Raw genomic sequence first — 54,440 nt, forward strand, 5'->3', positions numbered from 1 at the left:
GTGGGGCCGTTCATGTGTACACCGTGCCGGGCTCGGCGGCTGCGACCCCGCCGCCCAACAGGGCGCAATACGCGGCGCCCACGGTTGCGCCGGCGTTCCGCGCCGCGCCCACGACGACCACGCCCCTGCCGCCACCGCCGCGTCCGCCGCAGCGTGACCTGACGCCGCTCGCGATCGGTGCAGGTGTCGTCGCCGGTGCCGTGATCGGCGCGACCATCGCCGACTACCGCAACCAGCGCCGCGAGTCGGTCGAAGGCGGCCGCACCGTCTACACCGAGCCGGACCGCATCATCATCCGCGATCCGGGTGGGCAGACCTACGTCCGCGGCAACGATCTCTATCGCTTCCGCTATGGCGCCCGCGACATCCGCACCGAAACTGTCGGCGCCGATACCCGCACCGTGGTGATCCGTCCCGACGGCAGCGAGATCATTACCGTTGTAGGTCAGGACGGTCGGCTGCTGCGGCGAATCCGCAGGGACCCGGCCGGGCGCGAGCTCGTCATCATCGACAACAGCTACCGCGATCCGCAGTCGGTCGGCGGTTTCTATGTCGACGCGCCGCCGCCCGTCGTCAACATGCCCTACGATCGCTATATCGTCGACGCCCAGGAGGCCTCGCCGGACGTGATCTACGAGACGATGGTGGCGCCGCCGGTGCAGCGGATCAACCGTCGCTACACGCTCGACGAGATCCGCTACAGCCCGAATGTTCGCATGCAAATGCCGAGCATCGACCTCAACACGATCAACTTCGAGACCGGATCGTGGACCATCCCACCGGACCAGGCGGCGAAGCTGCAGTCGATCGCCGACGGTCTCAACCGTGCGATCCAGGCCAACCCGCGCGTGGTGTTCCTGATCGAAGGTCACACCGACGCCGTCGGCAACGACGTCGACAATTTGTCATTGTCGGACCGTCGTGCGCAGTCCGCGGCCGAATTGCTGACCCAGCAATTCGGTGTGCCGTCTGAAAACCTGACGTCGCAAGGCTATGGCGAACAGTACCTGAAGGAGCAGACGCAAGGACCGAGCGCGATCAACCGGCGCGTCACCGTCCGCAACATCACGCCGTTGCTCAACGGCGGCCAGGCCTCGCTGCCGCCGCCCCCGCCCGGCACCGCGCCGCCGCGCTGAGGCGACACACAAATGCAAAATGGCCGGGAGCAATCCCGGCCATTTTTTGTTTTGTTTCGTAGCCCGGATGGAGCGTGTCAGCTCTTGTCGCTCTCCAGCCGGAAGATCTGCGAGCCTTCGCTGCCCGAGAGCAGGCCCGTGTCGCTGTAGAGCTTCAGCTTGGCGCGGGTATCGTTGATGTCGAGGTTGCGCATGGTGAGCTGACCGATGCGATCGGCCGGCGTGAACGCCGCGTCCTCGACCTTCTCCATGCTGAGCCGCTCCGGCGCATAGGTGAGGTTCGGGCTTTCGGTGTTGAGCATCGAGTAGTCGTTGCCACGGCGCAGCTCGAGCGAGACCTCGCCGGTGACGGCGCGCGCGACCCAGCGCTGCGCGGTCTCGCGCAACATCAGGGCCTGCGAATCGAACCAGCGGCCCTGGTAGAGCAGGCGTCCGAGGCGCATGCCGCTGATGCGGTACTGCTCGATGGTGTCTTCGTTGTGGATGCCGGTGACGAGGCGCTCATAGGCGATGTGCAGCAGCGCCATACCGGGCGCTTCATAGATGCCGCGGCTCTTGGCCTCGATGATGCGGTTCTCGATCTGGTCGCTCATGCCGAGGCCGTGGCGGCCGCCGATCGCGTTGGCTTCGAGGAACAGCGCGACGGCATCGCTGAAGGTCTGGCCGTTCAGCGCGACCGGCTGGCCTTCCTCGAAACGCACCACAACCTTCTCGGCCTTGACGTTGCAGTCGTCACGCCAGAACGGCACGCCCATGATCGGGTTGACGATCTTGATGCCGCTGTCGAGACTTTCAAGATCCTTGGCCTCGTGCGTCGCGCCGAGCAGATTGCTGTCGGTCGAATACGCCTTCTCGGCGCTCATCTTGTAGGCAAAGCCCTGCGCCGTCATGAACGCCGACATCTCGGCGCGGCCGCCGAGCTCGTCAATGAACTGCTGGTCGAGCCAGGGCTTGTAGATGCGCAGGCCCGGATTGGTCAGGAGGCCGTAGCGATAGAAGCGCTCGATGTCGTTGCCCTTGAAGGTCGAGCCGTCGCCCCAGATGTTGACGCCGTCCTCCTTCATCGCCGCGACCAGCATCGTGCCGGTGACGGCGCGCCCGAGCGGCGTGGTGTTGAAATAGGTGATGCCGCCGGTCGAGATATGAAAGGCGCCGGACTGGATCGCGGCGATGCCTTCGTGGACGAGCTGCGTGCGGCAATCGACCAGCAGCGCTTTCTCCGCGCCGAACTCCATCGCCTTGCGCGGGATCTCGTTGTAATCGGCCTCATCCGGCTGGCCGAGATTGGCGGTATAGGCGTAGCAGCGCGCGCCCTTCTGCTTCATCCAGAGCAGCGCCGCGCTGGTATCGAGGCCGCCCGAAAAAGCGATGCCGACTTTCTCCCCCTTGGGCAGGCTTTTCAGGATCGTGGTCATGGGGCTTCCAATCGGTCTCGAAGGGCTGATGTCGTTTCACGGGTTGACCGCGCGAATATCAAATTTCGCGGGGCTCGGCACCCCTTTAATGGCTCAAACTGACGGCTCGGCACCCGTCTTGCGTCCGAACAGGCGCTGGCGGAGCCGGTAAGCGGGCATGTTCAGCCGAGTCAGGGCGGCATCGACCGCCTCGTCGGAAAACCGGGTCCGCGGCCAGCGGTAAATCAGCGCGTAGGCAAACCAGATCACGACGAAGGTGACGAGGCCGGCGATCGACACGTCGGTGAAGAAATGGCCGCCAAAGGCCATCCGCAGCCCGCTGGTCACGAGGCCGAACACCACGGCTCCGGCATAAGCGAGCGGTCGCCACGCCGGCGGTGCCAGTGCGGCCGGCGCCAGCGTCCAGAACGCGGTCGCGCCCTCGCCCGAGAAGAACGAGCAGTTGCGCGCGCAGCCCCCGCGCGGATCCCACCACGGCACGAATTGCTGGTCGCCGGCGAACTGCGTCACCACCACCGGGCGCGGCCGGCCCCAATAGGACTTGAAGGCGAGATTGGTGAGGATGCCGGCCGACATGATGATCGTGACCAGCAGGAAGACGATCGCGCGACCGGATACCATCAGCGGGCGGTCGGGCCGGACCATCTTGACCACGAGCGCGATCAGCGCAGGCAGCACGAACGCCCAGGCGACCCACATCGCGGCGTCGCGCGCGAAGCCGGCCCAACCGTTCAGCTTGAGCGGAAACGTTTTCGTCTCAGGGTCGAAGAACAGCGCGGCGAGCTTGAGATCAAGCTCGGGATAGAGGCCGAAAACGACGCCGATCACGAGCCACAGCGCCAGGGCGATGAAGAGTCCAGTCCGGTTCATGGCGCGCGGTTTAGCCCAGTGGGAAAGGGATGAAAACCCCGTGACAAGTCAGAAAGTCACCGCGCATCCGGCCGCGAATTCGACGGCAGCGGCGGAGGCGGCTGGCGCGCAGGCGGCGGATTGCGCCAAGCGCCGGCATTGCGGCCGGCGATCAGCCAGTAGACGACGCCGGCGACGATGCCCGCGCCGGTCATGATCTCCAGATGCCGCCGCACAATGCCTTCGAATTGCAGCGTGTCGGAATGAAACGGGACCAGGCCGAGATAGCAGGCGAGCCCCACGACGCCTCCGCCCACGGCATAGGCGAGCGCGCTGCGGATGTAGAGCGCCTCGGTGATCGCCACGATCACCGCCGCCGGCACCAGCGCAAAGCCCGAGACGAAGATGAAGCCGAACCCGAGCAGGATATCGATCGTGCCCTGATCGACGGGACCGGCGCCGAGATCGGCGAACTCCGGAAACAACAGCGCGACGACAACGATCATGCCGCCGACGAAACAGGCGGCGAGGAAGCCGATGAAGATGACGACGAGGCGGCCGATCAGGGACATGATGGGAACGAATTGGTGACTGACGGCGTCGCCACATCCACAATCGTCAAGCCCGGCCATGACGGGCGTTGAGAGCGTCGCCATCATCAATATCAATCCGTCATCGCCATGGCCCGCAGCGTCTGGCGTTCACGGGCCGAGAGCTTTTCCGTCTCCGACTTGAGCTGGCCGCAGGCGGCGAGGATGTCGCGGCCGCGCGGAGTGCGCACCGGCGAGGAATAGCCGGCGTTGAAGACGTATTCGGAGAATTTTTCGATCTGGTCCCAGTCCGAGCACTCATAGGCGGTGCCGGGCCAGGGGTTGAACGGGATCAGATTGATCTTGGCGTGAATGCCCTTGAGCATCTTCACCAGCAGCTTGGCATCGTCGAGCGAATCGTTGACGCCCTTGAGCATCACATATTCGAAGGTGATGCGGCGCGCGTTCGAGGCGCCGGGATAGTCGCGGCAGGCCTGCAGCAATTCCTTGATCGGATATTTGCGGTTGAGCGGCACCAGCTCGTTACGCAGCTCGTCGCGCACCGCATGCAGCGAGATCGCGAGCATCACTCCAATCTCCTCGCCCGCGCGCACGATATTCGGGACCACACCCGAGGTCGACAGCGTGATGCGGCGGCGGGAGATGCCGATGCCTTCGTTGTCGCCGACGATCAGCAGCGCGTCGCGCACCGCGTCGAAATTGTAGAGCGGCTCGCCCATGCCCATCATCACGATGTTGGTGACGCGGCGCGTACCGTCTTCGCGATCGGCCCAATCATTCAGACGATCGCGCGCCACCATCACCTGTCCGACGATCTCCCCGGCGGTGAGATTGCGCACCAGGCGCTGCGTGCCGGTGTGGCAGAACGAGCAGTTCAGCGTGCAGCCGACCTGGGAGGACACACACAACGTGCCGCGATCGGTTTCGGGGATGTAGACGCACTCGACTTCATGCGCCCGCTCGACATTGTCGCCGCTCGGCAGCCGCAGCAGCCATTTGCGGGTGCCGTCGTTGGAGATCTGCTCGGCCACGACTTCGGGCCGGTCGACGGTGAAATGTTGCGCGAGCTCGGCACGAATGCCCTTCGAGACCGACGTCATCTCTTCGAAATTCTGGGCGCCACGGAAATACATCCAGTGCCACAGCTGCTGCACGCGCATCTTGCGCTGCGCCGGTGCAACGCCGATCTCGCCGAGGCGATCGGCAAGCTCGGTGCGCGACAGGCCGATCAGCGAGGGCCTCGCCGGCGGCACATAGGTCTCGAGCGGAGTCTTCTCCACCAGTGTTGCGTTGTGCGGCTCGGTCGTCGGTTGCATGGAATGGCCTGATTTAGGTGGTCGTTCTGGGATGGTCCAAAGGACTAAACCCGGAACCTCGAGATTCCGAGTTCGATGCTACGCATCGCCCCGGAATGACGGGAGAAAATCTGGAACGCGCCCTATATAGCAACCGGAACGGCCGATTGCGACCTTATCGACCGCAGGCTTAACGCCTGCAATCCTGCGCGATCTTGTCGAGCGCCTGGGCAAGGCCCTTCAGCGAAAAGGTGTCGGTGGTCTCGGTCCCCTTGGACGACATGCCCTTGACCACGAGATCGGCGGATTTGCGCATGGCCTCGACCATCCGCTCTTCCTCGGCCGCGTTCTTGATCCAGAGACCGTCGCCCTGCGAGTACATGGCGAAAGCGGCGCCGCCCACCTCGACCGAGGATTCAGAGCCCGGCTTCAGCGCATAGCCGATCATGACCGAGACTTCGTTGTTGACCTTCTCCGCCGGGCGGGTGGAGACGAAGGCATAGGCAGGATCGCGCGGCCGATTCGGCGGGTTGGTCTTCGACGACGACGGCTTGGCCAGCGCGAAGCAGACCTTTTTGCCGTTGGGCGCGGCCGAATAGGCGCCCCAGGTGCCGAACTGACCGATCAGGGTTGGCTCCGCGCCGCCGGCAACCGCCGCGTGCGGGGCCGCCGGCTTGCTCTCGGGCTTTGCAGCCGTCTTTCCGGTCGTATTGGCCGCCGGCGCGGCCGGTTTCGGCGCGGCCTCTTTCGGTGCAGTCTTGGGCGCAGGCTGCGCCGTCTGCGCCCGCGCGGAATCGATGATTCCACAGGCCGCCACGCCCGTCATCAAAGCTAAAATCAGCACCCGCCACATGCTGGAGTGGTTCCCTCAATATTGTGACTGGAAGATGGCCCGGTCGCGCATTGTCCCCGGGGCAGGGATAGCCGGGAAAGTCCAATTTGGGAAGGCAGTTAGCGAAGGTCGCGGCGACTAGGCCCTGGATCGCGCCGCGCGTTGCTCCGCCCATTGCGCATCGGTCCAGCGCAACAAATCCTCGACGCCGGAGCTGCGCAAATGCGCGCCACCGTCGATCACCACCATATCGCCGTTGATGTAGCCGGCACGGTCGGAGACCAGGAAGCTGGCGAGGTCGGCAAGCTCGGGGTGCTCGCCGGCTCGTCCCATCGGGTTGCGCGCGGCCCACCCTTCGTCGCGACCCTCGGGGCGGAGCTGGCCCGAGGCGCCGGCGGTCGGGAACGGTCCCGGCGCGATCGCGACGGTGCGGATTCCCTTCGGGCCCCATTCCACGGCGAGACTTTTGGTCATCGCCAACACGGCCGACTTCGCCATCGCCGACGGCACGGTGAAGGCGCGACCGGTGATGGTCGAGGTCGAGAGGATCGAGAGCACGACGCCGCCATGCTTGCCGTCGATCCAGCGCTTGCCGGCGGCAAGCGTGCAATACATCGCACCATGCAGGGTCGGCGCGAGAATCGCATCCGCGGCGCGGAATGAGAGATGCTCACTCTGCGCGATGAAAGTCGCAGCCGCATTGTTGACGAGAATATCGAGCGGCGCCCCGCGCCAGATCGCGTCCATCATGCTCTCGACGGCGGTGCCGTCTCGGATATCGCAGGCGATCGTGGTGACCTTGCCGCCGGTCTCTTCGCGCATCTTGCTCGCCGCCGCCTCGAGCCGATCGAGCTTGCGGCCGCAGATCACGAGCTCGGCGCCGAGCGCGAGGAAACGGTGCGCCATTGCAGCACCGAGGCCCGAACCGCCGCCGGTGACGAGGATGCGCTTGTCCTTGAGCAGGCCTGTTTCAAACATGGTTTGAATCCTTCTTGTTTCGTCGTTGCGCGCGCAGCGGGAAACCGTACCGCGGAAATAGGCTTCGCTACGCTCCCAATGACGGGAGGATAGGCTCCTGCGTTCCAACTGACAAAGAAACCGGATTGTCGCCCGCACCTAAATCCGGCAGAAACGGGCAAACTATAAATCCACTCGAAACGCCCAGTACTTCACTTCTCAAGAAGGTGCCGCCATGAAAGCCATCCTCTGCTCGCAATATTGCCAGCCCGACGATCTCGTTCTGGCCGACGTGCCGGATCCGGTGGCCGGTCCCGGCGAAGCCGTGATCGCGATCAAGGCTGCGGCGCTGAACTTCTTCGACATCCTGATGATTCAAGGCAAGTACCAGATCAAGCCGCCATTCCCGTTCTCGCCGGCCGCCGAAGTGGCTGGGGTGATCGAGAGCATCGGTCCCGGCGTGACTGATCTGAAGATCGGCGATCGCGTCGTCGCCTCCTGCGGCCACAACGGCGCGCGCGAAAAGATCGCGCTGCCGGCGGCATCGATCGTGAAGATCCCCGACAATCTCGATTATGACCGCGCGGCCGGCATCATCATCATCTACGGCACCGCGCTGCATGCGCTGGAAGATCGCGCGAGCCCGAAGCCGGGCGAGACGCTCGCGGTGCTCGGCGCCGCCGGCGGCACCGGACTTGCCGCGTGCGAGCTCGGCAAGCTGATGGGCCTGAAGGTGATCGCCTGCGCCTCGTCGGACGAGAAGCTCGAATTCGCGAAGGCGCACGGCGCAGAACTCGCGCTCAATTACGGCAAGGAAGATTTGAAGGAAGGCCTGCGAAAGCTTACGGGCGGCAAGGGCGTCGACATCATCTTCGATCCGGTTGGTGGCACCTATGCCGAGCAGGCCCTGCGCTCGATTGCCTGGGAAGGCCGCTTCCTCGTGATCGGCTTCGCCGCCGGCGACATTCCGAAGATGCCGCTGAACCTCGCGCTGCTGAAAGGCTGCGACATCCGCGGCGTGTTCTGGGGCGCATGGACCCGACTCAACCCGGAAAAGAACCGCGCCAATCTCGAGAAGCTCGTGAAGTGGACAGCGGAAGGAAAGATCTCCTCGCATGTCGATCGCGTCTTCCCGCTGGCGCAGACGGCGGATGCGCTCAAGGTGCTCGCCGGACGCCAGGCGATGGGCAAAGTGATCCTGCATCCGTGAGGCTATGCGGCGCGACGTGTGTCGGTACGGCCGCTCGCCACGAGCTCAACTGTCATCGCCCGGCTTGACCGGGCGACCAGTACTCCGAGACGTCAGTCATTGAATCGAGAAGCCGCGGCGTACTGGTTTCCCGCCTTCGCGGGGAATGACCGCGAGCGCGGGACAGGCAGTGTCCGCGCCGCCGCCGGGTCAATCCCCGTCAACCATTGTCGACAAAATTGCGGGGCATTCCTCCGCCTCGCCTCAATCAAACCCAAATATCTCCCGATTCGCGCAAGCCGCCGACGTTTTTTGGGCTGATTCAGACGGCGATTTACCGGCTCCAGTTTGCGGGGCATTTCTGGACAACAACAAAAAGACTGAAGCCGGGATGCCCCAGCGTTGCGTTAGTAGTGGGGAGCATCACCATGGAGACGACGGCGTACCGCCGGTCCAGGGAATCGAGATCGTTCGATTCCGATCAAGCTGCATCACATCCGGCCGTCGCGTCCTATATCCGTGCGCGCGCCGCGCGGCTCGATCTGTCACCGGAAGATCCAATTCCACTGTTCCTGTCCGATCCGCTCGGTGTGCCGGAGTCAGGCGAATATACGGCGCGGGCGTTGGGTCCCCGGCTCAGAATTGTCCCGCGTGTTCTCGCGGCGGTTCTCATCGCATCCACGCTGGCCGTTGCGGCCGCGCTGTATCAGCCCAGTCTCCGCAATCTCTTCGCCGCCGACGCTGCCGGCCCGACGGGTGCCGAGCTGGACCAGGCCATGGCGTCGGCCAACGTGCCGGACAGGCCTCAGACCGCGTACAAGGACCCGGCGCGCTTGAGCAACACAAGGCTGGCGAGCGCTGACGCGCAGGATCTCCCCGCAGCCTCAGCTCCGAGCCGCGAAGCGATTGCGACTGCCTATCAAACCGCGCTGCAAGCCCAGGCGCCCGGGCCAGTCGCGGCGCCGCCTGCGCCCCCACCGCCCGCTAAGACGCTCGATGCCGACACACTGGCTGGGCTGATGGCGCGCGCGAACGGTCTGTTGGCGGTCGGCGACATTGCCGCGGCGCGCCTGCTGCTCGAACGGGCCGCCAATGCACAGGATGCAACGGCTGCATTTCTGCTCGCGCAAACCTATGACCCGGCGGTGCTGGGCACGAGCGACGCGCGGCGCGTTGCTGCCGACGCGACCGCCGCGCGCGACTGGTACCAAAAGGCCGCAGGCCTTGGATCGGCGGAGGCGCGGCAACGCCTCGCCCAGCTTCAGAACTAGAACTCTTTAGGGGATATCATGCGTAACGCTTTGAGAATGGCGCTTGCCGCCATCATGATGATCTATGCTTTCGCGGCACGCGCGGAGCAGACCGAATATGATCCGGCCAAGGTCTCTGACAGCCTGAAAGCCATCTTCCAGTTCGGTTCGACCTCGACCAAGCAGTCGCTGAACGCCAACACCGTGACGTTGATCACCGGCACGATCGGCGGCACCTATGTGCAATTCGGCGCCGACCTCGCCTCCGTGCTCGACGACGGCAACAGGATTCGTGTGTTGCCAATCGTCGGCCGAGGTTCGGTGCAGAGCGTTGCCGACATCCTGTTCCTGCAAGGCGTCGATCTCGGAATCGTCCGCGCGGATACGCTCGACTATCTCGAGCGCAAAGGTTTTGCCAAGGACATCAAGAAGCAATTCACCTATGTGACGAAGCTCTACAACGAAGAGATGCAGGTGATCGCGCCAAAATCGGTCGCGACACTCAAGGATCTGGAAGGCAAAACTGTAAGCGTCGATCTGCCCAACGGCGGCACCTTCGTCACCGCGCTCACCGTGTTCGAGCGGCTCGGGATCAAGGCGAAATTCGTTTATGTCGAGCAGCGCATCGCGATGGAGAAACTGAAGGCCGGCGAGATCGACGCCGTCATCGTGGTCGGCGGCAAACCGTACAAGTCCGTTTCGACCTTCGGCAATGACGGCCGCTTCCACCTTGCGACCGTGGATTATGCAAAGCCCCTCCAGAGCGACTATCTGCCGGCGACGCTGACCGCCAAGGACTATCCGAACCTGGTCAAGGAGGGCGAGAGCGTGGACACCATCGCGGTGCCGGCCGTGCTCGCGGCCTACAACTGGGCGCCCAACACCGAGCGCTACCGCAAGCTTGCACTGTACGTGGACGCGTTCTTCACGAAATTCCCGACGCTGCAGAACCCGCCCTTCCATCCCAAGTGGAAGGAGGTCTCGCTCGCGGCGCCCCTGGCGGGCTGGAACAGATTGCCGGTGGCGCAGCAATGGCTCGACCGCCACGGCGTCGAACCAGTGACGCGGCAACGCTTCGAGGCGTTCCTGCGACAGAGCCCCTCGGCCGCAAAAGTGTCCGACGCGGACAAGGAAACGCTGTTCAAGCAATTCCAGGCGTGGGACGCCGAAAAGGCCCAGGCCAAGGCGCAGGCGCAGGCGCAGGCGCAGGCGGAGAAGAAGTAGCGAGCAGTCATCCACACATACAGCTGTCATCGCCCGCGAAGGCGCGATCCAGCATTCCGAGACGGTTATGGTTCAATCGGAAGGCCGCGGCGTGCTGGATTCCGCACCTTCGCGAGGAATGACAGCGGAGTATGCGGCGACAGCTATTGCGCGGCTTCCGGCTCCACCTCATCCACCCCGCGCTTCAGCGCGGCGCGGGCGGCTTCGCGATGCTCGTTCGTGATGTGGCTGGCAACCATGCGGATCGCGGTGGCGAGTACGGCGGCGTCATCGGTGAAGCCGAGGATCGGCATCACGTCGGGAACGAAATCAAACGGCAGGATGAAATAGGCGATCGCCCCGAGCAGCGAGGCCTGGACATGGCGCGGCGTCTGTCGGTCGAAGGCGCAGTAATAGGCGGCGAGCAGATCCTCCGCGAACGGCAGATGCGCGGCGACACGCTTCAGCTTGCGCCAGAAGCGGCGGCGCACGCTCTCACGATCTTCCGCGAGCCGGTCGGCGGGCTCGAAACCGACGCTGTGTTCGGCAGCCATGTTCGACAAACTCCCCGTTCCAGCCTGGGTGGCAGATCGCCGCATCCCGTGCTGATCACAAGATGGGGACGCGGCCTTCCCCTGCAAGACGTCAGCCTGGTGTCAGCTTGGCGATGGCGTTCATCGCCTTGGCGAGCTCGATGTCGAGCGCGGTGACGCCGCCGGCGTCATGGGTCGACAGCACCACCTCCACCGTCTTGTAGACATTGCGCCATTCGGGGTGGTGGTCCATCTTCTCGGCGACCAGTGCCGCGCGGGTCATGAAGCCGAACGCCTCGTTGAAATCCTTGAAGACAAAGGTTTTCCCGATCGCCTCGCGTCCTTGAGCCTCGGTCCAGCCAGGTAGTTCGCCCAGCGCCTGCCTGCGTGCCTCCGCCGAGAGCCGTTCTGTCATCCTCGCCTCCGTCCTTTCAGGGGAACTTTACCCTAACACCGCACTGACGCCCCGGGTTCATACGGGATTGGACCCCATCCGCTAACCATGACGGAGATGTAACCCTGCCGGACAAGAAATTTGCTACACTTGCAGGCGTAAACCGCCGGCCAAGATGAAACTGAGCCTCAAGCGAATGTTCGGGAGATCGATGACCGGGGGATTGGACCTGGCCGAAGCGCCCACCCCGTCCTCGCCGCGATCATCGGCGCGGAAGACGGCGCTCGTGACTCTCGCGCTGGTGCTCGCGATCGTCGGCGCGCTCGCCGGGGGCTACTATTTCGCCATGCGGCCGGTGACGCTAAAGATCGCGGTCGGCCCCGCCAACAGCGACGACGTCAAGGTCGTGCAGGCACTGACCCAGGCCTTCGCGCAGCATAAGAGTTCTGTGCGGTTGCGCCCGATCCAGACCGACGGCGCCACCGCCAGCGCCAATCTGCTCGCGGAAGGCAAGGCCGATCTTGCCATTGTGCGCGGCGACGTCGACGTACCGAAGAACGCGCAAGCGGTTGCGACCCTGCGCAAGAACGTCGTGGCGCTATGGTCCGTGTCCGGCAAGGGCAAGAAGAAGGGCGCGAAGATCACCAAGATCGCGCAGCTCGCCGGACATCGGGTCGGCGTGGTCGGCCGCACCCAGGCCAACGTCAATTTGCTCAAGGTGATCCTGCAGCAATACGGCGTCGATCCCGCCAAGGTCGAGATCGTGCAATACCCGGCAACCGAAGCCGTCGAAGCGATCAAGGCGCAGAGGGCTGATGCCTATCTCGCGGCCGGTCCCGTCAACAGCAAGATCACGGCGGAGGCGATCGCCGCTTCCACCAAGGATTTCGGCACGCCGACCTTTCTCGCGATCGATTCCGCGGATGCGATCGCCCAGAACCATCCGGTCTATGAAGCGGCCGAGATTCCCGCGGGCACTTACGGCGGCTCGCCCGATCGTCCCGATGACGAGGTCAAGACCATCAGCTTCTCGCACCACATCGTGGCGCGCAAAGCAGTGTCCGAAACCACCATCGCGGCGTTCACGCGCCAGCTTTTCTCCGTACGCCAGCAATTGGTGACGGAATTCCCGCTGGCGGCGAAGATCGAAACGCCCGACACCGACAAGGATGCGGTGATTCCCGTGCATCCCGGCGCCGCCGCTTTCGTCGACGGCGAAGAAAAGACCTTCCTCGACAGATACAGCGATTACATCTGGTGGACCCTGATGGCGCTCTCGGCCATGGGCTCGATCGGCGCCTGGTTTGCGGGCTATTTGAAGAAGGACGAGCGCGACAACAACAGCCATCTGCGCGAGCGGCTGCTCGACATGATCACCGCCGCTCGAAAGAGCGAAACGACCGAAGATCTCGATCAGATGCAGACCGAGGCCGACGAGATCCTGCGCGACACGCTGCGCTGCTACGACCACGGCGCGATCGAGGAAGGTGCGCTCACCGCCTTCAACATCGCGCTCGACCAGTTCCATGCGGCGGTTGCCGACCGCAAGGCGGTGCTGTTCAGCCTGCCGCAGAACCTGCAGCGCGCCGGTGCCCAATTCCGGGCCGCTGGCAACGCGTAAGCGCTCGCGCGTTATCGCCGCGTCACATTGTCTCAATATAGCGTCTGCTTCACCATGGCGACCGCCCTGGCGATCGCCTCACGCGACATCGAGACCGTCTTCATGAACATCAAATTCTCCCGCCGCCGTTTCCTGACGACCAGTGCCGGCGCGCTCGGCGCGGTCGCAATGCCCCATCTCTCCCGCGCGGCCGACCGGCCGGCGGTGACCCATGGCGTGCAGTCGGGCGACGTCACCGTCGACAGCGGCGTGGTCTGGGCGCGCACCGACCGGCCCGCACAGATGCTGGTCGAGGTGGCGACGACGGAGTCGTTCAGGGATGCCCGCGCGCTGCCGCCGATCGCGGCGCTGCCCGAGAGCGACTTCACCGCGAAGATGCTGATCGAAAACCTGCCGGGCGGACAGGACATTTTTTATCGCGTCCGCTTCCGCGATCTTTCGCACACCGCGGTGGAGGGCGAGCCGGTGACCGGCCGCTTTCGCACCGCACCCGCCGACCGTCGCGACGTCAGCTTCGTCTGGGGCGGCGACGTCGCAGGACAAGGCTGGGGCATCAACCCTGATGACGGCGGCATGTTCACCTTCTCGGCGATGCGCAAGCACCGTCCGGATTTCTTCCTGCACTCCGGTGACACCATCTATGCCGACGGCCCTATCCAGTCCGAGGTGAAGCTCGTGGACGGCAAGATCTGGAAGAACGTCACGATTCCCGAGAAGGCCAAGGTCGCCGAGACGCTGGACGAGTACCGCGCCGCGCACAAATACAATTTCACCGACGACAATCTTCGCGCCTTCAATGCCGAAGTGCCGATCTTCGTGCAGTGGGACGACCATGAGGTGACCAACAACTGGTCGCTGTCGAAGGAGCTGCCGGCGACCTACAAGGAGCGCGACATCGCACTGCTTGCGGCCCGCGCAAGCCGTGCCTTCCACGAGATGTATCCGATGCGCGAGAGCATCGTCGAGCCCGGCCGCGTCTATCGCCAGATCTCCTATGGTCCCCATCTCGACGTGTTCGTGCTCGACGAGCGCAGCTATCGCGGCCCGAACGGCCCCAACCTCGAAACCGTTTACGGCCCGGCCAGCTATTTCCTCGGCCCGGACCAGATCGCCTGGCTCAAGCGCGGCCTGTTGAATTCTCGCGCGACCTGGAAGGTGATCGCCTCCGACATGCCGCTCAGCCTCGTCGTGTCAGATACGGCAAAGGGCGGATCGGAAGCCATTGCGCAGGGCGACGGCCCGGTGCGCGGCCGCGAGTTCGAGATCGCCGACATTCTGCGTTTCATCAAGATGGCGCCGATCAGCAACACCGTATGGCTGACCGCGGACGTGCATTACGCCGCCGCGCATTATTACGATCCGAACAAGGCGCAATTCCAGGATTTCGAGCCGTTCTGGGAGTTCGTGTCGGGGCCGCTTCACGCGGGCACATTCGGTCCGAACGCGCTCGACAATACGTTTGGGCCGGAGGTGCGTTTCGTCAAGGCGCCCGGGAAAGACAACCAGAACCTGCCGCCGTCCGCCGGCATGCAGTTCTTCGGTCACGTCAAGATCGACGGCGCCTCCGGCCAGATGACGGTGACCTTGCGCGACCGCGCCGACGTCGCGCTGTGGTTGACCACGCTCGATCCGAAGCCGGCCTGACGCCGTATCGCTAGTTCGCCGCGCGGACCTGGAGCGCCGCCTCCAGCGCGTCGCTCGAACACGGCTTCTGCAATCGCGGCTGGCCGGCGAATTCGGGCGGGATGCGCGCGTCAGCGCCGTAGCCGGTGACGAACACAAAGGGAATTTTCAGCGCCGCGAGCCGTTCGGCGACGGCAAAGCTGTTCTCGCGACTCAAACCGACGTCGAGCAAGGCGAATTCGGGGGCGTGCGCCGCGATTGCGGCCAGCGCCTGCGCGACTGAACCTACCGTGCGCACGCTCTTCACGCCAAATCCGAGCAGGCGATCCTCGAAGTCGATCGCGATGATCGGATCGTCCTCGACGATGAGGACATCGGCGGGACAGTTCGAATCATCGGAAACGGCGGGTGCCATCATCGTAACTTGGAGCATGAGGTTTCTCTGACTGGGATACCGCGTCACGACGCCTGTACCCGGCGCGGAGGTTCCCGGAACGAAACCACCACATCACAGTTGTTAGGTCTGTCTACTTGTGCACACAGGACCTCGTCGGAACTCGCTAATGTGGAGGCGGATGGGAGTTTAGGATGGACGCGCGGACCAGCAACGCCACCGAGATCGATAGCCGGCCGACCAACAATCTGCTGCGGCGCTTGAGCCCGGCCGACTTCGCGCTGCTCGCACCGCACATCACCGTCGACACGGCCGGGGCGAGCGAGCTGCTCTACAATCCCGGCGACGACGTCCAGGTCGTCCATTTCCCCTGCGGACCGTCGCTCGCGACTTTCCTCGTTCCCAATGAGGACGGCCGTGACGTCGAGACCATCCTGGTCGGCCGCGAAGGCGCGGTGGGCGGCATCGTCAGCGAGGGTTATCTGCCGGCCTATACCCGGATCTGCGTGAAATTCGGCGGGCCGTTTGCGCGAATTCATGTCAGCAAGCTGGAGGCTGCCAAGCAGCGCTCGCCCTCGTTGCGCCATGTCTTCGCTCGCTACGCCGACTGCATGCTGGCTCAGATCTTCCAGTCCACCGCCTGCAACGCCATTCACTCGATCGAGCAGCGCACCGCCAAATGGATGCTGGCGGCGATGGAGCGGACCGGCGACGAGAGCAGCGTGCCTCTGACGCACGAGCAGCTCGCGACACTGCTCGGCGTCGGCCGCAGCTATGCCAGCCGCGTGCTCCAGTCGTTCAAGGCGGAGGGCGTGCTCGACACGCGACGCGGATCGATCCTGGTCCGCAACCGCGAGGGCCTGCGCCTGCGCTCCTGCCTGTGCAACGAGGCCGTGAAGATGCACTTCGAGGAGGTGCTGCGCGGCGTCTATCCGACCGAGGAGAGGCAGGCCGGCTAGCCGCCTGACTCGCTCCTCTTGGGGGATAAGAAGCGGCCGCACTATCCCGCCGCGGGGGAACCTGGGCTAATGTCCCCGCATGAGCGGGGCTTTCCTTCACACTCTCTTCGACATCGCGGCGTGGCTGGCTGCGGCCGTGGCGCTCTACTGGCTGTCGCGACAGGGCTTGCGGTTTCCGGCGCAATCCTTCGAGCGGTCCTACCTCGCCGCTTTGGTGTTCGGTGCGGGCCTTGGCGCCTATCTGTTCGGCTCCGCGAATCTGTGGCTGTCCGGCCAGAGCGGCATCGCGCGCTCCGTGGAAGGAGCGCTGGTCGGCGGCATCGCGGCGATCGAGCTCTACAAAAGGTCCGCAGGGATCACGGTCCGAACCGGCGCCCGTTTTGCGCTGCCGCTGGCGCTCGGCATCGCGATCGGCCGGCTCGGCTGCTATTTCGCGGGCCTCGACGATTTCACCTACGGCACGCCGACGGCATGGCCCTGGGGTCATGATTTCGGCGACGGCATCCCGCGCCATCCCGTGCAGCTCTACGAAAGCGCCGCGATGGGGGCGTTCGCGCTGCTCTACGTGGTGGCCGTCTTGAACCGGAGCGCGTTTGTGATCACCAATGGTTTCTACCTCGTCCTCGTCTATTATGGCGCACAGCGCTTCCTGTGGGAATTCCTCAAGCCCTACGGCACGCTGCTCGGCCCCTTCACGCTGTTTCACCTGCTGTCCCTGTCCATTCTGCTCTACGCCGTCGTCATGCTGGCGAGGGCGCCCAAAGCGAGACCCATGCATGAACGCGCCGTTGCGTAAGTCGCGCCCCTATATCTTCTGGGGCCAGACCCAATCTCTCTGCGAGACCTGCCTGAAGCTGGTGCCGGCCAAGATCCAGATCCTCGACAACGAGGTTTGGTACCAGAAGCGCTGCAAGGAGCATGGCGTCCAGTCCACGCTTGTGTCGACGGACGCCGCCTATTGGCGCCTGTGCAAGGATTTCATCAAGCCGGGCGACCGGCCGCTGGCCTTTCAACGGCATACCGAATTCGGCTGCCCCTATGATTGCGGCCTGTGCCCCGACCACGAGCAGCATTCCTGCCTCGCGCTGATCGAGATCACCGAGCATTGCAATCTGACCTGCCCGGTGTGCTTTGCCGATTCCTCGCCGGCGCGGACCAGCTTCACGCCGCTGGCCAAGGTCGAGCGAATGCTGGACGCGCTGGTCGCGAGCGAGGGCGAGCCTGATTTGGTGCAGATCTCCGGCGGCGAGCCGACGCTGCATCCCGACTTCTTCGCGATCCTCGATGCGGTGCGCGCCCGCCCGATCCGCCATGTCATGATCAACACCAACGGCCTGCGTATCGCCCGCGAAAAGGATTTCGTGGCGCGGCTCGCCGAGAACAAGCGCGGGCTCGAGGTCTATCTCCAGTTCGACTCGCTCGAACGCGACGCTTTGATCAATCTGCGCGGCGCGGATTTGCGCAAGATCCGTCAGCAGGCGCTGGAGAATCTCGAGCATTACGGCGTATCGACCACGCTGGTGGCGACCATCAAGCGCGGTGTCAACGATGCCGAGATCGGCGACATCGTCCGCCACGCGCTGACCTGGAAGTGCGTTCGCGGCGTCACGCTGCAGCCGGTGCAGGACGCCGGCCGCAACGAAAATTTCGACAAGAACACCGATCGCATCATGCTGTCGGAGATCCGCAAGCGCGTGGTCGAAACCGGCGTGTTCGGCGACAAGGACATGATCCCGCTGCCCTGCAATCCCGAAAGCATCTCGATCGGTTACGGCCTGCGCAACGGCAAGAAAGTGCTGCCGCTGACCTCGCTGATCCCGCAGGAGCAACTCGTCGCATTGTTGCCCAATACGATAAGCCCGGAGAAGCATCCGGCGCTGAGGGAGAAATTCATCGATCTGTTCTCGCTGTCCTCGGGACCGCTGAACACGAGCGAGCGCGTCTGCGAATTGCTGTGCTGCCTGCCGAGCTTCGAGGTGCCGCAGGGAATCACGTACGAGAACGTATTCCGCGTCACCATCGTGCAGTTTCTCGATCGCTTCAATTTCTGCGTCGGCAACGTCAAGCGCAGCTGCATCCATTTCGTCACCGAGAACGGCGCGATCATCCCGTTCGACACCTACAATCTGTTCTACCGAAACGGAAAGATCGACGGCATCCGCGCCGAACTGGCGGCGCAGTCAACCGCAGGAGTCCTGCAGGCATGAGCATCAGCGACACGCCGCCGCCAGCCCCTCCGGGACCGCCTCCTGCCCCGCCGAACAAGCGCGGCGGCTGCCTGACCGCGATCATGGCGATCTTCGGGATCCTCATGCTGCTACCCGGTGCCTGCGCATTGCTGTTCGGCGGAATGTCGGTGATCGAGGGCGGCCGGATGGGTTCCGACGTGGCACCGCTGGTGTTCGTAGGCCTGGTCGTGGGGCTGGGCGGGGTCGCCCTGATCTGGGCCGCGATCAAGGGCCGGCGCGGCTGAGCCCGGCTTTTCGCCTAACCCCCGGGAATTCCCGGACAAAATTCAATCAACCAACGGCCAAAGAACACATTGTTTTTTGGCGGTTTTTGCCTATATTGCGCCGCAACGCGTAGGGTGCCCGGTCGATATGCCGGGCTTTCCCTTTTGGGCGGAAAGCGCCCCGTTTCCAGTCTTCAAGCGTTGTTTCGAGAAGAGGTCCCGGTCTGACCGGCGAGATCGCGCTTAACCCATTGTCCGACCGCAAAGAAGCCCACTCATGAATCTTCGCAACATCGCCATCATCGCCCACGTCGACCACGGCAAGACGACCCTGGTCGACCGCCTCCTCCAGCAATCCGGCACCTATCGCGAGAACCAGAAGGTGACTGAGCGCGCCATGGACTCCAACGATCTGGAGCGCGAGCGCGGCATCACCATTCTGGCCAAGGCGGCCTCGGTGCAGTGGAAGGACACCCGCATCAACATCGTCGATACCCCAGGCCACGCCGATTTCGGCGGCGAGGTCGAGCGCATCCTCAACATGGTGGACGGCGCGCTGGTGCTGGTCGACGCCGCCGAGGGGCCGCTGCCGCAGACCAAATTCGTGGTCTCCAAGGCGCTCAAGGTCGGTTTGAAGCCGATCGTCGTGATCAACAAGGTTGACCGTCCCGACGCGCGGGCAACCGAAGTCATCAACGAGGTGTTCGACCTGTTCGCGGCGCTCGACGCCAGCGAGGAGCAGCTCGACTTCCCGATCCTCTACGGGTCGGCCAAGCAAGGCTGGATGGCCGAGAGCCCGGACGGGTCGCAGGAAGCCGGCATGCAGCCGCTGTTCGACCTGATCGTGCGCCATGTCGCGCCGCCGACCGTCGAGGAAGGCCCGTTCCGCATGATCGGCACCATTCTGGAAGCCAACCCCTATCTCGGCCGCATCATCACCGGCCGTATTTCCTCAGGCTCGATCAAGCCGAACCAGGCCGTGAAGGTGCTGGGCGCCGACGGCAAGATGATCGAGCAGGGCCGCATCACCAAGATCCTCGCCTTCCGCGGCATCGAGCGCACTCCTCTCGACGAAGCCGAGGCAGGCGACATCGTCGCCATCGCCGGCCTGACCAAGGGCACCGTCGCCGACACCTTCTGCGATCCGTCGGTCGACACCCCGCTGGTGGCGCAGCCGATCGACCCCCCGACCGTGTCGATGTCCTTCATCGTCAACAACTCGCCGCTCGCCGGCACCGAAGGCGACAAGGTCACCAGCCGCATGATCCGCGACCGCCTGCTGCGCGAGTCCGAGGGCAACGTTGCGCTGCGGGTCGTCGAAGCCTCCGACAAGGACGCAATGGAAGTTTCAGGCCGTGGCGAATTGCAGCTCGCGATCCTGATCGAGACCATGCGCCGCGAGGGCTTCGAGCTTTCGGTGTCGCGTCCGCGTGTCGTATTTCAGAAGGACGAGGCCACCGGCGCCACCCTCGAGCCGATCGAGGAAGTCGTCATCGACGTCGACGAGGAGCATTCCGGTGTCGTCGTGCAGAAGATGAGCGAGCGCAAGTCCGAGCTGATCGAGATGAAGCCGTCCGGCGGCAACCGTCTGCGGCTGGTGTTCTACGCGCCGACCCGCGGCCTGATCGGCTACCAGGGCGAGCTGCTCACCGATACCCGCGGCACCGCGATCATGAACCGTCTGTTCCACGGCTACGCGCCGTACAAGGGCGAGATCCAGGGCCGCCGCAACGGCGTGCTGATCTCCAACGACCAGGGCGAAGCGGTGGCTTACGCCATGTTCAAGCTGGAAGATCGCGGCCCGATGATGATCGAGCCGGGCTGGAAGGTCTACAAGGGCATGATCGTCGGCGAGCATACCCGCGACAACGACCTCGAGATCAACGTGCTCAAGGGCAAGCAGCTCACCAACATCCGAACCACGTCGAAGGACGAAGCGGTGCGCCTGACCCCGCCGATCCGCATGACGCTGGAAAAGGCGCTGGCCTATATCGAGGACGACGAGCTGGTGGAGATCACGCCGAAGTCGATCCGCCTGCGCAAGCGGCACCTCGACCCGAACGAGCGCAAGCGCGCGGAAAAATCCAAGGAAGCGGTGGCTTAAGGCCACTCGGACACACGACGAATGCGTCATGGCCGGGCTTGTCCCGGCCATCCACGTCTTCGATACTGGTGTCAATGACGTGGATGCCCGGGACAAGCCCGGGCATGACGATGAAATTGACCGCTATGTCCCTCCCCTCCTCCGTCGACGTCGCGATCATCGGTGCGGGCGCCGCCGGCCTCGGCGCGGCGCATGCGCTGGCAGGCCCCGGCCTCTCCGTGATCGTGCTCGAGGCGCGTAACCGGCTCGGTGGCCGGGCCTGGACGGTGCAGGCCTCGCCCGAAGTCACCTTCGACGTCGGCTGCGGTTGGCTGCATTCGGCGGACAACAACTCCTTCGTCGCGATTGCAAAGCAGCTCGATTTCGAGGTCAACAAGGACCTCCCGCCCTGGCGCGAGCGCGCCTATGGCGACGCGTTTCCGAAAGCCGAGCGCGATGATTTCATGCACGCCATGGACGCCTTCTATCAGCGGCTGTGGGAGACCGCCCAGAAGGGCCAGGATGTCCCCGCGAGCTTCAGCCTGGAGCCCGGCAATCGCTGGAATCCCATGATCGACGCGATCTCGACCTACATTAACGGCTGCGAACTGAAGGACATGTCGACGCTGGACTGGGACGCCTACGAGGACAGCGACCTCAACTGGCGCGTCCGCCGCGGCTACGGCGCGCTGATCGCGGCCTATGGCGCGCCCTGCCTGGTGGCGCTGAACTGCAACGTCACGCTGATCGATCATTCCGGCCAGCGCATCCGCATCGAGACATCGCAGGGCACGCTGACCGCGGACAAGGTGATCGTCACCGTGCCGACCAATCTGATCGCCAATGAGGCGATCCGCTTCTCGCCACCTCTCCCCGCCAAGGTCGACGCCGCGGCCGGCCTGCCGCTCGGTGTCGATGACAAGGTGACGCTGGCGCTCGACGATGCCGAAGCCTTCCCGAAGGAAGGTAATTTGCGCGGCGCCACGATGCGCACTGACATGGGCACCTATCATATCCGCCCGTTCGGCCAGCCCTGCATCGAAGGCTTTTTCGGCGGCAGCTTTGCACGCGAACTGGAAGACGCGGGCGACGGCGCCATTGCCGCCCAAAGCATCGAGGAGATCGCAGGCTTCCTCGGCAACGACATCAGGCGAAAGCTGAAGCCGCTCTACGAGTCGCGCTGGGCCCACGACCCCTTCGCGAGAGGCTCCTACTCGCACGCCCTGCCCGGCCACGCCGGTGACCGCGCCGTGCTGGCGGCACCGACCGATGGGCGGCTGTTCTTTGCGGGAGAAGCGACGTCGCCGAACTTTTTCTCGACGGCGCATGGGGCGCGGGACTCAGGGGAGCGGGCGGCGAGGGAAGTGCTGGGCGTTCTGGGCAAACCGTAACCGCACGCTCGTCATTGCGAGCGCAGCGAAGCAATCCAGAATCTTTCCGCAGCGACACGGATCGCTTCGCTGCGCTCGCAATGACGAATTACTCGATCACCCGTGCTCGCAAATCGGCGTCAGGCACGAAGCACGCATCGTACTTGCCAAATATGCGGTAACGGTTGCGCGCAATGAGGCTATACACCGGGTCGCGCAACGCTTTCGGGACGGCAAACAACGCACGCACCCAGCCCCAGCCGGGAAGCTGCGACAGCACCGTCAGCGCAGCGTCCGACTTCATGAACACCTCGCCGCCGTGAATGACGGCATTGGTGTCGGGATCAGCGGGATCGATGCCGAACGTGCGCGCGAGCCGGGCGCCATAGTCGGACTGGATCGGCGTGAAGCGAAACCTCTTCCCCGTGTCGCGCGCGGCGACGAAGCGGACCCAGCGCGAGCAAAAAATGCAGACGCCGTCGAAGAGGATCACGTCGTCGTCAGGCCATTTTGGCATCAGCGATTGTCCAACATCAAAAGCGCAACAAGCATCAGCACGATCGCCGGCCCCGTCTTCACCAGTGCGCCGAGCGGCTCGATCCAAAGGTCCGGCGTCAGGATCGCGGCACCCAACATATAGCCCAGCGAAGCCAGGATGCCTGCAACGAGCCCGAGCGCAGCGGTGCGACGGAACGCGATCAACACGCCGATGCTCATATCCATCAGGCTGGTGGCGATGGTGATGGGATCGACGAGCGCCGAGGGAAAGTTGTGCGCACTCAGGATGCCAGCAGCGGCGCGATAGGACACGAACAGCGCGATGAAACCGGAGACGCACCAGAACGCGACAAGGCTCGCGAAGATCAGCGTCTTCACCAAAAACAGCCGCGCGAACCATTTGTCCTGGATCGTGGCGGGGTGGCGCCCGACCGTCTGAGCCAGTGATTTCGGCACGATGCCCGTGGCGGCGATCCACGCCGAGGGATCGCCGGTGACGCCGCGGCGCAGCTCGGCGATGGCCGTGGAGCGCATCGGCGGTATCCAGCCGAGATAGTTGGCGACATCGCCGCCTTTCGCGTCGAGATCGAGCACGAAGGACGGCATCGCGACGCGCGACCAGCCGGCCGTACCGAACGCGATACGGAACTGCTTGATGACGCCAGCCATTGTAATCGGTTCGACCTGCATCAGGTCCCAGTTCACGGCCTTCACCGATGCGTCGTCGATATCGCGCGCGGCAAGCCAGGCAATGGTGGCGGAAATATCCTCGACAGCAACGGGCTGGAACGGCGTCGCCATCTCCTTCTCCGGCAGGTCGAGCGGGGAGGCCGCAAGCGTGCGGAGCATCGCGCTGCCGCCATAGGCCGACGGCGCGACCACGAAACCGGGCCGCAGGATGGCGTGGGGAGTGCCGGAAGCCACGATCAAACGTTCGGCCTCACGCTTCGTCGTTGCGAACGCGGTTCGATCCTCGCCGGCGGTCCCGGGAATCGAGATGTGCACAAACCGGATCGCACGGCCGCTGCCGCCAATCGCCTGAAGCAATCGTATGACGAGATCGCGATGCACCGCGTTGGTATCGCTGCCGGGGCCGTCCTGGAGCACGCCGAGGCAGTTCACGACGACATCGACCGCGTGCTCACCAAGGAGGCGCGTCAGAGCCGCCGCATCGAGGGAGAGGATCGGCAGCTCGATGTCCAGCGCGCTCATCTTCTGCGCCACCGACAGGCTGCGCGCCACCCCGATCACGCGAAATCCATGCGCGCGAAGATCGTCGGTGACGTAGCGGCCGATCAGGCCGGAGGCGCCGAGCACGAGAATGGTTCGCTGGCTCATGACCTTCCTCAAAACGGTTTTGCGATCATCAGCCAGAGGATCAGCATCGTGGCCCCGAAGCCGGGGAAACCGAACGCGAACCAGCGGCGAAACAGGACGAAATAGCGCTCCGGAAGCGCGCCACGCTGCTCGGCGGCCTTCCGCGCGAGATCGCGCATCTCGATCTGCATGAAGATCACGGGGATCCAGAACAAGCCAGCAATTGCATAGAGCGCAAGGGAGGCGAGCAGCCAGCGCTCGGCGACCGACGTTGCCGAGAGCATCATCAGCAGGCCGCCCGTGACCGGCTGGAGGATCACGGCGGACAACGTGAAGATCGCGTCGGCGATCACGACTGCCGAAGCGGTGCGCGCGATGAACGCCACGTCGTTCGTGCGATGTGCCATCAGCATGAAGAAGGCAATGCCGGTTCCGGTGCCGAGGATGACGATAGCTCCGAGCACGTGCAGATATTTGATGAGGAAATACAGCGTCATGGCTTCTTGGTCACCACGGGCTTGGGCAGGCTCAACCCACGCGCAAGCTCGGCACTCGCGGCTTTGACGCCTGCCTCGGTTTCGATCATCCAGTGGCCCTCGCTACCGACGGCCGGCGTCGTGCGGAAGTCGACCTTGCCACCGCCGCCGCGAAACGCATCGACCAACGCAAGCGAAAATGCCGGTGCAAAGTAGCTGTCATTGGCGGCAACGAGCCATGTGATGGGGATGCGCGCGGCCTTGCCGAATTCAGCCGCCGCGGCGAGAAGCGTATGCGGCGCGCAGATCCGGTTCGGCTCGTCATTGGCATGGCCGCCGCGGCCCGGCGCAATGGCGATGATGGCGGAGATCGCCTTCGGATCGGCATTCGCGAGCGCCAGCGCGCCCCAACCGCCGGCGGAATGGCCGATCACGATCGCGGCGTCCTTGCGGATAAAATCCTGCTTTCGCACATAGTCCAGCGCGAGCGCGATTTCGTCGGCCGTTGCGCGGCCCGAGCGCACGTAGTCCGCCTCGTCGCAGCCACCCTGGTCCTCGACATAGCGGCCACCGGTCGCACCATGGCCGAGCCGTTCGGGCACCAGCACGGCGAAGCCGCGCGCGATGAGGAATGCCGTGAGTGCGCGATATTCCGGCTGTGGCGTTTGCGCGCGCCGCAAGCCATTTTGCGTCGAAGCATGCGCGATCACCGCAAGCCGGAACGGGCCGGCACCCGGCGGGCGAAACAGCTGGGCATGAGCGGAGATGTCGGTATCCGGCGACGGCACGCGCCATTGCTGACGGCGAAACGGATCGCCCTCCGCTCCGGACGAACCAAACGTGACCTGAGCGCACACGGGCGGCGCGGTCAGCAAGGCCAACAGAGCCAGGAGCACGAGAATGTTGGGGATCCGCATGAATTGCCGGAGGCGAGAACAGCGACAGTTAGACTAGTAGGAACGAATCAATATCGGCAGGCTTTCTGCGTTGCCATTGCCGTTCATTCGTTGCCGCAAAGCAGTTTTGCACCGTCGCAGAGCACCCCGGTGCCATTCGAATCGGCGTCTTGTCTTTTTTCGGTACAACATGGTTCAAATACTGATGCAGAAAGTCCACACGTTAACCGATAATTAACGATAGGTCTTGCCGCCGGCGCGGCGACTTGGTTTGATCACGTCCATGAGCACAACCCTGATCGAGGTCCGGCCGGCCAAAGCCGCAGATGCAACTGCGGTGGCGTCCACCCATGACGAAGCCTGGCGCTCCGCCTATCAGGGCATCATTCCCGGCGCCGAACTGGAGAAGCTGATCAACCGCCGCGGTCCGCAATGGTGGGACAGCGCGATCCGCAAGGGCAGCCGCGTCAGCGTGCTGGTGTTCGGCGACAAGATCGCAGGCTACGCCAATTACGGCCGCAACCGCGCCCGCAGCCTGCATTTCGACGGCGAGGTCTACGAGCTTTATCTGCGTCCTGAATTCCAGGGCCTGGGCTTTGGTCGCCGCCTGTTCACCGCGGCCCGCCGCGACCTGATGCAGAGCGGCCTGAAGAGCATGGTGGTGTGGGCGCTCTCGGACAACGATCCGGCCACCGAGTTCTACCGCGCCTTGGGCGGCCGCATGGTGGCGCGATCCTCGGAGCGTTTCGGGCCGAAGTCGCTCGACAAGGTTGCCTTCGCTTGGACCAATTGAGCTGCTGAAGTCCCGCCGGCAGCGTTTTCCTTCCGTCGATACCGCTGCCTTGAGCCGGTGATCGCCGGATTCATTATTTCACAAAAACGCGATGGATCAGCGGGCCAAGCCCGCGTATGACAGCGCCAAAATCGCTGCCGGGTGCGATTTAACCTCGGCAACAACGGAGCCTTGAATGCGTATCGATGCGGTCTCGATCGGGAAAAACGTCCCTCACGACGTCAACGTCATCATCGAAGTCCCCGTGGGCGGCGAACCGATCAAGTACGAGATGGACAAGGAAGCCGGCACGCTGGTGGTTGACCGCTTCCTCTACACGCCGATGCGTTACCCCGGGAACTACGGCTTCATTCCGCACACGCTGTCCGACGACGGCGATCCCTGCGACGTCCTCATCATCAACACCCGCGCCATCATTCCCGGCGCGGTCATGAGCGTGCGCCCGGTCGGCGTGCTGTTCATGGAAGACGAAGCCGGCGGCGACGAGAAGATTCTTGCGGTGCCGTCGTCGAAGCTGACGCAGCGCTATGACAAGGTGAAGTCGTATTCCGACCTGCCGGACATCACGCTCCAGCAGATCCAGCACTTCTTCGAGCACTACAAGGATCTCGAACCCGGCAAGTGGGTGAAGATCCTGCGCTGGGGCGGCCCCGAAGATGCGCACAAGCTGATCCTCGAAGGCATCGATCGCGAGAAAAAGAAGAAGGCCTGAGCTCTGCTCCCTCGCCCCGCTTGCGGGGCGAGGTGAACTACACCGCCGGCTTCGGCAGCCCTGCAATCGCGCAGGCCGCGCGCAACGTGTTCACGAGCAGGCAGGCGACTGTCATCTGACCGACGCCGCCCGGTACCGGCGTGATGGCGCCAGCCACGGCGAGCGCTTCCTGATAGGCAACATCGCCGACGAGACGCGTCTTGCCGTCGTCCCTCGGAATCCGGTTGATGCCGACGTCGATCACGGTCGCCCCCGGCTTCAGCCAGTCGCCGCGCACCATCTCGCACTTTCCGACGGCGGCATAAACGAGGTCTGCGCGCCTCACGAGCCCGGGCAGGTCACGCGAGCGCGAATGCGCGATGGTCACCGTGGCGTTCTCGTTCAGCAACAGCTGCACCAGCGGTCGGCCGACGAGGTTGGAGCGGCCGATGACGATGGCGTTCATGCCTTCAAGCGAAGCATGCACGCTCTTGGTCAAAATGATGCAGCCGAGCGGCGTGCAGGGCGACAGCGCCTCGAAACCGCCGGCGAGGCGGCCGGCATTGTTCGGATGCAGCCCGTCGACATCCTTGGCGGGGTCGATGGCATTGACGACCGCCTCGGTATTGAGGCCCTTGGGCAGCGGTAGTTGCACCAGAATACCGTGCACGGCGGGATCGCGGTTGAGTTTTGCGACCAGCGCCAGGAGATCTGCTTGCGAGACGTCGGCCGGCAGCTTGTGCTCGAACGAGGCCATGCCAGCGGCCTGGGTCTGGGTGTGTTTCGACCGGACATAGACCTCGCTCGCCGGGTCGCTTCCGACCAGGACCACCGCAAGGCCCGGAACCAGATTGTGCTCGCGCTTGACGCGTGCGACCTCGTCGGCGACGCGGGCGCGAAGTTCTGCGGCGATGACTTTTCCGTCGATGATCTTGGCGGTCATGTCAGTTCCCTCAGTCTGTCGATTTGGCTGATGCGAGCTGGCGCTGGGCTTCGCCGAGCCGCGCCGGATCGCCGTCGACCGCGATCTGCTTCAGCCGCGAGGTCGCTCCCGACAGGAGTTTGACGCTGGCCTTGGGCACGCCCAACGATTTCGCCAGCAGCACCAGAACGGCCTTGTTGGCCTCGCCGCCATCTGCGATAGCGCGCACCCGCACCTTGAGCACGCTGCGGCCATCGGAGAGCTGCTCGATCCCGTCGATGTCGTCGCGGACGCCGCGCGGCGTCACCCGCAGCGCGATGCTGATACCTGCGGCCCCGTAACGCCAAGGTTCCTTGATGACAAGGTTCTTTGGCAACCCAGGGCGCTCCAGCTTGCTTAGATCACGTTCGGGTAGATGTAATACAGGATCACCCGCTCGATGAACATGATGAGCAGGATCAGGATGATCGGCGAGATGTCGAGGCCGCCGAGGCTGGGCAGGAAATTGCGAATCGGAGTCAGGACCGGCTCGGTGATTCGGTACAGGAACTCCGCCACCGCCGAAACGAACTGGTTGCGGGTGTTCACGACGTTGAAGGCGATCAGCCAGGACAGGATCGCGGACGCGATCAGCAGCCAGACGTAGAGGTCGAGCACGATGATGACGATGTCGAGAACGGCACGCATGGCTTTTAAAGACTCTGACTTTTGAAAATTCTGGCTGCGGTCGGGATTGACGCCTGCTGCTAGATATCGGTTCCCCCCGGTCCAAACAAGGGAAGTCGGTGCCGGGATGGCTAAAACCGGGTTACACCCGTCCTTGACTTGACCTTGGCGGGGACTTAAATGGCGCCCGGTTGTCGGCCGCATTGACCAGAGCGGCCTACAAAAGGGGCCATAGCTCAGCTGGGAGAGCGCGTCGTTCGCAATGACGAGGTCGGCGGTTCGATCCCGCCTGGCTCCACCACGCTTCGCCCTTCGGGCTACGCGTGGCGCAGCCGCGCGGAGCTCGAGGGGCGAAGCGTGGTGTCCGGCGTAGCCCGCAGGGCGAAGACGGACTGCCCCTTAAGCTTCCCTACTTCCCCGTAAACCTTGGCGGCCGCTTCTCCATGAAGCTCGCGACTCCCTCCCGGAAATCGCTGCCGTTCAGCGCCACCATCATGTCCCGATTGGCTTCGATCGTCGCCTCCGCCAGCGTCTGGAACGGCACCTCGTAGAGCTGCCGCTTGATCACGGCCATCGCGCTCGGCGAGACGAAATCGGCGAGGTCGCGCGCATAGGCATAGGTCTCCTCGCGCAGCTTCTCGGGCGAGCAGAGCCGATTCACCAGCCCCATCCGCAGCGCCTCGTCACTCGAAACGCGGCGCGCCGAGAGCAACAGATCCATCGCGTTGGCGTGGCCGACGATTCGCGGCAGCATCCAGCTGATGCCGTGCTCGGCGATCAGACCACGCCGGGCGAAGGCGGTGGTGAACACGGTGTTGTCGGCGGCAAAGCGCAGGTCGCAATAGAGCGCGTGGACGAGGCCGATGCCGGCGGTCGCTCCATTGAGCATGGCGATGACAGGCTTTCCGATCGACGGGTAGAAGCCATAGCGCGTCTGCCAGTCCGGCCGCCGGTTCATGTCGAAGGGCGGCAGGTTCGACGCACGCCTGACATCATCGGGGTCGAGCCCCTTCAATGCGTCCATGTCGGCACCGGCGCAGAAGGCGCGGCCCGCGCCGGTGATCACGATGACGCGGACATTGTCATCGGCGCTCGATGCTTCCATCGCATGGCGCACGTCGCGCTCCATGATCGGCGTCCACGCATTCATGCGATCGGGACGGTTGAGCGTGATGGTCGCGACCTTGTCGCTGACCTCATAGAGAATGTGTTCGTAAGCCATGGTGCTCTCCCTTTGTTTGCCGGCGCAGTTTCGCGCGCGCTCGTTGACATGAGCCTAGCATATCAAGGGATGAGACAAGGGCTTGTGCCAACGGCCTGGGAGGCGCGATCACTCGGCGGCTTGCGCCAGCAACGGCCGACGCGCCAGCCAGCCGTCGATGAATTGATCAAGCCAGGCCCGTTCCGCGGCATCGTAGACGGCACGGTCCGCGAAGTGATGATGCCGCTGCCGCGCGCCGGGCGCGCTGAGACCGTCATAGCCGCGCGTGGTCCAGCAATGCATCATGGCGTAGGTCACGTCAGGATGAAACTGCACGCCGAAAGCGTTGCCGGTGCGGAACGCCTGCACCGGAAAATCATCGCCTTCGGCAAGCAGTTCAGCGCCAACCGGTAGCTCGAAGCCTTCGCGATGCCAGTGATAGACCCGTGCCGGCCAATTCGGGCAGAGCCCGTGTCCCGCGGGTGTCGGGCGGATCGGGTAGTAGCCGATCTGGGTCAGCGCATCGGCATGCGGCGCGACGCGGGCTCCTAACTGCTTCGCGAGCATCTGCGCGCCGAGGCAGATGCCGAGGAACGGCCGCTGTTCGCGGAGCGGAATTTCGATCCAGTCGATCTCGCGGCGGATGTAGTCGTCGGGATCATTGGCGCTCATGGGACCGCCGAAGACCACAGCGCCGGCATGCTGGTCGAGGGTCTCAGGCAGCGGATCGCCGAGGCGGGGACGGCGGATGTCGAGGCGGTGGCCAAGGGCGCGCAGCGCATTGCCGACGCGGCCGGGCGTCGAGGATTCCTGATGCAGGATGATCAGAACCGGCAACCGGGTTTCGAAGGCGGCGACATCAGGCGTCCTTCTGGGGAAGGGCACCACATCTGCGCCACCAAATCTGTCCGTCCGGAACGACATGGTCTTTGCGACTGCTATCGGTTCTGACCGCCAGCATAACTAAGCGATCGTTAATTTCGTGTGAGTTTGCGCACACACACTCCCGATAGAAAGCAAGCTCCGGGCCACGACCGACCGAGAGCTCCCTCTAGCGTCTTTGTCTCTGAAACCGGCTGGTGGCGGACAGGATGAAGCCGCGCGGGAAGAAGCGCAGCGCGAATGGCACAATCTTGATGCCCAGACCGGGGAGCACGGCCCGCTTGTTGGCCATCAGGCCGCGATAGGCCTGTCGTGCGACCTCAGCGGCAGGAACATTGAGAAGGGCCGTATCATGTCCGGACCCAACGCCGGCGCGCGCCTGGAATTCGGTGGGCACCGGGCCCGGGCAAAGTACGGTGACGCGAACGCCGTGCGGTGCAAGCTCCGCCCGCAAGGCCTCGGTGAAGGAAATGACATAGGCCTTGGACGCGTAATAGACCGCCATGCCGGGGCCGGGCAGATAGCCGGCGACCGATCCGACGTTGAGAAGGCCACCCTTGTTCCTGATCAGCTGATCGGCAAAGCGCAGCGACAGATCCGTCAGAGCCCGGACATTGACATCCACTATGCCGACCTGCTCGACGCGGTCGCGCTCAATTGCGTCGCCGAACACGCCGAAGCCGGCATTGTTGACGAGATGATCGAGCTCGACGCCTTCGGCAGCGAGTGCGGCGGCGATCTTCTCGCCGGCATCCGCATCCTCAAGATCGCAGGCGATCACGATCGGCTTTTTGCCACCCTTGGCAGCGAGCTCGTTTGCGAGCGCCTCGAGCCGGTCCGCGCGTCGCGCCGTCAGCGCAAGACGGTGTCCGTTCGCGGCGAACACACGCGCTAGCTCCGTGCCGATGCCCGCCGAGGCACCGGTGATCAACGTTACCCGCTCAGTCACGATCGAGATCTCTTGAATTGAAGTTTTTTTGGCGCCGCAATGCTGGAACGAGAGCATAGGCCGTGCGCGACAGGCAAGCGGCGTCCACCGCATAGCCACCTGAGCGGGAAACGGGGAAGCAGGAAAACCCCGTTTTTACAGGGGAAAACCGGAACCAGGGCAGCCCCGAGGCTACATTAAAGTTTCGTCATGTGGTCCGCACAACCGCCAATTGGCGGTATTGGCAGTGATCACCCGCCGACCGCGCTGTCCTTGACCTGACCACCGGCACGATCTGCGACCGCGTGCTTCAGGTCGATCCGGTCGCGTTGCGAAATCCCGAGCAGGTCGGAGGCACGCCAGACCACATTATCCTCGAACTCGGTAACCTGGCCATCGGCATAGACCAGCTCCCACATCATCTGGACGACCCGCTTGCGGCCCTCTTCGTCGAGCGAGCGCATCATGATGCTGGTGAAGTGATAGAGGTCGACCGCCTCGCCCTCGACCTCCGTCGCATCCGCGATCAGACGATCCGCGGTGCCGCGATCGAGCCCAAAGTGGCTTTCGATCAGGCTGTGCAATTTGCGCTGCTCGGCAGCCGTCGGCTGGCCGTCCAGCGAGATCACATGAACCAGCAGCGCGGTCGCCGCCAGCCGGTAATCACCGTCACCGAAAGCGCGGTCCTGGGCATGGGGAGCAACAATGTCGGCGATGAATTGGCGCAGGCCGTCGAGCATAAGGTCCTACCGAAATCGATGAAGCCGCGGAGCGCGACCGCTACCAGCATTATATGAGTAGGAAATTCAACCGGCGCAACGTGCGTCAGTTCCGCGCGTCGCATTACGTTTCGGCAATCTGAGTCTGTGATTTTGGAGTAGGGCAAGGCAAGTGCGCACATGTGGTCCCGGCGAAGGCCGGGACCCATAACCACAGGCTGCGGTTTGGCGAAGGCTTTGGTAACGACCATCCAGCCTGTTTCGGAAATCACGCGGTATGGTCCCGGCCTTCGCCGGGACGACACCAGTCACGGTATCTCGTACACCACCATCTTGTCGGCGATGCCGCGCAGTGCGGCCTGCTTCTGGATCGGCCTGATTTCGCGCTGCTTGAGGACTTCGGCAACCGCCGGCGCATCCAGCACCGGGCCGGTGATGTGAATCTCCTGCGCGGTCGAGAGGCTCTGCACGCGGGCGGCGATGTTGACGGTCTGGCCGAAATAATCCTGCCGCTCGTTCAGCATCACCGCGAGGCACGGACCTTCGTGGATGCCGATCTTGACGATGAGATCGGCAGTACCGCGCTTTTTGTTGAGCTCGTCCATCGCCGCGCGCATCCGCAAACCCGCTGCGATCGCATGCTCGGGACGGACGAAGGTCGCCATCACGGCGTCGCCGATGGTCTTCACCACCGCGCCTTTCTCGGAGGAGATGATCTCGAGCAGCGCATGGAAATGCGCGCGCACGAGGTCGAAGGCGGCAAGATCGCCGACGCGCTCATAGAGCGCGGTCGATCCCTTCAGATCGGTGAACAGGAAGGTCAGCGAGGTGATCTGGAGCCGCTGGTCGAGACTGAGATTGTCCGCCTTGAACACATCACGAAACGTCTGGTTCGACAGCATCCGCTTGGCGGTCAGGAACGGCTTGCGCTTGCCGATGAGGTGATGGAGCGCCTCGGCCGCGATGAACACCGACGGCAGCACGCGTACGCCGGCCTGGTTCTCCAGCGACAGCCGCAGCGGGCCCGGCCGCATGGTCGTGGTTCCCGTCGGCGCCTGCACCCTGTTGTACATGATGGCGAGCTGCTGACGGTCCTTGGTGGGCTCGCCCTGCACGTCGATGAAATGCGCCGCGTGCGTCACCGGTTCGAAGATGATGATGAAATCGTCCGGCAGTTGCAGCGACATGGTCGCCTTCTCGCCGGCCGGGAGCTCCATCGTGTCCAGCGTCACCTCGTTGGCGAGCGTCGCAAACGATTCCTTGTTGAAGTCGACGCCGGAACTCCAGAACACCTGCTTGAAGTACTCCCACACCGGAAGCGTATCGGGATCATGCGCCGCAATGCGCCGGACACGTGAATTGACGGTGAAGGAGACTTCGACCTGATCATCGACGGAGGCCTTGTAGCCGCAGGCGCACAGCGCACAATGATAATCGTCTGGCTTGAGCGCCTTCAGGGTCGAGTGCGCACCCAACACGCCGCCGCAGCCCGGGCACAGCACATTCCAGCCCAGATCGAACAGGCCGAGCCGCGCCGAATGCAGGAATGCCGAGATCGCGTGCTCTTCATCGAGACCGTGCTGCTTCGCGAAATCGAGGACATTGACGCGGTTGAGCTCGTGATCTTCGCCGTCCTCGATGAGGCGCGCGATCGCATCGACCACTTTCGAATCGGCGGTCTGCTTCAGAACGGAAAACTGGGCCTGGATATCGCTCATGGCGCAACTCTATCTGGAGTGGATCACGCCGTCGGCCAGGCGAACGCCTGTCACCGACGCGTGATGCGGAACAGCGGCGAACGGTCCGGCTGGGTCGTGACGACACCGAGCGGAATGACAGGGCCGGTATCGGCAAGCTCGACACGGAACGCACCGATCAGCCGGGCCAGCGCCAGCACGGATTCGGCTTGCGCGAAGGGGGCGCCGACGCAGACGCGCGGACCAGCGCCAAAGGGCAGATACGCGAATCGATCGGGCGCTTCCGTGGACATGAAGCGTTTTGGAATGAACGCGTTCGGCTGATCCCACAGCTTCTCGTGCCGGTGCAGCAGCCACGGTGCGATCATGATGATGTCGCCCTTGCCGATGGCGACGCCGGCCGCGTTGTCCTTCTCGCGCGCGGCCCGGGCGATCAGGAAGGCCGGCGGATAAAGCCGCATGGTCTCCTCGATCACGGCGCGGGTGAACTTCTGCCGATCGATGTCGGCCATGCTGTCGAGGTGCTCGCCGCGGGTCTCGGAGGCGATCTCCTCCTGCGTATCGGGATCGAGCGCGAGCAGATAGAGCGCCCAGAACAGCGCGGTCGCCGTGGTCTCGTGACCCGCGAGGATCATAGTCGCGACTTCGTCGACCAGTTGTTCGTCCGAAAAGCCCTTGCCGGTTTCAGGGTCACGCGCCTCGTCCATGAGATCGAAAAGATCGCGCGGCGGCGCGCCGTCTTTCTTGCCCCTCTCACGCCGCTCGGCGATCAGCATCGCGACGAATTCGGTCCAGCGCTTGCGGAAACGGGCGCGGGCAAAATCCATCGGACTCGGCCAGGACAGCGGCAGCACCATGTCGAGCAAGTACGGCCGTCCGAGTCGGGCTCCATACTCCATGACGAAGTTGCGCAAGGTCGGACCATGCCGGTCCATGCCGAACGAGAACATGGTGCGGCCGGCGATCTCCAGCGTCATGCGCTGCATGATCTCGCGCAGATCGACCGGCTCGCTCGTTCGCCCGTCGAGCTTTGCGATGGTCTCGTCGAGCACCGCCGTCATGTGCGGAACGAGATTTGCTGTCGCACGCGGCGTGAACGCCGGCGCGAGGGTGCGGCGCTGAAACGTCCACGAATGGCCCTCCGCAATCAGAAGACCGTCGCCGAGCACGGGACGAAGCATGCGGATGCCCGCCGGAGTACGCGAATAATTCTCGTAATTGCTGAGCAGGACATGCCGGATCGCATCCGGCCGGTTCAGGATGAAGCTGTTGCGGAAGAAGAAGCGGCCCTCAATGACGTCTTCCTCATAGGCGCGCTGCCCCCAGGTCGCGATCATATTCCGCTTGATCACGGCAAGCCGGCCGAGGAACGACATGTCGTCGGGCGCTCGCGGCGGCGTCGGAGGGACGATGGGCCGACGCACGCTGGCGATGTTCATGGCTCTCTCCCGGAGGGGTGGCGCAGGCAGTTAGCTAGTAAGTCAGCTCGGCAATCGCAATCCTGTTCTCGGAGGCAGGCCAGGCGCGTGCCACAATTCGTTCTTCGTTGAATTCGGCCACGATGTTACGCCCGACCTCGCCGGCCGGAAGGCGCAGTGTTGCTGTCGAATCCGTGGGCACACCCGATTTGACGTCCGCCGGCTCCTTGCCGTCGAGCAGCACCACGTCCCGCGGCAGGCCGAAATAGCCGCGCGGACGCGACATGATCACGACGGCCCCGGCGTCCTTGTCCGCGGGACCGAGCGGGCGCGCGGCGCGCAGGTGAACGACGTCGGACGAGCGCGGGAAGGGCGAGCGGTAGATGTGCGTCGTCGGCGCATCCGGCGCTGCGAGGGCGAATTCGAGCGACCAGGAAGGTTCGACCTGCGCCGGTCCCCAGCGGCCGTCGGCGCCGGTCTTCGCGCTGTGCACGGCGCTGCCCTTGCGCTCACCGGTTTCAGGATCAACCCGAAAGATATCGACGGTTGCACCGGCCACCGGCCGATTGGTCGGCGCACCGCCCGGTGTGCCCGTCACGAGGCCGCTCAGCCTGACGCTCTGCTCCGGCACAATCGAGATTCGCGCGGGCTCGCGGCCGGCAATGAACTTATAGATCTCGCGGAAGGCTCGGGGGTGAAACGCCACCTCGCGATGATCGAGTGCGCCCAGCACGAGGTTGGTGGCCCCCTTCAACTCCGGACCTTCGACGCTGACGCCGGTCGGCGTGCCGGGCTTGCCGATGAAGCGGCCATCGGCCTGCGCGTATTTGTCCATGCCGTCGCTGCGCAAGGTCAGGAAGGCAACACCCGGCGTCACCTCACTCTCGCCCTCGTTCAGGCCGAGCAGGAACGCGCCGCGGCCGTTGAACTCGCTGTTGGGCTGGTCGTCAGTCGCGAACACGCCGTGATTGGGCGTGCCGCACAGCACGGCGTGGCTGACATCGCCGGCGCCGCCGTTCTTGATGACGTTGCGGATGGCATAGCCGCCGCGCGAGCTGCCGACCAGCGCCACGCGGGCGGCGCCGGTGCTGCGCTTCAATTCGGCTATGGCGGCGGCGAGCTCGCGGCGCTGGTCCTCGGTCGAGGAGCGGCCCGCCTGCTCGACCTTGTCGTCACTTCGCGCATTGGGATCGTTGAAATTGATCGCATGCATGCGATCGCGCGCAATGCCGTTGGATTCCATCCGCCACAAGGTCGTCATCCAGAGCGCGTCGTAGTCGCCATTGCCGTGGACGAACAGGATTGGCGGCACCTCGCTCGGCGCAGTGGGTGCGGATTGAGCCAATGCGCCCGTGCGCAAGCTCGCAATTGCGAAGGGCAAGCTGCCGGCACCTTGCAAGATCATCCGTCGTGACAGCTTCATCTGTTCCTCCCCGGCAAAAGCATCTCTGTGCACCGCTTATACCGGCCTAACCACTGGACAGCGAAGGACTTTCGCGGGCATCACTGAACTTGCCGAAATCGCCCAAAGACCACGCCGACGCCACTTCTGCCAGCCCATTTGGAAGGGGATATGACCGAGCAGACGAACCGTCAGAAAATTGACGCCGACGGCATCATGGCGCCGCTACGGTACACCGTGTTCCGGCGCATCTGGCTCGCCAGCCTGCTCTCCAATCTCGGCCTGCTGATCCAGGGCGTGGGCGCCGCCTGGGCGATGACGCAGATGGCGGCCTCGGCGGACAAGGTGGCGCTGGTACAGACCGCCCTGATGCTGCCGATCATGCTGATCTCGATGCCGGCGGGCGCCATCGCCGACATGTATGACCGCCGTATCGTCACCCTGATCGCGCTCATGATCGCGCTGACTGGCGCGACCGCACTCACGGTCCTGGCCTGGCTCAACTTCATTTCCCCGGAAACGCTGCTCGCCTTCTGCTTCGTCGTCGGCAGCGGCAACGCACTGTTCGGTCCGGCCTGGCAGTCCTCGGTCAGCGAGCAGGTGCCGCCCGATGCACTGCCGTCAGCCGTCGCGCTGAACGGCATCAGCTACAACATCGCCCGCAGCTTCGGCCCTGCGGTCGGCGGTGTCATCGTCGCCGCACTCGGTGCTGTCGCGGCGTTCGCGTGTAACGCGATCCTCTATTTGCCGCTGTTGGTGGTGCTGCTGCTCTGGCGGCGCAACACCGAACCCTCGCGCCTGCCGCGGGAGAAGCTCAACCGCGCCATGGTATCGGGCTTCCGCTACATCACCAATTCGCCGCCGATCAAGATCGTGCTGTTGCGCACGCTGGTGATGGGCCTGATTGGCGGTGCCATCATGGCGTTGATGCCGCTGGTCGCACGTGATCTGCTGCATGGCGGCGCGCAAACCTACGGCATCATGCTCGGCGCCTTCGGAATGGGCGCTGTGATCGGCGCGCTCAACATCCACGAATTGCGCAAGCGCATGAGCGGCGAAGCCGCGATCCGCGCCTGCACCATCTCGATGGCGTTTGCGATGGCCGCTCTCGCCGTGAGCACCGAGCCGGTGCTGACCGCGGCTGCGCTGGTGCTCGCCGGCGCGGTCTGGATGGCCGCCATCGCGCTGTTCAATATCGGCGTGCAGCTCTCGGCGCCGCGCTGGGTCGCCGGCCGCTCGCTCGCGGCGTTTCAGGCTTCGATTTCCGGCGGCATCGCGATCGGCGCCTGGGGTTGGGGCCATCTCACCGACTATGCCGGCGTCGAGGTAGCGCTGCTGACGGCCGCCGGCCTGATGCTGATCTCGCCGGTGCTCGGGATCTGGCTCACGATGCCGCGCGTCGGCGCCCGCAACGAAGACGCCGATCTGCTGGCCGATCCGGAAGTCAAACTGTCGCTCACGGCGCGCAGCGGGCCGCTGGTGGTCGAGATCGAATACCGCGTCGCCCAAGAGAACGCCCGCGCCTTTCACAACGTGATGCAGGACGTGCAGCTCTCTCGCCAGCGCAACGGCGCCTATGGCTGGTCGATCGCGCGCGACATCGCCGATCCCGAATTGTGGACCGAGCGCTATCATTGCCCGACTTGGCTCGACTATCTGCGCCAGCGCAACCGCTCGACCCAGTCCGAACGCGCGCTGCATCAGGAGGCGATCGATTTCCACATCGGCCCGGATCCGGTGCGGATCCGCCGCATGCTCGAGCGTCCGTTCGGCTCAGTGCGCTGGAAAGAGGAGACGCCGGACCAGGCAGCAAGTGAGGTGCTGCCCGTGGTCGCCACTGCGGCGGGAAGCAGCACTTAGGTTTTGCGAGTCCGTAGCGACGTCTTACTGCCCGTGATCCGTCAGCACCTTGTCGCAGCCCTTGGTGAGCCGCGTACGGTTCTGCTTGAGGCAGGCGAGCACGGCGCCATCGCCATTGTTCATCACCGGACGGCAGAAGCGCGTGACGTCGCGCGCGCAGGCGTCGTGACCGGGCTGCTGCGCTGACGCAGCCGATGCAAACAGGATCAATGGAATGATGCAAAGAAATCTGGTCATCGCGTAATGCCTCTTACCCGGAAGATGTGCGGGCGAAGCTAGAGCGACGATCCCGAAGCCGCAACGGCTTTATTGGCAGACGGGCTTGCGCCGCCGCGGCGCTCCGGCATCACGCCGGGGCACATCGCGAGGGGAGCTAACCGACGCAACGACGCTATCGTTGCTGTTACTGACCGACTCTTATTGACTGTCCCGGGCGTCAGCGACCTTGCGTGACGCGCCGCCCTTGGCGAGATCCTTGTCCATCACCGCACGGCAACCGGCGCTCAGATCCGAACGATGCTTCATCATGCACGCCGTGATCTTCGGGATGTTCGGGATTTCCGACGAGCACAGGCGGAAAGCGTCGCCGGTGCACTGCTGCTGCGCTTCGGACGAGAAGGCGAAGCTCGAGCCGGTCGAGGCGATCGAGAGGATGGCGGCAAAGCCCAGAGCCAGGCTGACGTCGCGGATCTTGCTACTTAAGGACTTGATGTTCAGCGAGTTGGTCATTTGAAGCTCCCATTGGCACCGCGGAAGCGGGCCCGCCGTTGTTGATGGGATTGACCATGCTCCAGCAAAACAGTTCCGACTGTGATGACGGTCACGGGAGGCTCACCCTCTGTGACCTCGGTCACGCTGGCGCACCTCGCTGAAATTCCTTCGTATCCGCTGTCGTGTTGGTGTCACGTTAACTGTTCCTTCGCATTAATGGCTCGTCGAGCGGGAAATTCCGCCGGTTTGGTTGCGTAATTGGAAAGAATGGCGATGCGTAATGCGTTGGGCCTGATGCTGGCCAGTGTAGTTGCGGCGGTCGTGATTGCCGCCGGCGGTTGGTTTTATTATTCCTCGCGCGCCGACCAGGCCGCTCCCAAGACGATTGCCGCCCGTGCCGCCGATCCATTGCCGGCACAGGCGAAGCTCGCCGCCAAGGACGACGTCGCGACCACGGCCGCGATCGCGGCCAAGCCGGCGGCAGCAGCCCCGGCGCCCGCACCCGCGCCGATGCCGGTTCAGCAGAAATCGACCTGCGCCAATCCCAACGCGCTCGGCGTCTCCCGCGTGGTCGAGATCGACACCACCGGCGGTCCGGGCTTCGGCTTCGATCATTTCAAGCAGTTCGACTTCCTCACCGACAAGGAGGTCGTGCTGACGTTCGACGACGGCCCCTGGCCGGTCAACACGCCCGCCGTACTGAAGGCGCTCGCGGACGAATGCGCCAAGGGCCTGTTCTTCTCGGTCGGCAAGCATGCGACCTACCACCCGGAGATCCTGCGCCAGGTGCTGGCCCAGGGCCATACGGTCGGCACGCACACCTGGTCGCACGTCAATCTGAACGGCAAGAAGATGACCGAGCAGATGGCCAAGGACGAGGTCGAAAAGGGCATTAGCGCGGTGAAATACGCGCTCGGCACCAACCCGGCGCCGTTCTTCCGCTTCCCGCAGCTCCAGCACAATCCGGCGATCGTGAGCTATTTCGGCACCCGAAACGTCGCGATGTTCTCGACGGATATCGACTCCTTCGATTTCAGGAAGGGCGCCACGCCGGAGAAGATCATCGAGACCGTGATGACCAGGCTCGACAAGCTCGGCAAGGGCATCATCCTGATGCACGACTTCCAGAAGCACACCGGCGAAGCCATGCCCGCGCTGCTCGCGCGGCTGAAGGCCGGCGGCTACAAGATCGTGCAGATGAAGGCCAAGACGACCCTCCAGTCGCTGCCGGAATATGACGAGGCGCTGCTGAAGGACCTAAAGGTGCCGACCTCGAGCGCGCGTCCGATCGGGAGCGTGGTGCAGACGGTTTCGCAGTAACGCGCCCGATCAGATTCAAAACTCTCGCGTGATGGCCGGGCTTGTCCCGGCCATATCCTTTTGAGAGCGGGCATCTTACCAGTAGATGCCATGGCGATGCAGCTCGCTGATGATGCGGCCTTCGGTCCAGCTGCGCTTGTGCTTCGGCTTGTCTGCCTTGGCCGTTGTCTTCGCGGCGGGTTGCGTCGTCGTCGCGGGCGCTGAGGCCGTCGTGGTCGTGGGTGTGGCAACCGCCGCGGGCGCATTGAGCGACACCGCCGGCGGGCGATCGAGATATTTCGGAGCTTCGGCGGCAGGCGCTGCTTCGCTCACCTGCGTCGGCGCGGCGGCAAGCGCCGGCGCCGTTTGCTGAACCGAAGCCGGCTCGCTCACCGCGGACAGCGACAGGCTGCGCGGGCCTCCGGCCTGGGCAGAGGCAGAGACCAGCACCATGGCGGTCACCAGAATGATCTTGCGCATATGAAATCTCCCCGTGTTTGGCGTGAGCTGGACACTAGGGGAGCCGCGATCGAGGTAATGTGATGCGAATCACGCCGGCGGCATCCCTCGCATCTGTTCATTGGCTAGCGGCGAACGCTCAGCTCCCGGATCGCAAAACCGAGGTCGCGGGGATCGCCCGGAAAATGCGTGACGGCATTGGTGTCCAGCTCGACCACGAGCGTTTCGTCGCCTGCAAACTGATCGAGGGGAAATGACAACGGGCCTGCGGGCACGACGCCTTTGTAGATCTCACGCCCATTGATCTTGACCAGGAACTCGTTTCCGCAGATCGGCATGGGCCACAATTCGAGCTTCAACGTGCGCGCCGGCATCACAGGCTTGTTCGGAATCTCGAGACGCCCGCTCGGTGATGCCCATTGCAGCGCACCCCCTGGGGTGATTTCCTTGCCGAAAAGACCGCGCGTTGCGATCCCCGGCGGGGCTTCCGTGCCGACCTCAAGCTCATTGCGCTGCCCATCCATGAATTCGCGCGAAGACCGGTCTGTGGCCACGGATATCAGCCGCTGCCCCGGATTGGCAGTGAGCCGCCCGGACGCCACCAGACAGTCGAACTTTTCAAAACCTTCGGGAAAATACGGCCGCCCCGCCGTGTCGGGCCAGGACATGATTCGCGGCGCCGCCCAGGGCACCCGAAGCTCCGCTGCGAGCCGGCGCAACAAATTGTGCATCATCGGATTCGCAACATCGATGACGAGTGCGTTGCAGCTCTTGATGTCCGCCGACAAGCGATTGTAGTCCCAGTCGAGAGACGTCGCCTTTTGCGCGTTGACCTGCGCGGCGGCGGTCGGAAGCCCCGGAAGACTTGCGCCCACCGCTTGCATCACCAGCAGCGGCCGCAACATGCCAAGGCCGAGGTGAACAGCCACGACGACGACAACGGCGGCGACGGCGCCCGGATTCCACCGATTCGCAGCCAAGGGAACCAAGCGCGCCAAGGGAGCAATGACAAGCGTGAAGAGCATCGGCGTCGCCATGGCCAGGCCCTTGCCCGCGGCCCAACCATGACCGGCCGCGAGAATGGCAATCGGCATGAGGCGTCCGGCAAGGCTGCCTGCCAGGAGCCGCGCGACGCTTCCGTCCGGCTCGGCGCGCCAGATCGTCCACGCGGTTCTTGCGATGCCCCTCAACAGCACGAACAGAAAGCCATAGAGCAGCAATTTCCACGCAACCGCCACCGCGGCGGGCCAACCCGCCGACGGCAGCACCGCATAGAGGCCGAGACCCGCAAGCGCGGATTCGACGGGCAATGAGAACCAGGCGTTCGCCAGTTCTCCGATACGACTGTCGGGGCTGCCGATGACATCGAGAAAGTTCGCGTCACTGCCGAACAGGTAGCGCTGATAGTATTTCCACCAGTCGGGCGGGTTGATCGCTGCATGACTCAGCTGGCGGACGACATAGGCAACCGTGCCGGACCAGAGCGGGATGCACGCGAGCAGCGATATTCCCACACCTGCCCCCAGGCCTGACGCAGCCACGGGCAAGGCCTTGCGCGAGGCGCGATGCCAGCAGCCCATCGCGGCCGCAACCGCTGCGGCGAGACCGTAGATCGTCAGCGATTCCGGATAGAGAAAGAACGCGCCGGTCATCAACGCCGCAAAGACCGCTCCCAACCGCATGATCGAGCTGGGCATTTGCCCAAAGCGATTGCGATCGAAGGCGAACGCCACGAATGCGAGCAGAAGCAGGAAGATCGGCTGCGTCGCAAGTTGAGACCAGGCGTTGATATCGAAGACGTACTGTTCGAAGAAGCCGATCGTGAGCGCGACGGCGCACGCAAACGCCAGCCAGCGCCGCATCGAGAGCGCGTTGACAAAGACGAACAGCGCGGCAAACAGCATGTTGAGCTGCATGCCGACCATATACGGATAGGCGCAATCGACGACATCGCCGCGACTGATAGCGGCGATTGCCGCATGGATCATCGACACGGCGCCGCGATAGTCGACGAACTTCAGTGCCATCACTGAAATTGGATTGGAGTTCGGCTCGTCCGCGCCCTGGATGGCCAGGGTTGCGTAGTCGAGCACGCGATACGAGACCGACGATCCCACGTACAACATATGATCGTAGACGTTGGCCTGGAAAACGCGGAAGCGCGCGCCTCCGTCCAGCCGGGAGCAAGACACACCATCGCGATAGCCGCGATCGCTATCGCCATCGCGAGCCATCGTCCGGGCGATGGCTCAGGCCGCCGACGCAGCGCCGGGAAGCGTATTGCAGCGGCAATGACAAGACCGGCGATTGCCATCGCAGGCAACGTCACCCACGGAGCGACGCCGGAGAGATACAGGACCGCGGTACCTGCGGCGAGAAGGCCGAAACCAAGCGGCGGCGCGAGCGCCCAGCAAACTGGTCCGACGGCAGAAGCAGGGAGAACGGAAGACCAATGGCGCCGGACGTCAGCGCGACGAGCCCAACCACCAGGATATCGTGCATGCTGCCTCGCGCCGCCCCGTTGCCTGTAGTTTCGGCCGTCCGGACGCGCTGTCAATCCAAGGCAAATGACCAAAGCGCGCGACACGCGGGCCGCGAAGCATTTGGCTCGTCAGCTTCATGCACTATGATCTGGGATATTTCGACCTGGAGCAGAAAACCCTGCAACGTCTCGACAACGAGGCTGTCACCCATGTCTTAGGTACGTTCCGTTACCCATGTCTTCGGGCCGGACAATCAAGGCGCTGGTGCCGCAAGAGGGATTCGAACCCCCGACCCCGTCATTACGAATGTTGGGGCGGCTAACTTGCTGATATTCCTCTGAATTCGGTCTGGTTGATTTCTTTCCTTGCTTCAGGCACTTACTCGTAGTTTGAATTGCTCTGAATTCCGTCGAATTCTCTTATGCGCTTCTCGCAGCCTTCTCGCGAAAAGAAACAGCACCGCAGCGAACCTCCACATGAAATTCACCGACGCTAGTATCGCCGCCGTCCCGCCGACCGACCGCGAACAGTGGGTGCGGGACGACATGCTCCCGGGCTTCTATCTCCGAGTCCAGCCGAGCGGCGCGAAGTCCTACGCCGTCAAATATAGCCGGCGAGGCAAGAGCCAGACAGTCACGATCGGTCGGGTTGAGACCTGGAATGCATCGCAGGCCCGAACCGAGGCCAAACAACTGCTCGCCGCCGTGAACCGAGGAATAGACCCAGCAGCCGACAGAGCCGCCAGACGCGCCGCTATGAGCCTGCACGAGGTCGCCAAGCTCTGGCTCGGTTTTGATCCAATGGACGAGAAAGCAAAGGCGAAGAAATCCGCGAAGCGGAAGGCGAGCACGCAAGATGGATACGCCCGCGCCCTTCGACTGCACGTCATCCCACGCATCGGCAGCAACGCGCTAGATGACATGAACACGGCGGCAATTGGTCGCGTAGCCAAGGCCCTGCATGAGCGCCCGGCCCAGCGCAACAAAACCCTCCGCGTCCTTTCCAGCCTGTTCACGTGGGCAGGGAAAAACGGCCATTGCAAGAAGGGCCACAATCCGGCGGCGGCAACCGAAGTGGAGCGCGTGGCTGAGGAGGGCAAAGAACGCTTCCTAACCTCCGAGGAATTGACGCGGCTCGGTGCCGCCATCTACCAAGCCGAGACTGTCGGCCTACCGGTGAACTCAGGCGATGACCGCAAGGCGCGACGCGTCATCATCGACCAGTTCGCGGCGGCTGCTATCCGGCTGTTGCTGCTCACCGGCTGTCGATTGCGCGAAATCCTTCATCTCGAATGGTCGCGCATCGATTTCGAGCGTGGCGTAATCAACCTTTCCGAAGCCAAGCGCGGTCGCCGGCCTGTCATCCTGAATGCGCCTGCTTTGCAGATCCTAAGCGAGCTTCCCCGCATCGGCCGGTTCGTCATCGCCTCCACGGTGGAAGGCAAGCCGCGCGCCGACATCAAGCGTGCATGGCAGCGAGTTCGCGAAGCCGCAGGTCTCGGCGATGTCCGAGGCCACGACCTGCGACACACAGCCGGGGCGGTCTCGGCAAGCTCGGGCTTTGGGTTGCAAATTACAGGCGCCTTGCTCGGTCATAAATCGGTACAGGCCACGCAGCGTTACGCCCACCTTGCCGATGACCCGCTGCGACGCGCCGCCGAACGTGTGGGCTCTGAGATTGCGAGCCGCATTGGTGTCGGTCGTGCCGACGCGGGTGAGGGCGGCGACGCCGAAATCGTCGAACTGAAACGGGGCAGCCGGTGAGCAAGCGTCCTCCCGCAACGATGGCGCAGCGTCCCGAGCGCAAACCCGCTGGAAGGCGCCGACTATTCGTTGAACCTGGTCTGATAGACGTGAACGCACCGCTGCCCGATGCCATCCTTGTTACGCAGGAGACGCTCCAGCTATTGCGCACGCTGCCACAGGCGGAAGCGGCCCAGCTGCTAGGACATATCATCATGGCCGCCGAGCACGACGGTGCCCTCAATCCGAGCTCCACCGAGACGCGGCTGGTTCGGGCGCATAAGCGGGTCATGAGGCTTGAGGCTGACCCACCACATCACGAGGACGAAGCGGCGGCGCGGCAGTATCGACGTGACCGGAAGACGCTTGGCCTCGACGCGCGCCCTGAGGGGAGGCCGCCGAAAACCTGACCGAAAACCGGACATAGCGTCCGCGAAGTTTGTCCTGATAGCTGATTATCGTACGCGCTATGCCGTAGCCCTCGCAACTACTTATGAGGGTTTTTCCTATGACTGCATTGGATTGGATGACGGGCGACGGCGCGTCGAGTTATCTCGGCGTTTCCCCCGCAGCGCTGGCAAAGTGGCGCATTTCCGGCGAAGGGCCGAAGTTTGCGCGAATTGGCAAGCGCGTCCGTTATCACCGCGATGACCTGGATGCCTGGATGCTGGGCCAGCGCGTGAATTCCACGGCCGAAAATCCATCTGCCCGTCGCCCGAACGCTGGCCGCAAGAAGGCGGTGGCGTGATGCCGGACCCGCTGCTGAAGGCCGCCGAGCAACCACCGGACCACAACGCGCTCCTTGCGCATCTCAAAGCCGAGAACGCCGCCTTAAAGGCAAAGTTGGCAAGAGTTGCCCAGGACATCCGCAAAGTGTTTGGCATCGCCGAAGACGTGCCGCATGCCGTCATACCTACCGTGGTCGCGCGGGCGAGGACGTCAAAACTCGATAGATTGGGGAAGCAGCCCACTACGTTGAGCACGCGTGTGCTCGCAAAAGGTGCCGAGCAATCCCCCTTCAAGTCCTACATCGAAATGGGACTTAGACTGTTCTTAGCAGATCATCCTGACACGGCTTGGCAAGCCGGTTATCTAGCGTGCCTAATCGAATTGGGAGAAGAGTTGAAGGTCGATAGAACAATTCTCGAAGCCACGAGAACAATTCTACACAAAACCAGCGTAGAGCACCTATGAGCGACCTGAGCAATACGTCAGGCAGGCGTGAAGCACTGGCTGCACAGATGCAAAATTTCAGCTTCTCCGACGAACAGTTACGCGACTTCATTGCAAACCCCAGGGCCGGGTACAGCGGTTGCAGCCCTGGGGAGGCAAGCGAGATCGCAAGGATCGTGCTGGCCGAGCGCGAAGCCAAGGAAGCAGCTCGGAAGGCTTTGCCAATTACCCCATGGCACTCAGCAGTCTCGTTCAGCAATCCACGAGAGCACAAGAAAATAGTCGTCACGTTTGCTGAAGACGCCAAGTCTTGCGGCGCTAAGAGATATATTTTCAATCCTGACGGCTCGGTTTCGAAAGTCACGCACGCGACATCCTCCGGCAAGATGCTTGTGACAGAAAGCAATGTGGTAGAGACAGCAACCATCGCACAACCTAGCATGTACGTTGTTTGCTCGGTACCAAAAGGCAAGCAGGTGAGCACCGACGTTCGTCCTGGATCCCTGCTGGAATACGGCATGGAGAGCTCAGGTGCAGCGCTCACGCGCACTGGTAAGCACTTTGAATTCCGCCCCGGTATCGCCGGACTGATGGTCTGCGACCTGGACCCGAAGAGTGCTGAGGAGTGCATCCCGCCGCTGGAATACAAGGATCCGACCGCCTATTGGAGTGCACTTGTGGGTGTCTGCCCAGCGTTGGCGGGCGCGGATGCAGTGTCTCATCCTTCGGGCTCGCACGGCGATCTGACCGAAGTGGCCAGTGGCAAAGTCGTGAGGCGCTCGTTTGGGACTCACGTCCGTTTTGCAGTCAAGGACCAGGAGGACATCCCGCGCGCACTTAAGACACTGCACGAGCGCGCAATGCTGGCCGGTCACCTTCACGCCTTTGTCGACAACGCAGGAATCGTCCATCCGCGCTCGATTTTAGATAGCCAGTTAGGCGCTGTCGCCCGGCCCGTGTTCTCCTGTCCGGCAGTCGTTCCCCAAGGTTATGAGCTCCGCAATCGCCCGACGCTAGTGCACCACTATGGCGACTACCTCGACACGAAAACGGCGATCCCAGAGCTGACGCCGGAAGAGCGCAAGAAGCTCTACATGAAGATTGAGGAGCTGAAAGATACACCGACGGTGAAGGCTCTAAGTGAGAAGCGCCGCACCGAATTTCTCGCGAAGCATCCCGAGTGGTCGCGGTCCGTCAATTCGGTTGGCCGTTCGAGGGAAGGCTATCCAACGTTTCTGCTCACTGGCGAGGAGAAGATTGAATTGTCAGGCGTCGGCGTGATGTCGGCGCGAGAGCTGGTCAACCGTTACAAACCGCTGACCAAGGGCGAAAAGGTCAAGCTTCGGTGCCGCGACCCTTTGGATCCCAATTACGGGGGCGACAGTATCGCAATCGTTTACGAGGACATTATCTTTTCGTGGGCGCACCACGGGCGCGTGTTCCGCCTACCTAGCGAAGAGCCAGCGCATAGCGCTAAGGACTTCAGCCGGGAGATTGATGCTCGCCTCTGGTCGAAGATGATGGCTGCTCTGGAGGGCACCGATGAGGGCGCCGCCTACGGTGCCGCTGCCGCCGCGCTCTCCTACCGTTACGCCTTAGTGCGCATCGGCCCGGCCGTGCATGTGCTGGACCGCAAGCACCTCCACGAAATCCCAGGCTCCGGCGGCCTCCTCAAGAAAGAAGCGTTTTTCGACTTGCACGCCGCCTTAAAATTCGAGTTGCCTGGCCTCAAGCCGGTCGGCATGGCGCGGTGGTGGTACGCCTCCGACCACCGCCACGCCTATGATAGCATCGTGCTCGCCCCCGAGGGCAGACGCGCCAAAGGCCAGGCCGCGCTGGCTAACATGTTCAACCTCTGGCGGGGGTATTCATGCGAGCCGTGCGAGCAGGGTAGCTGCGAGAAATTCAAAGACTACTTGCTTCGTATCGTTTGCAACAGCGACCAGCAGGGCTTGATGTGGCTCTGGCGCTGGATGGCGCAGCTCGTGCAACGCCCATGGGATAAATCTGGGGTGGTTGTTGCGCTGACGGGGCCCCAGGGGGCGGGCAAGTCGACGCTTGGCGAGGTTGTCGGCTCGCTTTTCAACGAGGCTCACTTTGCCCAGACCGACAACATTGAGGAGCTTATTGGGCAGTTCAACTCCCGAACCTCAGGCAAGGTCGTGGTGCTGCTCGACGAAGCCTTCTGGACTGGGGACAAGCGCCTCACTGGCAAAGTCAAAAACCGCATCTCGGCCAAGACTGAGCGCATGGAGAGCAAGGGCGTGGACAGCGTAACCGTGGACAGTTTTGCCCGCTACATTCTCACGTCTAACGACGACCACGTCGTCAATGCGGAGATTAGCGACCGCCGGAACACGGTATTCAAAGTGAGCGATGCGGTGGCCCAGAACCACGCCTATTTCGCAGCGCTTCATGCCGAGTTGGACGGTGGCGGGCGTGCGCGTTTGCTCTGGGAGTTGCTCCGCTTCAACATCGGTGACGGGTTCGTGCGTCCTTACGAGAACGCCGCCCTTGCCGAGCAGAAAGAAGCTAGCATGGACCCGGTGACCGAGTGGTTTTTGGGCTTACTCAAGTCCGGCAACGTGCTCTGGGACGGCGACGGCAACCCGAAAGCGATGGAGTCCACGGCCCTGCATGAAGGGGCGTGCCGCGCTTCGCGCATTATCGGGCAGCATATCAACGCCACGGCTTTTGGCATGCGGCTCCGGAAGGTCACCACCGTCCATCTCCGGCAGGTCACCACTATGGACGGCCGCCGGCCCCGAGTTCTTATGTTCCCGTCGCTCGCAATGGCGCGCGCGGAGTTCTGCCGTAAGACAGGTCTTGCCATCGACTGGGACGCCGGTCGTGTAACCGGCCACATGGTAAAATGGCCTGAAAGCCCGCAATGAACTCGCGGGGACCACGACCGCTCTGCACGACCTCATTTTGAGGGCCTGCGCCTTAAATCGCTCGATTTACAGCGGCTGCACGACTTCACGACCTGCACAACTAAATAGCACTGCCGCTGGAGGGACGCGGCGAGCGGGCCGGCGCGCTGGTCCCGGACCTTTCTTCCAACGCTCAGAAAAGGTTGTGCAGGTCGTGCATGTTGTGATGAGGCAGCAAAATCAAGAACTGCCCAATGCACAACCTCTGACCGGGTGACAGGGACCAACGTGGAAGTCGTGTAAGGGATTAAACCGAGCGCGCGCGTCGTGAAATGCCTGGCCTACCGTCGCGAGGGACGCGGACGCTGGCAACGCTCGCTCAGTGTACTGTGTATTGTGTATTTTTCCAAAACAAGGGAAATATCAACCGCTTAGTGTACACAAACGCGGTACACATCAGGTTCGCGTTTTGTGTAACGTTAACGGTAGGTAAGGGTTGCGGCGCGAGCTCGCGATCAGCTATCGAGGCGGTGACTGCAGGGACTGCGTTACGGCCGCCCTATATGTCGCTCACCGATCAGCGTTCAAGCTTCCTACGCCTTTGTGGTGATCTTAAGAGCTCGGCCGGCTCAACATCCAGCACTCTCGCCAACTTATCAACGATCTTAAGACTGGCGTAAAAAGCTCCCTTTTCTAATTGACTCAAATAGCTGCGGCTAACTTCCGCTTCGTATGCGAGATCGTCTTGCGACAGCCCTTTGGCATGCCGCAGCCGACGCAAGTTAGTCGCAAACACCTCTCGCAGGTCCATGCGAGAAGCGAATCCATCCGTTCAAAATGTGCACCTCGATATATTGAACAAAGCGCCGGATAAGCGTTAAACTGTACTTTGAGGGGAAATCTGGCGGGGCTTTAATGCTTAGGGTAGTTCGCGCAGCGATTGTTAGTGCATTGCTCGTGATGTCGGGAGCTTCCCATGCTGAGCGGCTGTACTGCAGAGCCAACGGTCTGACAGCAACGCAGCTGGGCGCCGACAGCGTGGAAGTGTGCACGGCAAATCGTGCCAAGTGCGTTTTTATTCACTTCAAAGTGCTTGAACGAAGACCGGACGGCGTCACGCTTTGGTGGGGCGGCTATGACGCTCCACGTGATTTCTCGACGGTTGTACTCAACACCTTCGCGAACAGACATGAAGCAATTATGTCGGGCTCCGACGACTCGGGTCTTTGGGGAGCCGGGTCTTGTGCCGGCTGGTTACCCGTGTTCGGCGCCAGACCTTCCGTACCGAAAGACACGTTTGCCGCTGTATCGTGCATCTACATGACCCGTTCAAAGTCCTTACGCGTCGACTATGGCCCTTCGGGCAGCAGCGAAGCCGCTATGATACGGAACAATGAAGAAAAGCCCCGCGTAGCATTGGTGGCTAGGGCCGCTGATGGTTCCTTCGAGCTGGGCGATGGCATATCTGTCGAAGAACGCCGCGGAGTTTCGTTCATGCGCACGCCGGATGGCGATACGGTATCGTGCACCAACCTGCCGAAGCGCGGACCATGAACCATTCGCCCAGTCTAGCCTTCGGTTTAAGCGGTTAACCACGCGGATGATTGTTAGCTCTAGCGCGTCGCGAGGAGGGTCTGCCGTTGGATCTGATGACGTGCGACGCACATTAGAACCTTGACAAAGCACACGCAAAATCGAGTTCTGAGGCCGCCCCGAGAGGGGATGGCGCGCCCGAAACTACTCCTGCGATTCTGGTCTCCCCCGCGATGAGGGAAGCCGGATCGTTGGTTTTGCAGACTTGGCGCGGGGTTTTAGATTCGGAGTCTTTGGCGGAACATGTTTATAGCGCCATGGTCTCAGCCGAAGTACCTCGCTAGCGGTATCATCCGTTTTGGGATCGTAAATTCGGTCCAAGCGTAGGTAAATCATGCCGCAATCTGATTGCATGTCGGACAGTTCGCGGACGTTGAAAAATTCGGTTTCGATGGCCTGCATAGATTTGGTGGTAAGAACGTTTGTCACGGTGAGTGTGCCGAAGGCAAAATGAGAGCTTCGATGAACCAGGCTGTGGCGGCGCTTGCCGATCATGCCTAATTGTCGAAGACACTCGTCTATGTTCGATTGGGCTTCCTCGGTTAATTTATCTATTCTCATAAACTGCCGAACGGTGTCAGATAAGTCGGGAAGACGCATCCCACCGAAAACAATTCTAGCCTTTTCGTCTGTCAGGCCGGACAAGTACCGCGCAAGTAAATGAACGGCGGCTTCAGCAGTTGCGTACGATGTTACGAAACGCCCAACCGCTTCGTAATGTGGTGTATCTGGCCTGATCTCAGGTACGGGATCGGGACGGCTTCCCATCAGTTCGTCAAATAGGCCCATGGCAAAAGCACCTGGCAAGGAAATCGAACTTCACCCCGACGCATGGGAGCGCTTTGAGCGCGCCGCTGGCGCTGTCGCGAAAAGCCGCCGCAACATCCGGTGGCGAAGAAAAGAAAAGCAGCGAAGTCGAAGCGTAAGGCCGCAAAAAAGAAAATCAGACTCTTTACAGAATCAATACGAAACGTAGTGTCTTTTGGCGCTACTAAAAAAGGGACCGCCCCGAAGGGCGGCCCAGTCTAGGCAGTTGTTAGGGGCTTGGTTCGCTAAAAGCGGGGCAAGCCCCGGCAATGTTCGCGAACAAGCTCCCAGCGCCCGAACCTGAAGCGCCGATATTCTCGGACAGCGACCGGTTGGGTCATTGGACACCAAAGCTTCATTTTACTTCTCCATGCCGGGGAGATGGCCCCCGGTTGCCCGGGACACCCTTGCGCCCCGTGGCGGCATACAGAGCCGTGGAGGGTGCGAGGGCGGAGAAGCGTCGAATCATTGGCGCCGTATTACGAGTAGCACTCAGTGCTTCGGCACAGGGGCGGTGAACCACGCACCACTAAGAGCGACTTCACCAAGTGGCTTGCCAGTCTTCGTCCCCACGATTGCTTGCAGTGCATTTTGAGCGTGAGCCACAAGGCCTACAGGATAACTTTCAGCAGATTGGCAGATCATCGTGGCGATCTTTTCAGGGACAGCGTATTCGGCGCGCCCATGGCCGACCAGGAGGGCCGACGAAAGGTCGTTGGCAGCATAGGCTTTACGGATTATCTCGGCCGCAGTGCTCCACTTTTGTTGATCGGAGAGCACCGAGCGAATGGCTGCATTCGAAACCGCCTCCCAGATATCCCGATCCTTTCCTGAATGAGACTTGAACTCTCACATCTTTTTCAAGCAGATCATATCGCTCAGAAATCAGCAGTGCCGAAATCGCTTTTTTTGGGTAGGCTGTAAAAAGCGGAAGCGCTTCTGCATAGGATATGTGAATAAAGGCGCCCACCATCCTACCGAAATAAACCATTTCCCGAGGGCATCCGGTTGTGGCTGCAGCGACATCCAAAACTTAACTGCCTCGTTCACGGGAGGCTCTTACGCCGGAGGCACACGCCAGGCTCGCCTCCACGCCGCCGGCGCCGGATCTCGAAGTCGTGGTCCAGATCCAGACTCGCTTACGCGAGCTTGGCTACTGCGACGCCGGGCCGTCGACGGCCAGCTGGTGCCCAAGGGGCGCACCGAGGCGGCGATCCTCGCTTTCGCCATGAGCCGCTGATCCCGTCAATCGATGACGAGCTGCTCGCCGCGATTGCACGCGCCGAGCCGCGCCAGGCTGCCGATGAGCGCGCGAGCGCGACCACGCAGGATCTGCGCGAGCAGGGCGTCGAACAGGCTCGCCGGGACACGGGTTTGGAGATCGAGCAGGACGCCTACAATCGCGCAAGCTCTTAAACCAAAGTGTCTCAAATAGCGTCGTCGAATCAAGACCCAATGCCGCCGTGTCGAGTGCCGAGGCGCTCTCTCACAGCTGGGGACCAAGGCCCCGTCGCTGGGGCAAGCTCGACATGTGATCTCACGCACGGTTCTAGACAGGAAATCATGAGAAAGGACATAGGGCGACAGGAGGCGAGAAATGAGCAGCGTTTCGAAATACGTCTTCTTCAAACCCCTATCAGGGGGCTATCTCTACCGTACCCCGGGTTTTTGGGTTTTCGGCTCCGGAATACACCTGCTAGTCAATGACAGCCAAAAAGCTGCGATCGTCAAAGCCATAGACTCAGTGCCGTTGCTTCCCATCGTAGCCGGCTCCTGGGTGACCCTCTCCATGCTCTTCGGAACGGCAGCTGTGTGGGCGACCCGATCTCCGTCTCATGGCGCCAGAGAATTGCTCATCGCGACTGCTGTCGTCTTTTCGCTATACGGCGCGTTGCTCATATCTCGACGCGTGCTCCTCACTCGGCTTCAGCCTATCATTGCTGGACTTCCGGAAACGGACGAGCGGATTACGATAGCGGACGTGCGCAAAGCAGCGCCGCCGGTGGTGCTCTCTCCCACTCGGCAACTAATCCTGAAGATTTGTTTCACGCTGATGCCGTTCATTATGGTGGCTCTGGTGATTTCTCGCGCGGTCGATATCCAAGAGGAAACGCAGAAACCTTTGCTACAGGCTTTGTACGATGCAAACGCGAACCCCAGTGGCTTGACGATCATCTTCAACCTTGGAGTTCTTCTGTTTGTTGCATTCCGTTTCGTTCGTCGCGGCTGGCCAGGCGAGAAGCCGTCTTGACGAAAACGAGTTGATCGTCGTCCTGCTCTATTCAACTTCAACTAGACCGAAGCGCTGCCGTCCCTCGATCCGACTGATTGCAGCCAACACGTCGCCGTTCGTGAGGGCGTCCATCAGTTGTTCGACCGTGAAATCCGCACTTCGGGGGTTGCCAGGCACCAGATAGTTGCTCAACACGGAACGGGCCTCCAAGAACGCTGATATCAATGTCTGGATATCTGATCGCTTCGGTACGATTGACGGTGCGTGCTCTTCCTCAATCGGATATTCGACGGCCGCGCCTTCGGGATCGATCTCGCGGAGCCATTCGATGGCAGCGTCACAAGAGGCGAAGACTTTCACGCAATCGTTCTCGACGCTGACATATAGCCAAACCGAATGACTCATGGCGTCGCCTCGCGCTGCTAGTCGATGTTCATGACAACGTTGCCGGGTATCGATGCGTTTAATGCCGCACCATGTCCATGAAGGGTCCTATGGGAATGCTCCCGCCCAGTGATTGTGTTTCGGCATGGAATAAGGACCCCGTTTTCGGGGTGATCGGCATCCAATCGGGACCCCGGGATAAGGGTCCACA

At 62.9% G+C, this 54,440-nt stretch carries 54 protein-coding genes and 1 tRNA gene; 24 read left to right on the forward strand and 31 right to left on the reverse strand.

Annotated features, from left to right (window positions below; genetic code table 11):
- Positions 1–200 precede the first annotated feature (200 nt).
- A complete protein-coding gene (locus AC0L23_RS32115) occupies positions 201–1,136 on the forward strand; it encodes an OmpA family protein (protein WP_198957628.1) in 936 nt (311 codons plus the stop codon).
- A gap of 77 nt (positions 1,137–1,213) precedes the next feature.
- Here AC0L23_RS32115 and argG read toward each other — a convergent pair whose 3' ends face one another.
- The 6 genes from argG to AC0L23_RS32145 all read right to left on the reverse strand — a co-directional run bounded on the left by argG (position 1,214) and on the right by AC0L23_RS32145 (position 7,056).
- Positions 1,214–2,551: an argininosuccinate synthase gene (gene argG / locus AC0L23_RS32120; RefSeq protein WP_085359652.1), complete on the reverse strand. Its 1,338-nt coding sequence runs from the start codon at positions 2,549–2,551 to the stop codon at positions 1,214–1,216.
- A 93-nt stretch (positions 2,552–2,644) separates the two neighbouring features.
- Positions 2,645–3,421 carry a phosphatase PAP2 family protein gene (locus tag AC0L23_RS32125; protein ID WP_018459768.1) on the reverse strand — a complete coding sequence of 259 codons (777 nt, stop codon included), beginning with the start codon at positions 3,419–3,421 and terminating at the stop codon, positions 2,645–2,647.
- A 56-nt stretch (positions 3,422–3,477) separates the two neighbouring features.
- Complete coding sequence (locus AC0L23_RS32130) at positions 3,478–3,972, reverse strand: hypothetical protein (protein ID WP_018459767.1); 495 nt, start codon at positions 3,970–3,972, stop codon at positions 3,478–3,480.
- 92 nt (positions 3,973–4,064) lie between these two features.
- Entirely contained in the window at positions 4,065–5,267 is a 1,203-nt protein-coding gene (rlmN, locus tag AC0L23_RS32135; RefSeq protein ID WP_018459766.1) for a dual-specificity RNA methyltransferase RlmN, read from the reverse strand.
- A gap of 169 nt (positions 5,268–5,436) precedes the next feature.
- Positions 5,437–6,099: an invasion associated locus B family protein gene (locus AC0L23_RS32140; protein ID WP_018459765.1), complete on the reverse strand. Its 663-nt coding sequence runs from the start codon at positions 6,097–6,099 to the stop codon at positions 5,437–5,439.
- A 117-nt stretch (positions 6,100–6,216) separates the two neighbouring features.
- Complete coding sequence (locus tag AC0L23_RS32145; protein WP_085359651.1) at positions 6,217–7,056, reverse strand: SDR family oxidoreductase; 840 nt, start codon at positions 7,054–7,056, stop codon at positions 6,217–6,219.
- A gap of 214 nt (positions 7,057–7,270) precedes the next feature.
- Here AC0L23_RS32145 and AC0L23_RS32150 point away from each other — a divergent pair, with 214 nt between their 5' ends.
- The 3 genes from AC0L23_RS32150 (at position 7,271) to AC0L23_RS32160 (ending at position 10,698) form a co-directional block, all read left to right on the forward strand.
- Complete coding sequence (locus tag AC0L23_RS32150) at positions 7,271–8,245, forward strand: NADPH:quinone oxidoreductase family protein (protein ID WP_018459762.1); 975 nt, start codon at positions 7,271–7,273, stop codon at positions 8,243–8,245.
- 407 nt (positions 8,246–8,652) lie between these two features.
- Positions 8,653–9,495 carry a hypothetical protein gene (locus AC0L23_RS32155; RefSeq protein WP_085359649.1) on the forward strand — a complete coding sequence of 281 codons (843 nt, stop codon included), beginning with the start codon at positions 8,653–8,655 and terminating at the stop codon, positions 9,493–9,495.
- Positions 9,496–9,513: 18 nt separating this feature from the next.
- Complete coding sequence (locus AC0L23_RS32160) at positions 9,514–10,698, forward strand: TAXI family TRAP transporter solute-binding subunit (RefSeq protein ID WP_085384728.1); 1,185 nt, start codon at positions 9,514–9,516, stop codon at positions 10,696–10,698.
- Between the two features lie 143 nt (positions 10,699–10,841).
- On the opposite strand, the gene AC0L23_RS32165 is transcribed toward AC0L23_RS32160, so the two are convergent.
- Positions 10,842–11,231, reverse strand: a complete 390-nt coding sequence (locus AC0L23_RS32165; RefSeq protein ID WP_018459760.1) for a YkvA family protein — start codon at positions 11,229–11,231, stop codon at positions 10,842–10,844.
- A gap of 91 nt (positions 11,232–11,322) precedes the next feature.
- Positions 11,323–11,625 carry a 4a-hydroxytetrahydrobiopterin dehydratase gene (locus tag AC0L23_RS32170; protein WP_018459759.1) on the reverse strand — a complete coding sequence of 101 codons (303 nt, stop codon included), beginning with the start codon at positions 11,623–11,625 and terminating at the stop codon, positions 11,323–11,325.
- A 154-nt stretch (positions 11,626–11,779) separates the two neighbouring features.
- Between AC0L23_RS32170 and AC0L23_RS32175 the strand changes: the two genes are divergently transcribed.
- Positions 11,780–13,225, forward strand: coding sequence for a TAXI family TRAP transporter solute-binding subunit (locus AC0L23_RS32175; protein ID WP_085359645.1), 1,446 nt, complete (start codon positions 11,780–11,782; stop codon positions 13,223–13,225).
- Positions 13,226–13,327: 102 nt separating this feature from the next.
- Positions 13,328–14,869 (forward strand): alkaline phosphatase D family protein, encoded by a 1,542-nt coding sequence (locus AC0L23_RS32180; RefSeq protein WP_085359677.1) that lies wholly within the window; start codon positions 13,328–13,330, stop codon positions 14,867–14,869.
- Between the two features lie 10 nt (positions 14,870–14,879).
- Here the strand turns inward: AC0L23_RS32180 and AC0L23_RS32185 are convergent, their stop codons facing one another.
- Positions 14,880–15,281 carry a response regulator gene (locus AC0L23_RS32185; protein ID WP_085359643.1) on the reverse strand — a complete coding sequence of 134 codons (402 nt, stop codon included), beginning with the start codon at positions 15,279–15,281 and terminating at the stop codon, positions 14,880–14,882.
- A 155-nt stretch (positions 15,282–15,436) separates the two neighbouring features.
- On the opposite strand from AC0L23_RS32185, the gene AC0L23_RS32190 reads away from it, so the two are divergent.
- The 6 genes from AC0L23_RS32190 (at position 15,437) to AC0L23_RS32215 (ending at position 22,127) form a co-directional block, all read left to right on the forward strand.
- Complete coding sequence (locus AC0L23_RS32190; RefSeq protein ID WP_085348517.1) at positions 15,437–16,201, forward strand: Crp/Fnr family transcriptional regulator; 765 nt, start codon at positions 15,437–15,439, stop codon at positions 16,199–16,201.
- A gap of 79 nt (positions 16,202–16,280) precedes the next feature.
- Complete coding sequence (locus tag AC0L23_RS32195; RefSeq protein ID WP_085348518.1) at positions 16,281–16,997, forward strand: prolipoprotein diacylglyceryl transferase; 717 nt, start codon at positions 16,281–16,283, stop codon at positions 16,995–16,997.
- On the forward strand, positions 16,978–18,408 hold the full coding sequence (locus AC0L23_RS32200; protein ID WP_085359641.1) for a radical SAM protein: 1,431 nt from the start codon (positions 16,978–16,980) through the stop codon (positions 18,406–18,408). Before AC0L23_RS32195 ends, AC0L23_RS32200 begins: the two co-directional genes overlap by 20 nt.
- Entirely contained in the window at positions 18,405–18,674 is a 270-nt protein-coding gene (locus tag AC0L23_RS32205; protein ID WP_018459752.1) for a hypothetical protein, read from the forward strand. The genes AC0L23_RS32200 and AC0L23_RS32205 overlap by 4 nt, the downstream gene beginning before the upstream one ends.
- A 256-nt stretch (positions 18,675–18,930) precedes the next feature.
- Complete coding sequence (typA, locus tag AC0L23_RS32210) at positions 18,931–20,757, forward strand: translational GTPase TypA (protein ID WP_085348520.1); 1,827 nt, start codon at positions 18,931–18,933, stop codon at positions 20,755–20,757.
- Between the two features lie 125 nt (positions 20,758–20,882).
- Entirely contained in the window at positions 20,883–22,127 is a 1,245-nt protein-coding gene (locus AC0L23_RS32215; RefSeq protein WP_085384729.1) for a flavin monoamine oxidase family protein, read from the forward strand.
- An 88-nt stretch (positions 22,128–22,215) separates the two neighbouring features.
- Here the strand turns inward: AC0L23_RS32215 and AC0L23_RS32220 are convergent, their stop codons facing one another.
- The 4 genes from AC0L23_RS32220 to AC0L23_RS32235 are packed head-to-tail and all read right to left on the reverse strand — an operon-like array spanning position 22,216 to position 25,314.
- Positions 22,216–22,623, reverse strand: a complete 408-nt coding sequence (locus tag AC0L23_RS32220; protein ID WP_085348521.1) for a thiol-disulfide oxidoreductase DCC family protein — start codon at positions 22,621–22,623, stop codon at positions 22,216–22,218.
- Complete coding sequence (locus AC0L23_RS32225) at positions 22,623–23,942, reverse strand: SDR family oxidoreductase (RefSeq protein WP_085359639.1); 1,320 nt, start codon at positions 23,940–23,942, stop codon at positions 22,623–22,625. Before AC0L23_RS32225 ends, AC0L23_RS32220 begins: the two co-directional genes overlap by 1 nt.
- Positions 23,943–23,950: 8 nt before the next feature.
- The gene (locus AC0L23_RS32230; protein WP_085359637.1) at positions 23,951–24,418 is read right to left on the reverse strand and encodes a DUF2269 family protein; all 468 of its coding nucleotides are present in this window, start codon (positions 24,416–24,418) and stop codon (positions 23,951–23,953) included.
- On the reverse strand, positions 24,415–25,314 hold the full coding sequence (locus tag AC0L23_RS32235; protein ID WP_085359635.1) for a dienelactone hydrolase family protein: 900 nt from the start codon (positions 25,312–25,314) through the stop codon (positions 24,415–24,417). The genes AC0L23_RS32230 and AC0L23_RS32235 overlap by 4 nt, the downstream gene beginning before the upstream one ends.
- A 262-nt stretch (positions 25,315–25,576) precedes the next feature.
- On the opposite strand from AC0L23_RS32235, the gene AC0L23_RS32240 reads away from it, so the two are divergent.
- Both AC0L23_RS32240 and ppa read left to right on the forward strand, forming a co-directional pair.
- Complete coding sequence (locus AC0L23_RS32240; RefSeq protein ID WP_007598725.1) at positions 25,577–26,086, forward strand: GNAT family N-acetyltransferase; 510 nt, start codon at positions 25,577–25,579, stop codon at positions 26,084–26,086.
- A 175-nt stretch (positions 26,087–26,261) separates the two neighbouring features.
- Positions 26,262–26,798: an inorganic diphosphatase gene (gene ppa / locus AC0L23_RS32245; protein WP_007604168.1), complete on the forward strand. Its 537-nt coding sequence runs from the start codon at positions 26,262–26,264 to the stop codon at positions 26,796–26,798.
- Positions 26,799–26,835: 37 nt separating this feature from the next.
- Here the strand turns inward: ppa and folD are convergent, their stop codons facing one another.
- The 3 genes from folD to AC0L23_RS32260 are packed head-to-tail and all read right to left on the reverse strand — an operon-like array spanning position 26,836 to position 28,386.
- A complete protein-coding gene (folD, locus tag AC0L23_RS32250) occupies positions 26,836–27,720 on the reverse strand; it encodes a bifunctional methylenetetrahydrofolate dehydrogenase/methenyltetrahydrofolate cyclohydrolase FolD (protein ID WP_018459745.1) in 885 nt (294 codons plus the stop codon).
- 10 nt (positions 27,721–27,730) lie between these two features.
- A complete protein-coding gene (locus tag AC0L23_RS32255; protein ID WP_085384730.1) occupies positions 27,731–28,075 on the reverse strand; it encodes a DUF167 domain-containing protein in 345 nt (114 codons plus the stop codon).
- Positions 28,076–28,095: 20 nt separating this feature from the next.
- Positions 28,096–28,386, reverse strand: a complete 291-nt coding sequence (locus tag AC0L23_RS32260) for a YggT family protein (protein ID WP_473357902.1) — start codon at positions 28,384–28,386, stop codon at positions 28,096–28,098.
- Between the two features lie 204 nt (positions 28,387–28,590).
- On the opposite strand from AC0L23_RS32260, the gene AC0L23_RS32265 reads away from it, so the two are divergent.
- Positions 28,591–28,666, forward strand: a tRNA-Ala gene (locus tag AC0L23_RS32265).
- Between the two features lie 108 nt (positions 28,667–28,774).
- On the opposite strand, the gene AC0L23_RS32270 is transcribed toward AC0L23_RS32265, so the two are convergent.
- From AC0L23_RS32270 to AC0L23_RS32300, 7 genes are all read right to left on the reverse strand, one after another.
- Positions 28,775–29,587 carry an enoyl-CoA hydratase gene (locus AC0L23_RS32270; protein WP_085359633.1) on the reverse strand — a complete coding sequence of 271 codons (813 nt, stop codon included), beginning with the start codon at positions 29,585–29,587 and terminating at the stop codon, positions 28,775–28,777.
- A gap of 108 nt (positions 29,588–29,695) precedes the next feature.
- Positions 29,696–30,490: a glutamine amidotransferase gene (locus tag AC0L23_RS32275; RefSeq protein WP_026233871.1), complete on the reverse strand. Its 795-nt coding sequence runs from the start codon at positions 30,488–30,490 to the stop codon at positions 29,696–29,698.
- Positions 30,491–30,617: 127 nt separating this feature from the next.
- Entirely contained in the window at positions 30,618–31,397 is a 780-nt protein-coding gene (locus tag AC0L23_RS32280; RefSeq protein ID WP_026233870.1) for an SDR family NAD(P)-dependent oxidoreductase, read from the reverse strand.
- Positions 31,398–31,627: 230 nt separating this feature from the next.
- Positions 31,628–32,116 (reverse strand): tellurite resistance TerB family protein, encoded by a 489-nt coding sequence (locus AC0L23_RS32285; protein WP_085359631.1) that lies wholly within the window; start codon positions 32,114–32,116, stop codon positions 31,628–31,630.
- Between the two features lie 287 nt (positions 32,117–32,403).
- The gene (locus AC0L23_RS32290) at positions 32,404–33,813 is read right to left on the reverse strand and encodes an adenylate/guanylate cyclase domain-containing protein (protein ID WP_085359629.1); all 1,410 of its coding nucleotides are present in this window, start codon (positions 33,811–33,813) and stop codon (positions 32,404–32,406) included.
- A gap of 50 nt (positions 33,814–33,863) precedes the next feature.
- Complete coding sequence (locus AC0L23_RS32295; protein ID WP_085359627.1) at positions 33,864–35,231, reverse strand: cytochrome P450; 1,368 nt, start codon at positions 35,229–35,231, stop codon at positions 33,864–33,866.
- A gap of 34 nt (positions 35,232–35,265) precedes the next feature.
- Entirely contained in the window at positions 35,266–36,633 is a 1,368-nt protein-coding gene (locus AC0L23_RS32300; RefSeq protein WP_018459737.1) for a twin-arginine translocation pathway signal, read from the reverse strand.
- A 150-nt stretch (positions 36,634–36,783) separates the two neighbouring features.
- Here AC0L23_RS32300 and AC0L23_RS32305 point away from each other — a divergent pair, with 150 nt between their 5' ends.
- Complete coding sequence (locus tag AC0L23_RS32305; protein WP_018459736.1) at positions 36,784–38,472, forward strand: MFS transporter; 1,689 nt, start codon at positions 36,784–36,786, stop codon at positions 38,470–38,472.
- A gap of 24 nt (positions 38,473–38,496) precedes the next feature.
- On the opposite strand, the gene AC0L23_RS32310 is transcribed toward AC0L23_RS32305, so the two are convergent.
- Positions 38,497–38,709, reverse strand: a complete 213-nt coding sequence (locus AC0L23_RS32310) for a hypothetical protein (RefSeq protein WP_085348531.1) — start codon at positions 38,707–38,709, stop codon at positions 38,497–38,499.
- 180 nt (positions 38,710–38,889) lie between these two features.
- Complete coding sequence (locus tag AC0L23_RS32315) at positions 38,890–39,201, reverse strand: hypothetical protein (protein WP_085359625.1); 312 nt, start codon at positions 39,199–39,201, stop codon at positions 38,890–38,892.
- Between the two features lie 255 nt (positions 39,202–39,456).
- Between AC0L23_RS32315 and AC0L23_RS32320 the strand changes: the two genes are divergently transcribed.
- On the forward strand, positions 39,457–40,503 hold the full coding sequence (locus AC0L23_RS32320) for a polysaccharide deacetylase family protein (RefSeq protein ID WP_085359671.1): 1,047 nt from the start codon (positions 39,457–39,459) through the stop codon (positions 40,501–40,503).
- Between the two features lie 75 nt (positions 40,504–40,578).
- Here the strand turns inward: AC0L23_RS32320 and AC0L23_RS32325 are convergent, their stop codons facing one another.
- Both AC0L23_RS32325 and AC0L23_RS32330 read right to left on the reverse strand, forming a co-directional pair.
- Positions 40,579–40,962, reverse strand: coding sequence for a hypothetical protein (locus AC0L23_RS32325; protein ID WP_085348532.1), 384 nt, complete (start codon positions 40,960–40,962; stop codon positions 40,579–40,581).
- 104 nt (positions 40,963–41,066) lie between these two features.
- Positions 41,067–43,175: a hypothetical protein gene (locus AC0L23_RS32330; protein WP_085359623.1), complete on the reverse strand. Its 2,109-nt coding sequence runs from the start codon at positions 43,173–43,175 to the stop codon at positions 41,067–41,069.
- A 725-nt stretch (positions 43,176–43,900) separates the two neighbouring features.
- Between AC0L23_RS32330 and AC0L23_RS32335 the strand changes: the two genes are divergently transcribed.
- The 5 genes from AC0L23_RS32335 (at position 43,901) to AC0L23_RS32355 (ending at position 49,233) form a co-directional block, all read left to right on the forward strand.
- On the forward strand, positions 43,901–45,187 hold the full coding sequence (locus tag AC0L23_RS32335; protein ID WP_473357903.1) for a tyrosine-type recombinase/integrase: 1,287 nt from the start codon (positions 43,901–43,903) through the stop codon (positions 45,185–45,187).
- An 89-nt stretch (positions 45,188–45,276) separates the two neighbouring features.
- A complete protein-coding gene (locus tag AC0L23_RS32340) occupies positions 45,277–45,576 on the forward strand; it encodes a hypothetical protein (RefSeq protein ID WP_473357904.1) in 300 nt (99 codons plus the stop codon).
- 98 nt (positions 45,577–45,674) lie between these two features.
- A complete protein-coding gene (locus tag AC0L23_RS32345) occupies positions 45,675–45,914 on the forward strand; it encodes a helix-turn-helix domain-containing protein (RefSeq protein WP_473357905.1) in 240 nt (79 codons plus the stop codon).
- Entirely contained in the window at positions 45,914–46,360 is a 447-nt protein-coding gene (locus tag AC0L23_RS32350) for a hypothetical protein (RefSeq protein WP_473357906.1), read from the forward strand. Before AC0L23_RS32345 ends, AC0L23_RS32350 begins: the two co-directional genes overlap by 1 nt.
- Complete coding sequence (locus AC0L23_RS32355; protein WP_473357907.1) at positions 46,357–49,233, forward strand: DUF5906 domain-containing protein; 2,877 nt, start codon at positions 46,357–46,359, stop codon at positions 49,231–49,233. The genes AC0L23_RS32350 and AC0L23_RS32355 overlap by 4 nt, the downstream gene beginning before the upstream one ends.
- Before the next feature lie 556 nt (positions 49,234–49,789).
- Here AC0L23_RS32355 and AC0L23_RS32360 read toward each other — a convergent pair.
- Positions 49,790–50,023 carry a helix-turn-helix domain-containing protein gene (locus tag AC0L23_RS32360; RefSeq protein ID WP_473357908.1) on the reverse strand — a complete coding sequence of 78 codons (234 nt, stop codon included), beginning with the start codon at positions 50,021–50,023 and terminating at the stop codon, positions 49,790–49,792.
- A gap of 149 nt (positions 50,024–50,172) precedes the next feature.
- Between AC0L23_RS32360 and AC0L23_RS32365 the strand changes: the two genes are divergently transcribed.
- A complete protein-coding gene (locus AC0L23_RS32365) occupies positions 50,173–50,766 on the forward strand; it encodes a hypothetical protein (protein ID WP_473357909.1) in 594 nt (197 codons plus the stop codon).
- A 183-nt stretch (positions 50,767–50,949) separates the two neighbouring features.
- On the opposite strand, the gene AC0L23_RS32370 is transcribed toward AC0L23_RS32365, so the two are convergent.
- Positions 50,950–51,594 carry a hypothetical protein gene (locus AC0L23_RS32370; RefSeq protein WP_473357910.1) on the reverse strand — a complete coding sequence of 215 codons (645 nt, stop codon included), beginning with the start codon at positions 51,592–51,594 and terminating at the stop codon, positions 50,950–50,952.
- Positions 51,595–52,857: 1,263 nt separating this feature from the next.
- Positions 52,858–53,061 (reverse strand): hypothetical protein, encoded by a 204-nt coding sequence (locus AC0L23_RS32375; protein ID WP_473357911.1) that lies wholly within the window; start codon positions 53,059–53,061, stop codon positions 52,858–52,860.
- A 148-nt stretch (positions 53,062–53,209) separates the two neighbouring features.
- On the opposite strand from AC0L23_RS32375, the gene AC0L23_RS32380 reads away from it, so the two are divergent.
- On the forward strand, positions 53,210–53,863 hold the full coding sequence (locus AC0L23_RS32380; RefSeq protein WP_473357912.1) for a hypothetical protein: 654 nt from the start codon (positions 53,210–53,212) through the stop codon (positions 53,861–53,863).
- A 27-nt stretch (positions 53,864–53,890) separates the two neighbouring features.
- Here AC0L23_RS32380 and AC0L23_RS32385 read toward each other — a convergent pair whose 3' ends face one another.
- On the reverse strand, positions 53,891–54,250 hold the full coding sequence (locus tag AC0L23_RS32385) for a hypothetical protein (RefSeq protein ID WP_473357913.1): 360 nt from the start codon (positions 54,248–54,250) through the stop codon (positions 53,891–53,893).
- Between the last annotated feature and the right edge of the window lie 190 nt (positions 54,251–54,440).

The organism is Bradyrhizobium sp. MI1.4 (assembly GCF_055811315.1).

Bases quoted from the DNA above. Each gene is read 5' to 3' on its own strand.
- AC0L23_RS32360 (WP_473357908.1), bottom strand. From the start codon at position 50,023: ATGGACCTGCGAGAGGTGTTTGCGACTAACTTGCGTCGGCTGCGGCAT.
- AC0L23_RS32310 (WP_085348531.1), bottom strand. From the start codon at position 38,709: ATGACCAGATTTCTTTGCATCATTCCATTGATCCTGTTTGCATCGGCT.
- AC0L23_RS32275 (WP_026233871.1), bottom strand. From the start codon at position 30,490: ATGTCGTTCCGGACGGACAGATTTGGTGGCGCAGATGTGGTGCCCTTC.
- AC0L23_RS32205 (WP_018459752.1), top strand. From the start codon at position 18,405: ATGAGCATCAGCGACACGCCGCCGCCAGCCCCTCCGGGACCGCCTCCT.
- AC0L23_RS32315 (WP_085359625.1), bottom strand. From the start codon at position 39,201: ATGACCAACTCGCTGAACATCAAGTCCTTAAGTAGCAAGATCCGCGAC.
- AC0L23_RS32355 (WP_473357907.1), top strand. From the start codon at position 46,357: ATGAGCGACCTGAGCAATACGTCAGGCAGGCGTGAAGCACTGGCTGCA.
- AC0L23_RS32225 (WP_085359639.1), bottom strand. From the start codon at position 23,942: ATGAGCCAGCGAACCATTCTCGTGCTCGGCGCCTCCGGCCTGATCGGC.
- AC0L23_RS32350 (WP_473357906.1), top strand. From the start codon at position 45,914: ATGCCGGACCCGCTGCTGAAGGCCGCCGAGCAACCACCGGACCACAAC.
- AC0L23_RS32305 (WP_018459736.1), top strand. From the start codon at position 36,784: ATGACCGAGCAGACGAACCGTCAGAAAATTGACGCCGACGGCATCATG.
- AC0L23_RS32235 (WP_085359635.1), bottom strand. From the start codon at position 25,314: ATGCGGATCCCCAACATTCTCGTGCTCCTGGCTCTGTTGGCCTTGCTG.
- rlmN (WP_018459766.1), bottom strand. From the start codon at position 5,267: ATGCAACCGACGACCGAGCCGCACAACGCAACACTGGTGGAGAAGACT.
- AC0L23_RS32180 (WP_085359677.1), top strand. From the start codon at position 13,328: ATGAACATCAAATTCTCCCGCCGCCGTTTCCTGACGACCAGTGCCGGC.
- AC0L23_RS32170 (WP_018459759.1), bottom strand. From the start codon at position 11,625: ATGACAGAACGGCTCTCGGCGGAGGCACGCAGGCAGGCGCTGGGCGAA.
- AC0L23_RS32330 (WP_085359623.1), bottom strand. From the start codon at position 43,175: ATGGCTCGCGATGGCGATAGCGATCGCGGCTATCGCGATGGTGTGTCT.
- AC0L23_RS32325 (WP_085348532.1), bottom strand. From the start codon at position 40,962: ATGCGCAAGATCATTCTGGTGACCGCCATGGTGCTGGTCTCTGCCTCT.
- AC0L23_RS32125 (WP_018459768.1), bottom strand. From the start codon at position 3,421: ATGAACCGGACTGGACTCTTCATCGCCCTGGCGCTGTGGCTCGTGATC.
- AC0L23_RS32145 (WP_085359651.1), bottom strand. From the start codon at position 7,056: ATGTTTGAAACAGGCCTGCTCAAGGACAAGCGCATCCTCGTCACCGGC.
- AC0L23_RS32185 (WP_085359643.1), bottom strand. From the start codon at position 15,281: ATGCTCCAAGTTACGATGATGGCACCCGCCGTTTCCGATGATTCGAAC.
- AC0L23_RS32150 (WP_018459762.1), top strand. From the start codon at position 7,271: ATGAAAGCCATCCTCTGCTCGCAATATTGCCAGCCCGACGATCTCGTT.
- AC0L23_RS32175 (WP_085359645.1), top strand. From the start codon at position 11,780: ATGAAACTGAGCCTCAAGCGAATGTTCGGGAGATCGATGACCGGGGGA.
- AC0L23_RS32345 (WP_473357905.1), top strand. From the start codon at position 45,675: ATGACTGCATTGGATTGGATGACGGGCGACGGCGCGTCGAGTTATCTC.
- AC0L23_RS32230 (WP_085359637.1), bottom strand. From the start codon at position 24,418: ATGACGCTGTATTTCCTCATCAAATATCTGCACGTGCTCGGAGCTATC.
- AC0L23_RS32215 (WP_085384729.1), top strand. From the start codon at position 20,883: ATGTCCCTCCCCTCCTCCGTCGACGTCGCGATCATCGGTGCGGGCGCC.
- AC0L23_RS32365 (WP_473357909.1), top strand. From the start codon at position 50,173: ATGTCGGGAGCTTCCCATGCTGAGCGGCTGTACTGCAGAGCCAACGGT.
- AC0L23_RS32165 (WP_018459760.1), bottom strand. From the start codon at position 11,231: ATGGCTGCCGAACACAGCGTCGGTTTCGAGCCCGCCGACCGGCTCGCG.
- AC0L23_RS32130 (WP_018459767.1), bottom strand. From the start codon at position 3,972: ATGTCCCTGATCGGCCGCCTCGTCGTCATCTTCATCGGCTTCCTCGCC.
- ppa (WP_007604168.1), top strand. From the start codon at position 26,262: ATGCGTATCGATGCGGTCTCGATCGGGAAAAACGTCCCTCACGACGTC.
- AC0L23_RS32200 (WP_085359641.1), top strand. From the start codon at position 16,978: ATGAACGCGCCGTTGCGTAAGTCGCGCCCCTATATCTTCTGGGGCCAG.
- typA (WP_085348520.1), top strand. From the start codon at position 18,931: ATGAATCTTCGCAACATCGCCATCATCGCCCACGTCGACCACGGCAAG.
- AC0L23_RS32140 (WP_018459765.1), bottom strand. From the start codon at position 6,099: ATGTGGCGGGTGCTGATTTTAGCTTTGATGACGGGCGTGGCGGCCTGT.
- AC0L23_RS32260 (WP_473357902.1), bottom strand. From the start codon at position 28,386: ATGCGTGCCGTTCTCGACATCGTCATCATCGTGCTCGACCTCTACGTC.
- AC0L23_RS32370 (WP_473357910.1), bottom strand. From the start codon at position 51,594: ATGGGCCTATTTGACGAACTGATGGGAAGCCGTCCCGATCCCGTACCT.
- AC0L23_RS32220 (WP_085348521.1), bottom strand. From the start codon at position 22,623: ATGCCAAAATGGCCTGACGACGACGTGATCCTCTTCGACGGCGTCTGC.
- AC0L23_RS32160 (WP_085384728.1), top strand. From the start codon at position 9,514: ATGCGTAACGCTTTGAGAATGGCGCTTGCCGCCATCATGATGATCTAT.
- AC0L23_RS32240 (WP_007598725.1), top strand. From the start codon at position 25,577: ATGAGCACAACCCTGATCGAGGTCCGGCCGGCCAAAGCCGCAGATGCA.
- AC0L23_RS32295 (WP_085359627.1), bottom strand. From the start codon at position 35,231: ATGAACATCGCCAGCGTGCGTCGGCCCATCGTCCCTCCGACGCCGCCG.
- AC0L23_RS32270 (WP_085359633.1), bottom strand. From the start codon at position 29,587: ATGGCTTACGAACACATTCTCTATGAGGTCAGCGACAAGGTCGCGACC.
- argG (WP_085359652.1), bottom strand. From the start codon at position 2,551: ATGACCACGATCCTGAAAAGCCTGCCCAAGGGGGAGAAAGTCGGCATC.
- AC0L23_RS32300 (WP_018459737.1), bottom strand. From the start codon at position 36,633: ATGAAGCTGTCACGACGGATGATCTTGCAAGGTGCCGGCAGCTTGCCC.
- AC0L23_RS32380 (WP_473357912.1), top strand. From the start codon at position 53,210: ATGAGCAGCGTTTCGAAATACGTCTTCTTCAAACCCCTATCAGGGGGC.
- AC0L23_RS32290 (WP_085359629.1), bottom strand. From the start codon at position 33,813: ATGAGCGATATCCAGGCCCAGTTTTCCGTTCTGAAGCAGACCGCCGAT.
- AC0L23_RS32320 (WP_085359671.1), top strand. From the start codon at position 39,457: ATGCGTAATGCGTTGGGCCTGATGCTGGCCAGTGTAGTTGCGGCGGTC.
- AC0L23_RS32335 (WP_473357903.1), top strand. From the start codon at position 43,901: ATGAAATTCACCGACGCTAGTATCGCCGCCGTCCCGCCGACCGACCGC.
- AC0L23_RS32195 (WP_085348518.1), top strand. From the start codon at position 16,281: ATGAGCGGGGCTTTCCTTCACACTCTCTTCGACATCGCGGCGTGGCTG.
- AC0L23_RS32385 (WP_473357913.1), bottom strand. From the start codon at position 54,250: ATGAGTCATTCGGTTTGGCTATATGTCAGCGTCGAGAACGATTGCGTG.
- AC0L23_RS32285 (WP_085359631.1), bottom strand. From the start codon at position 32,116: ATGCTCGACGGCCTGCGCCAATTCATCGCCGACATTGTTGCTCCCCAT.
- AC0L23_RS32155 (WP_085359649.1), top strand. From the start codon at position 8,653: ATGGAGACGACGGCGTACCGCCGGTCCAGGGAATCGAGATCGTTCGAT.
- folD (WP_018459745.1), bottom strand. From the start codon at position 27,720: ATGACCGCCAAGATCATCGACGGAAAAGTCATCGCCGCAGAACTTCGC.
- AC0L23_RS32190 (WP_085348517.1), top strand. From the start codon at position 15,437: ATGGACGCGCGGACCAGCAACGCCACCGAGATCGATAGCCGGCCGACC.